The organism is Micromonospora sp. NPDC048871 (assembly GCF_043198155.1).
Classification (GTDB): domain Bacteria; phylum Actinomycetota; class Actinomycetes; order Mycobacteriales; family Micromonosporaceae; genus Micromonospora.
The window spans coordinates 114,368-171,549 of sequence record NZ_JBICUM010000009.1 but is presented as its reverse complement, the minus strand read 5'-3'; the positions used below and the strand labels follow the sequence as shown (position 1 = coordinate 171,549).

The 57,182-nt window shown below is 70.8% G+C and carries 50 protein-coding genes and 1 riboswitch (2 of these 51 running past the window's edge); of the genes, 37 read left to right on the top strand and 13 right to left on the bottom strand.

Features of this window, described 5'->3' with window-relative positions:
* The 15 genes from rpsE to truA all read left to right on the top strand — a co-directional run.
* Positions 1-290, top strand: partial view of a 30S ribosomal protein S5 gene (rpsE, locus tag ACGFIK_RS20440; protein WP_013735940.1) — the end only. It extends 325 nt beyond the left edge of the window; 290 of the gene's 615 nt are visible here — the last part of the coding sequence; the start codon falls outside the window, past its left edge; it ends in the stop codon at positions 288-290.
* Positions 290-472: a 50S ribosomal protein L30 gene (gene rpmD / locus ACGFIK_RS20435; protein WP_327024036.1), complete on the top strand. Its 183-nt coding sequence runs from the start codon at positions 290-292 to the stop codon at positions 470-472. The genes rpsE and rpmD overlap by 1 nt, the downstream gene beginning before the upstream one ends.
* A complete protein-coding gene (rplO, locus tag ACGFIK_RS20430) occupies positions 472-915 on the top strand; it encodes a 50S ribosomal protein L15 (RefSeq protein ID WP_327024038.1) in 444 nt (147 codons plus the stop codon). Before rpmD ends, rplO begins: the two co-directional genes overlap by 1 nt.
* 239 nt (positions 916-1,154) lie before the next feature.
* Positions 1,155-2,480: a preprotein translocase subunit SecY gene (gene secY, locus ACGFIK_RS20425; RefSeq protein WP_327024039.1), complete on the top strand. Its 1,326-nt coding sequence runs from the start codon at positions 1,155-1,157 to the stop codon at positions 2,478-2,480.
* Complete coding sequence (locus ACGFIK_RS20420) at positions 2,481-3,134, top strand: adenylate kinase (RefSeq protein ID WP_327024040.1); 654 nt, start codon at positions 2,481-2,483, stop codon at positions 3,132-3,134.
* Between the two features lie 96 nt (positions 3,135-3,230).
* On the top strand, positions 3,231-4,082 hold the full coding sequence (gene map / locus ACGFIK_RS20415) for a type I methionyl aminopeptidase (protein WP_327024041.1): 852 nt from the start codon (positions 3,231-3,233) through the stop codon (positions 4,080-4,082).
* Between the two features lie 158 nt (positions 4,083-4,240).
* Positions 4,241-4,903: a DUF1707 domain-containing protein gene (locus ACGFIK_RS20410; RefSeq protein WP_327027413.1), complete on the top strand. Its 663-nt coding sequence runs from the start codon at positions 4,241-4,243 to the stop codon at positions 4,901-4,903.
* A 230-nt stretch (positions 4,904-5,133) separates the two neighbouring features.
* A complete protein-coding gene (gene infA / locus ACGFIK_RS20405; RefSeq protein WP_007073013.1) occupies positions 5,134-5,355 on the top strand; it encodes a translation initiation factor IF-1 in 222 nt (73 codons plus the stop codon).
* A 90-nt stretch (positions 5,356-5,445) separates the two neighbouring features.
* Positions 5,446-5,559 carry a 50S ribosomal protein L36 gene (rpmJ, locus tag ACGFIK_RS20400; protein ID WP_012184307.1) on the top strand — a complete coding sequence of 38 codons (114 nt, stop codon included), beginning with the start codon at positions 5,446-5,448 and terminating at the stop codon, positions 5,557-5,559.
* A 268-nt stretch (positions 5,560-5,827) separates the two neighbouring features.
* Positions 5,828-6,208 (top strand): 30S ribosomal protein S13, encoded by a 381-nt coding sequence (gene rpsM / locus ACGFIK_RS20395; RefSeq protein WP_013735933.1) that lies wholly within the window; start codon positions 5,828-5,830, stop codon positions 6,206-6,208.
* 89 nt (positions 6,209-6,297) lie between these two features.
* Complete coding sequence (gene rpsK, locus ACGFIK_RS20390; protein ID WP_007073011.1) at positions 6,298-6,705, top strand: 30S ribosomal protein S11; 408 nt, start codon at positions 6,298-6,300, stop codon at positions 6,703-6,705.
* Between the two features lie 14 nt (positions 6,706-6,719).
* Complete coding sequence (rpsD, locus tag ACGFIK_RS20385; protein WP_013735932.1) at positions 6,720-7,346, top strand: 30S ribosomal protein S4; 627 nt, start codon at positions 6,720-6,722, stop codon at positions 7,344-7,346.
* A 98-nt stretch (positions 7,347-7,444) separates the two neighbouring features.
* Entirely contained in the window at positions 7,445-8,467 is a 1,023-nt protein-coding gene (locus ACGFIK_RS20380; RefSeq protein WP_013735931.1) for a DNA-directed RNA polymerase subunit alpha, read from the top strand.
* Between the two features lie 34 nt (positions 8,468-8,501).
* Entirely contained in the window at positions 8,502-9,062 is a 561-nt protein-coding gene (gene rplQ / locus ACGFIK_RS20375) for a 50S ribosomal protein L17 (RefSeq protein WP_327024042.1), read from the top strand.
* Positions 9,063-9,131: 69 nt separating this feature from the next.
* Positions 9,132-9,962, top strand: coding sequence for a tRNA pseudouridine(38-40) synthase TruA (gene truA / locus ACGFIK_RS20370; RefSeq protein ID WP_393340657.1), 831 nt, complete (start codon positions 9,132-9,134; stop codon positions 9,960-9,962).
* A gap of 3 nt (positions 9,963-9,965) precedes the next feature.
* Here truA and ACGFIK_RS20365 read toward each other — a convergent pair whose 3' ends face one another.
* Entirely contained in the window at positions 9,966-11,045 is a 1,080-nt protein-coding gene (locus ACGFIK_RS20365) for a hypothetical protein (RefSeq protein ID WP_393340654.1), read from the bottom strand.
* Between the two features lie 126 nt (positions 11,046-11,171).
* Between ACGFIK_RS20365 and ACGFIK_RS20360 the strand changes: the two genes are divergently transcribed.
* The 3 genes from ACGFIK_RS20360 to ACGFIK_RS20350 are packed head-to-tail and all read left to right on the top strand — an operon-like array spanning position 11,172 to position 14,531.
* The gene (locus ACGFIK_RS20360) at positions 11,172-11,777 is read left to right on the top strand and encodes a class I SAM-dependent methyltransferase (protein ID WP_393340651.1); all 606 of its coding nucleotides are present in this window, start codon (positions 11,172-11,174) and stop codon (positions 11,775-11,777) included.
* A gap of 56 nt (positions 11,778-11,833) precedes the next feature.
* The gene (locus tag ACGFIK_RS20355) at positions 11,834-13,522 is read left to right on the top strand and encodes an ATP-binding cassette domain-containing protein (RefSeq protein WP_327024045.1); all 1,689 of its coding nucleotides are present in this window, start codon (positions 11,834-11,836) and stop codon (positions 13,520-13,522) included.
* Between the two features lie 55 nt (positions 13,523-13,577).
* Positions 13,578-14,531 (top strand): aldo/keto reductase, encoded by a 954-nt coding sequence (locus ACGFIK_RS20350; protein WP_393340686.1) that lies wholly within the window; start codon positions 13,578-13,580, stop codon positions 14,529-14,531.
* A 119-nt stretch (positions 14,532-14,650) separates the two neighbouring features.
* Here ACGFIK_RS20350 and ACGFIK_RS20345 read toward each other — a convergent pair whose 3' ends face one another.
* Together ACGFIK_RS20345 and ACGFIK_RS20340 are read right to left on the bottom strand one after the other, a co-directional pair.
* Positions 14,651-20,446 carry a ThuA domain-containing protein gene (locus tag ACGFIK_RS20345; protein ID WP_393340648.1) on the bottom strand — a complete coding sequence of 1,932 codons (5,796 nt, stop codon included), beginning with the start codon at positions 20,444-20,446 and terminating at the stop codon, positions 14,651-14,653.
* Positions 20,447-20,803: 357 nt separating this feature from the next.
* Positions 20,804-25,465 carry a ThuA domain-containing protein gene (locus ACGFIK_RS20340; protein WP_393340646.1) on the bottom strand — a complete coding sequence of 1,554 codons (4,662 nt, stop codon included), beginning with the start codon at positions 25,463-25,465 and terminating at the stop codon, positions 20,804-20,806.
* Positions 25,466-25,841: 376 nt separating this feature from the next.
* A riboswitch (TPP riboswitch) is annotated at positions 25,842-25,951 on the top strand.
* Here ACGFIK_RS20340 and thiE point away from each other — a divergent pair.
* From thiE to thiC, 7 genes are all read left to right on the top strand, one after another.
* On the top strand, positions 25,946-26,572 hold the full coding sequence (gene thiE / locus ACGFIK_RS20335) for a thiamine phosphate synthase (RefSeq protein ID WP_327024048.1): 627 nt from the start codon (positions 25,946-25,948) through the stop codon (positions 26,570-26,572). It overlaps the preceding riboswitch by 6 nt.
* Positions 26,566-27,714: a glycine oxidase ThiO gene (gene thiO / locus ACGFIK_RS20330; protein ID WP_393340643.1), complete on the top strand. Its 1,149-nt coding sequence runs from the start codon at positions 26,566-26,568 to the stop codon at positions 27,712-27,714. Before thiE ends, thiO begins: the two co-directional genes overlap by 7 nt.
* Positions 27,705-27,905 (top strand): sulfur carrier protein ThiS, encoded by a 201-nt coding sequence (thiS, locus tag ACGFIK_RS20325; protein WP_393340640.1) that lies wholly within the window; start codon positions 27,705-27,707, stop codon positions 27,903-27,905. The genes thiO and thiS overlap by 10 nt, the downstream gene beginning before the upstream one ends.
* A 5-nt stretch (positions 27,906-27,910) precedes the next feature.
* Entirely contained in the window at positions 27,911-28,684 is a 774-nt protein-coding gene (locus ACGFIK_RS20320) for a thiazole synthase (RefSeq protein ID WP_393340637.1), read from the top strand.
* 23 nt (positions 28,685-28,707) lie between these two features.
* The gene (locus tag ACGFIK_RS20315) at positions 28,708-29,376 is read left to right on the top strand and encodes a thiamine phosphate synthase (protein ID WP_393340684.1); all 669 of its coding nucleotides are present in this window, start codon (positions 28,708-28,710) and stop codon (positions 29,374-29,376) included.
* Positions 29,373-30,161 (top strand): bifunctional hydroxymethylpyrimidine kinase/phosphomethylpyrimidine kinase, encoded by a 789-nt coding sequence (thiD, locus tag ACGFIK_RS20310; RefSeq protein ID WP_327024052.1) that lies wholly within the window; start codon positions 29,373-29,375, stop codon positions 30,159-30,161. The genes ACGFIK_RS20315 and thiD overlap by 4 nt, the downstream gene beginning before the upstream one ends.
* A gap of 16 nt (positions 30,162-30,177) precedes the next feature.
* Complete coding sequence (gene thiC, locus ACGFIK_RS20305; RefSeq protein ID WP_393340634.1) at positions 30,178-31,770, top strand: phosphomethylpyrimidine synthase ThiC; 1,593 nt, start codon at positions 30,178-30,180, stop codon at positions 31,768-31,770.
* A gap of 35 nt (positions 31,771-31,805) precedes the next feature.
* Here the strand turns inward: thiC and ACGFIK_RS20300 are convergent, their stop codons facing one another.
* The 4 genes from ACGFIK_RS20300 to ACGFIK_RS20285 all read right to left on the bottom strand — a co-directional run bounded on the left by ACGFIK_RS20300 (position 31,806) and on the right by ACGFIK_RS20285 (position 36,213).
* On the bottom strand, positions 31,806-34,070 hold the full coding sequence (locus ACGFIK_RS20300) for a hypothetical protein (RefSeq protein WP_393340632.1): 2,265 nt from the start codon (positions 34,068-34,070) through the stop codon (positions 31,806-31,808).
* A 78-nt stretch (positions 34,071-34,148) separates the two neighbouring features.
* Complete coding sequence (locus ACGFIK_RS20295) at positions 34,149-34,478, bottom strand: cupin (protein ID WP_327024055.1); 330 nt, start codon at positions 34,476-34,478, stop codon at positions 34,149-34,151.
* Positions 34,475-35,425 (bottom strand): LLM class F420-dependent oxidoreductase, encoded by a 951-nt coding sequence (locus ACGFIK_RS20290; protein WP_327024056.1) that lies wholly within the window; start codon positions 35,423-35,425, stop codon positions 34,475-34,477. The genes ACGFIK_RS20295 and ACGFIK_RS20290 overlap by 4 nt, the downstream gene beginning before the upstream one ends.
* 2 nt (positions 35,426-35,427) lie before the next feature.
* Positions 35,428-36,213 carry an ABC transporter ATP-binding protein gene (locus tag ACGFIK_RS20285; RefSeq protein WP_327024057.1) on the bottom strand — a complete coding sequence of 262 codons (786 nt, stop codon included), beginning with the start codon at positions 36,211-36,213 and terminating at the stop codon, positions 35,428-35,430.
* 268 nt (positions 36,214-36,481) lie between these two features.
* Here ACGFIK_RS20285 and ACGFIK_RS20280 point away from each other — a divergent pair, with 268 nt between their 5' ends.
* On the top strand, positions 36,482-37,507 hold the full coding sequence (locus ACGFIK_RS20280) for an ABC transporter substrate-binding protein (protein ID WP_327024058.1): 1,026 nt from the start codon (positions 36,482-36,484) through the stop codon (positions 37,505-37,507).
* Positions 37,508-37,598: 91 nt separating this feature from the next.
* Positions 37,599-38,459, top strand: a complete 861-nt coding sequence (locus ACGFIK_RS20275) for an ABC transporter permease (RefSeq protein WP_327024059.1) — start codon at positions 37,599-37,601, stop codon at positions 38,457-38,459.
* Positions 38,460-38,648: 189 nt separating this feature from the next.
* Here ACGFIK_RS20275 and ACGFIK_RS20270 read toward each other — a convergent pair whose 3' ends face one another.
* A complete protein-coding gene (locus ACGFIK_RS20270; protein WP_327024060.1) occupies positions 38,649-39,830 on the bottom strand; it encodes an ABC transporter substrate-binding protein in 1,182 nt (393 codons plus the stop codon).
* Positions 39,831-40,277: 447 nt separating this feature from the next.
* Between ACGFIK_RS20270 and ACGFIK_RS20265 the strand changes: the two genes are divergently transcribed.
* From ACGFIK_RS20265 to ACGFIK_RS20250, 4 genes are read left to right on the top strand one after another with little or no spacing between them, the layout of a single operon-like run.
* Positions 40,278-43,421: a nitrate- and nitrite sensing domain-containing protein gene (locus tag ACGFIK_RS20265; RefSeq protein WP_327024061.1), complete on the top strand. Its 3,144-nt coding sequence runs from the start codon at positions 40,278-40,280 to the stop codon at positions 43,419-43,421.
* Positions 43,418-43,825 (top strand): roadblock/LC7 domain-containing protein, encoded by a 408-nt coding sequence (locus ACGFIK_RS20260; protein WP_030329975.1) that lies wholly within the window; start codon positions 43,418-43,420, stop codon positions 43,823-43,825. Before ACGFIK_RS20265 ends, ACGFIK_RS20260 begins: the two co-directional genes overlap by 4 nt.
* A 40-nt stretch (positions 43,826-43,865) precedes the next feature.
* The gene (locus ACGFIK_RS20255) at positions 43,866-44,228 is read left to right on the top strand and encodes a DUF742 domain-containing protein (protein WP_327024062.1); all 363 of its coding nucleotides are present in this window, start codon (positions 43,866-43,868) and stop codon (positions 44,226-44,228) included.
* The gene (locus ACGFIK_RS20250; RefSeq protein ID WP_327024063.1) at positions 44,209-44,832 is read left to right on the top strand and encodes an ATP/GTP-binding protein; all 624 of its coding nucleotides are present in this window, start codon (positions 44,209-44,211) and stop codon (positions 44,830-44,832) included. Before ACGFIK_RS20255 ends, ACGFIK_RS20250 begins: the two co-directional genes overlap by 20 nt.
* Before the next feature lie 125 nt (positions 44,833-44,957).
* Here ACGFIK_RS20250 and ACGFIK_RS20245 read toward each other — a convergent pair whose 3' ends face one another.
* Genes ACGFIK_RS20245 through ACGFIK_RS20225 form a run of 5 tightly spaced genes read right to left on the bottom strand, consistent with a single transcriptional unit; the run spans position 44,958 to position 52,487 of the window.
* On the bottom strand, positions 44,958-46,046 hold the full coding sequence (locus ACGFIK_RS20245) for a uroporphyrinogen-III synthase (protein WP_327024064.1): 1,089 nt from the start codon (positions 46,044-46,046) through the stop codon (positions 44,958-44,960).
* Positions 46,047-46,394 (bottom strand): nitrite reductase small subunit NirD, encoded by a 348-nt coding sequence (nirD, locus tag ACGFIK_RS20240; RefSeq protein ID WP_327024065.1) that lies wholly within the window; start codon positions 46,392-46,394, stop codon positions 46,047-46,049.
* A complete protein-coding gene (gene nirB / locus ACGFIK_RS20235) occupies positions 46,391-48,913 on the bottom strand; it encodes a nitrite reductase large subunit NirB (protein WP_327024066.1) in 2,523 nt (840 codons plus the stop codon). Before nirB ends, nirD begins: the two co-directional genes overlap by 4 nt.
* On the bottom strand, positions 48,910-50,388 hold the full coding sequence (locus tag ACGFIK_RS20230) for an FAD-dependent oxidoreductase (RefSeq protein WP_327024067.1): 1,479 nt from the start codon (positions 50,386-50,388) through the stop codon (positions 48,910-48,912). Before ACGFIK_RS20230 ends, nirB begins: the two co-directional genes overlap by 4 nt.
* Positions 50,385-52,487: a molybdopterin oxidoreductase family protein gene (locus ACGFIK_RS20225; RefSeq protein WP_393340624.1), complete on the bottom strand. Its 2,103-nt coding sequence runs from the start codon at positions 52,485-52,487 to the stop codon at positions 50,385-50,387. Before ACGFIK_RS20225 ends, ACGFIK_RS20230 begins: the two co-directional genes overlap by 4 nt.
* Before the next feature lie 384 nt (positions 52,488-52,871).
* Here ACGFIK_RS20225 and ACGFIK_RS20220 point away from each other — a divergent pair, with 384 nt between their 5' ends.
* The 6 genes from ACGFIK_RS20220 to glmM form a co-directional block, all read left to right on the top strand.
* Positions 52,872-53,129 (top strand): hypothetical protein, encoded by a 258-nt coding sequence (locus ACGFIK_RS20220; RefSeq protein ID WP_327024069.1) that lies wholly within the window; start codon positions 52,872-52,874, stop codon positions 53,127-53,129.
* Positions 53,107-53,412: a type II toxin-antitoxin system PemK/MazF family toxin gene (locus ACGFIK_RS20215; RefSeq protein WP_327024070.1), complete on the top strand. Its 306-nt coding sequence runs from the start codon at positions 53,107-53,109 to the stop codon at positions 53,410-53,412. Before ACGFIK_RS20220 ends, ACGFIK_RS20215 begins: the two co-directional genes overlap by 23 nt.
* Before the next feature lie 105 nt (positions 53,413-53,517).
* Positions 53,518-54,885, top strand: a complete 1,368-nt coding sequence (locus ACGFIK_RS20210; protein ID WP_393340621.1) for an MFS transporter — start codon at positions 53,518-53,520, stop codon at positions 54,883-54,885.
* A 208-nt stretch (positions 54,886-55,093) separates the two neighbouring features.
* On the top strand, positions 55,094-55,537 hold the full coding sequence (gene rplM / locus ACGFIK_RS20205) for a 50S ribosomal protein L13 (protein ID WP_013735896.1): 444 nt from the start codon (positions 55,094-55,096) through the stop codon (positions 55,535-55,537).
* A gap of 20 nt (positions 55,538-55,557) precedes the next feature.
* Complete coding sequence (rpsI, locus tag ACGFIK_RS20200; protein ID WP_131303517.1) at positions 55,558-56,022, top strand: 30S ribosomal protein S9; 465 nt, start codon at positions 55,558-55,560, stop codon at positions 56,020-56,022.
* A 136-nt stretch (positions 56,023-56,158) separates the two neighbouring features.
* Positions 56,159-57,182 carry the 5' portion of a phosphoglucosamine mutase gene (gene glmM / locus ACGFIK_RS20195; RefSeq protein WP_393340619.1) on the top strand. Its footprint extends 332 nt past the window's final position, so the window shows 1,024 of its 1,356 coding nt (coding positions 1-1,024); the start codon lies at positions 56,159-56,161; its stop codon lies off the right edge, out of view.

The window sequence follows — 57,182 nt, the reverse complement described above, 5'->3', positions numbered from 1 at the left end:
ACCCGGTGCAGGGCGAGGCCGCTGCCGGTGTGGTGCTGCTCAAGCCGGCCTCGGCCGGTACGGGTGTCATCGCCGGTGGTCCGGTGCGTGCCGTGCTGGAGTGCGCGGGCATCCACGACGTGCTCTCCAAGAGCCTCGGATCGTCCAACCCGATCAACATCGTGCACGCCACCGTGGCTGCGCTGAAGGGGCTTGAGTCCCCCGAGGCCGTCGCGGCGCGTCGAGGCCTGCCGGTGGAGGACGTCGCTCCGGCCGCCATGCTGGCGTCGCGGGCGGGGGTGGCTTCCTGATGGCACGGCTGAAGGTCACCCAGGTTCGTTCCGAGATCGGGACCAAGCACAACCAGCGTGAGTCGCTGCGTTCGCTCGGTCTCAAGCGGATCAACGACGTGGTGGTCAAGGAAGACCGGCCCGAGATCCGCGGCATGATCTTCAAGGTCAGCCACCTCGTGAAGGTCGAGGAGGTCGAGTAATGACGATCAAGGTCCACCACCTGCGCCCGGCGCCGGGGGCCAAGACCGCGAAGACCCGTGTGGGTCGCGGTGAGGGCTCCAAGGGCAAGACCGCCGGTCGGGGTACCAAGGGTTCCAAGGCCCGAAAGAACATCTCGGCGGCGTTCGAGGGTGGGCAGATGCCCATCCACATGCGACTGCCGAAGCTCAAGGGCTTCAAGAACAAGTTCAAGGTGGTCTTCCAGGTGGTCAACCTGGACCGACTGGCTGAATTGTTCCCCAACGGCGGTCAGGTCGGCCCGGCCGAACTGGTCGAGGCCGGCGCGGTCCGCAAGGGCCAGCCGATCAAGGTTCTCGGCTCCGGGGATCTGGGCGGGGTTGCCCTCCAGGTCTCGGCGCACGCCTTCAGCGCGTCCGCCAAGGAGAAGATCGCCGCCGCCGGTGGCTCGGTAACAGAGCTGTAAGCTGCAAAAACGTATGGCGCCCGCCAGTTGATCCCAGCTGGCGGGCGCCCTGCTCTCAACTCGGGCGTGTGCGCCCGGTAACATCGGAATTGGTTTATGTAGCCGGGCACACCTGCCCGGACCGGGATCGGGCTGTTAGAGTCCCTTCCCAGCATGGAGAATCGGGCACCTGCCCGGCACCACCACCACCCCGATCCGCCAGGGATGCCCGGCGGCCCGCCTCGCGCAGGAGGAAGAAGTTGCTGTCCGCCTTTCTCAGTGCGTTCCGTACGCCTGACCTGCGCAAGAAGCTGCTGTTCACAGTAGGCATCATCGCGATCTACCGGCTCGGCGCCACCCTGCCCAGCCCAGGTGTCTCGTACGGCAACGTGCAGAAGTGCCTCGACACGATCGAGGGCTCCACCGGTGTGCTGAACCTGCTCGACCTCTTCTCGGGCGGCGCACTGCTCCAGCTGTCGGTCTTCGCGCTGGGCATCATGCCCTACATCACCGCGTCGATCATCCTGCAGCTGCTGACGGTGGTGATCCCCCGGCTCGAGCAGCTCCGCAAGGAGGGCCAGGCTGGCCAGGCGAAGATCACCCAGTACACCCGCTACCTGACTCTCGGCCTCGGTGTCCTCCAGGCCTCGGCGTTCGTGGCGCTGGCCCGCTCCGGTCAGCTGTTCAACAACCAGTGCGACCAGTTCCCGATCATCCCTGAGGGCACCGGCATCCCGGACTGGCTGACGCTGTCCGTCCTGGTGATGACGATGACCGCCGGTACCGGTGTGGTCATGTGGCTCGGTGAGCTGATCACCGACCGCGGCGTCGGCAACGGCATGTCCGTCCTGATCTTCACCTCGATCGCCGCCCGGCTCCCCAGCGAGGGCTGGCGGATCAAGGAGAGCCAGGGCTGGTTCAAGTTCTTCCTCGTCATCGCTCTGGTCCTGGTGGTCATCACCGCGGTCACCTTCATCGAGCAGGCCCAGCGCCGGATCCCGGTGCAGTACGCCAAGCGCATGATCGGCCGGCGGATGTACGGCGGCACCTCGACCTACATCCCGCTGAAGGTCAACCAGGCGGGTGTCATCCCGGTCATCTTCGGTTCCTCGCTGCTCTACCTGCCGCAGCTGGCGCTGCAGTTCTTCGACCAGAACGACCCGGGCAAGACCCAGGCGTGGATCCAGAACAACCTGGTCGACCCGACCAGCCCGATCTACATCTCGGTCTACTTCCTTCTGATCATCTTCTTCACCTACTTCTACGTCTCGATCACGTTCAACCCGACCGAGGTCGCGGACAACATGAAGAAGTACGGCGGGTTCGTGCCGGGCATCCGCCCCGGCAAGCCCACCGCCGACTACCTGGACTTCATCCTCAGCCGCATCACCCTGCCGGGGGCGCTGTACCTCGCGATCATCTCGATCCTGCCGAACTTCTTCTTCATCTGGCTGGACCGGCAGCAGTACCTCAACTTCCCGTTCGGTGGTACCGCTGTGCTGATCATGGTCGGTGTTGCTCTCGAGACCAGCAAGCAGATCGAGAGCCAACTGATGCAGCGGAACTACGAAGGGTTCCTGCGGTAGATGAGACTGGTTCTGGTTGGCCCGCCGGGTGCGGGCAAGGGCACACAGGCAGAGTTCATCGCCGCGCACCTGTCCGTTCCGAAGATCTCGACCGGCGACATCTTCCGGGCCAACGTCTCACAGGGCACGCCGTTGGGCGTCGAGGCCAAGCGCTACATGGACGCCGGCAAGCTGGTCCCGGACGAGGTCACCATCAACATGGTCCGGGACCGGCTGGCCGAGCCGGACACCGCCGAGGGCTTCCTGCTCGACGGTTTCCCCCGGACCACTCCGCAGGCGGCGGCGCTGGACAAGCTCCTCGCTGACCTGGGCACCGCCCTGGACATCGTGCTGGAGCTGGTGGTCGACGACGACGAGGTGATCCGGCGGTTGTCCGGCCGGCGCACCTGCCGGGGCTGCGGCAAGATCTGGCATGTCGAGTTCGACGCGACCAGCCGGGAGGGCATCTGCGACCGTTGCGGCGCCGAGCTCTTCCAGCGCGACGACGACAAGCCGGAGACCATCGCCGCCCGGCTGCGGGAGTACGCGGAGAAGACCGCACCCCTGGTGGACTACTACGGTGCCCAGGGCAAGCTGGTCGGCATCGACGCCACCGGCCCGGTGGAGGACGTCACCGTCCGCGCGATCGACGCCCTGCGGTCCTACGGGAGCTGAACAGGGTCGGCTCACCGCCGTCCGGATAGAGAGTGCGAACAGCGGGGTACGCTCAGCGTGCCCCGCTGGTTCGTGGCAACGAAAGGTATCGCCTCCATGCGTCGTCCCCAGCTGGACATCCAGCTGAAAACTCCCGAGCAGATCGAGAAGATGCGAGCCGCCGGCCTGGTGGTCGCGGAGGCGTTACGCAGGATGCGGGAGGCGGTCGCGCCCGGGGTGACCACGGCCGACCTGGACGCCATCGCCGAGTCGACGATCCGCGAGGCAGGTGCGGTCCCCTCCTTCAAGGGCTACCACGGTTTCCCGGCGTCGATCTGCTCCTCGGTAAACGAGCAGATCGTGCACGCCATCCCGTCGCCCGAGCAGGCCCTGGCCGAGGGCGATCTGATCTCGATCGACTGCGGCGCGGTGCTCGACGGTTGGCACGGCGACGCGGCGATCACCGTAGGGGTGGGTGAGGTCGACCCGGCCCTGCTGCGGATGGCCAAGGTCGCCGAGGACGCCATGTGGGCCGGCATCGCCGCCGCCGCCCGGGGTGCCGCCAGCGGCAAGGGCCGGCTGACCGACATCTCACACGCCGTGGAGAACGCCGTACGCAAGGCGGGCCGGTACGGCATCGTCGACGGCTACGGCGGCCACGGCATCGGCACCGAGATGCACCAGGACCCGCATGTGCTCAACCACGGCCGGCCGGGCAAGGGACCTCGGCTGGTGCCGGGCATGGCGCTGGCCATCGAGCCGATGATCACCATGGGTTCGCCGCGTACGGTCGAGTTGGCCGACGGCTGGACGGTCGTCACCCGGGACGGGTCGCGTGCGGCGCACGTCGAGCACACCATGGCGCTGCTGCCGGACGGGGTCTGGGTGCTGACCGCCCCCGACGGTGGCCGGGGCCGCCTCGGTGACCTGGTCACCGCCCGCCAGCCGAGCAACGCCCCGACGGCCTGAACGAACCACTCCTGCCGACCGTGCGCCGGACGGCCCGGGTCCTTCGGGGCCTGCGCTGCGGCGGAAGGCCCGGAGCCAGCAGTGCCCGGACGACCCGGGGGGCCTGGGCTGCGGCGGCCCGGGTGGGGGACTGGCGGGACGGTGGCATGCTTGCCGGCATGGAAGGGCGCGACGGCCTGCGGGCAGGGGACTCCGACCGGCAGGCCATCGCCGAGCGGCTGCGGGTCGCGCTCGACGAGGGCCGACTGAATCTGCACGAGTACGACGAACGACTGCAACGCGCCTATGCCGCTCGTAGCTATGCCGACCTGGATGCCCTGGTGCGGGACCTGCCGGCGGCCGGTGTCGAGGCACCGGTGCCGGCGCAGCGGGGCAGCGCGGTGTCGGTCAGCCCGGCTGGCCGGCAGGTGACGGGGCGCTGGCTGGCCCATGTCTGGGAGTCCTGGCTGCAGGCGGTCGGGATCGTGGTCGCCATCTGGGCGCTGACCTCGCTAGCTGCGGGTGACCTGCTCTACTTCTGGCCGGGGTGGGTCGCCGGGCCCTGGGGCGCGCTGCTGCTGGTCGAGACCCTTACCGGCCTGGTCAAGGGCGAACCTCGGAGGTGGGCGGCCGAGCAGGAGCAGCGCCGGCAGCGGCGGGCGGCGAAGAAGGCCCTCAAACGGCAGCGCAAGGCAGCCGACGGCCAGCAGGCTCTCGACCAGCCCGCTCTCGACGAGACCGAGGTGGGCGCCGAGGGGCCGGAGCGGAAGGGTGATCCGGGTTACCCGGCGGCCGGGCCGGACAGGCTCCCGCTGCGGGCATTTCCGGAGCGGGAGACCTGAAAGTCACGTTTGTCGTACCGGTTCGGGGGTGTTGGCCGGTCGGTTTGGCGACGGCGTGCAGGCGGGCGTACACTTTCTGATCGGCGCACAGCGTCCACTCCGCCATGCCCACCAAGCGCTTCGGTGGGACGCGGAGCCGCGGCTGGCGCGGGTCACCTGATCTTGATCAGGCACTCGTGTAAGGCGTTGTGAGCCGGTCCGGAGTAACCGACGTCAGGACAGCGGAGGACATGCCGAAAAAAGACGGAGCCATCGAGATCGAAGGTCGGGTCATCGAGCCCCTGCCGAACGCCATGTTCCGGGTGGAGCTCGCCAACGGCCACAAGGTGCTGGCTCACATCAGCGGCAAGATGCGGCAGCACTACATCCGCATCCTGCCGGAGGATCGGGTCGTCGTCGAACTCTCGCCGTACGATCTGACCCGCGGGCGCATCGTCTACCGCTACAAGTAGTCCTGACGACGGCCGGGAACGTCCCGTGTCCGTCTTCGACGTCCGGTGCCGCGCCTCGTGGCAACGGGCCAGATGGGAAGTAAGGCAACCGTGAAGGTCAAGCCGAGCGTCAAGAGGATCTGCAACAAGTGCCGGGTGATCCGCCGGCACGGCCGGGTCATGGTCATCTGCACCGACCCGCGCCACAAGCAGCGCCAGGGCTGATCGTCACGGCCGACCGGTGACCGCCGGTCGGCCGAGGGCGTGATCCGGGCCGCAGATCCAGCCAGCACATCACACATGCTCGTCCCAGCCGCGAGCGGTGCGCAGCGCGTACTTCTTCGTGGTTGACCCCCGGTCGGAGGCCGGGGCCCGCTTGGGCAGCGACCGAACCGGTCGCCGGCGCAGCACGCGCCGGAGGAGACAGGTCGGTCGGTAGCGGGGTGGGTCGGGTCCACACCTCCGCGAGACAGCACAAGGAGTACGCCCACAGATGGCACGTCTAGTCGGCGTCGACCTCCCCCGCGAGAAGCGGCTGGAGATCGCGCTCACCTACATCTTCGGCGTGGGTCGCACCCGCGCCCTGGAGACGCTCGCTGCCACCGGCATCTCGCCGGACAAGCGCGCCCGGGACCTCACGGACGAGGAGCTGGTCCAGCTCCGTGACCACATCGAGGCCAACTACAAGGTTGAAGGCGACCTGCGCCGCGAGGTCGCCGCTGACATCCGCCGCAAGGTCGAGATCGGCTGCTACGAGGGCATCCGGCACCGCCGGGGTCTGCCCGTCCGTGGTCAGCGGACCCGTACCAACGCCCGCACCCGCAAGGGCCCGAAGCGGACGGTCGCCGGCAAGAAGAAGCCCGGCAAGAAGTAATTCTCTTTCACCGGAGTGCGGGTCCGGGTCTGCCCAGGTAGGCCAGGCCGCAACCCGTGCCGGGAAGTCAACTAGGAGCGCACAGACTTATGCCACCGAAGGCTCGTGCCGGGGCCGCTGTAAAGAAGGTCCGGCGCAAGGAACGCAAGAACGTCGCCCACGGGCAGGCGCATATCAAGAGCACCTTCAACAACACCATCGTGTCCATCACGGACCCGACCGGTGCCGTCATCTCCTGGGCCTCCGCGGGCCAGGTCGGCTTCAAGGGTTCGCGCAAGTCGACCCCGTTCGCCGCGCAGCTGGCCGCCGAGGCCGCCGCGCGTCGGGCGATGGAGCACGGCATGCGCAAGGTCGACGTGTTCGTCAAGGGCCCCGGCTCCGGCCGGGAGACCGCCATCCGTTCGCTGCAGGCGGTGGGTCTGGAGGTCGGGCAGATCTCCGACGTCACCCCGCAGCCGCACAACGGATGCCGTCCGCCGAAGCGTCGTCGGGTCTGAGAGGTTAGAGAGAGATGGCTCGTTACACCGGTGCTGACTGCCGCCGTTGCCGGCGGGAGAAGATGAAGCTGTTCCTCAAGGGCAGCAAGTGCGATGGCCCGAAGTGCCCGTTCGAGTCCCGGCCGTTCCCGCCCGGGCAGCACGGCCGCGGCCGCACCAAGGAGACGGAGTACCTGCTCCAGCTCCGTGAGAAGCAGAAGGCTCGCCGGGTCTACGGCGTGCTGGAGAAGCAGTTCCGCGGTTACTACGAGGAGGCCGTGGCCAAGCAGGCCAAGACCGGTGAGGTCCTCCTGCAGATCCTCGAGTCGCGGCTGGACAACGTGGTCTACCGGGCTGGCTACGCCAAGTCCCGGGACATGGCCCGTCAGCTGGTCAAGCACGGTCACTTCACGGTGAACGGCAAGAAGGTCGACATCCCGTCGTACCGCGTCAGTGCACACGACATCATCGAGGTTCGGGCGAAGAGCAAGGAGCTCACCCCGTTCATCGTGGCTCAGGCCGAGGCCGGTTCGAAGACCGTGCCGGCGTGGCTGGAGGCCATCCCGAGCCAGATGAAGGTTCTCGTGCACTCGCTCCCGGCCCGCCAGGTGATCGACACCCAGGTCCAGGAGCAGCTGATCGTCGAGCTCTACTCCAAGTAAGGGCTCGTTGCGGTGGCCCGCCCGGCGACGGGCGGGCCACCGGAACAGTTTGTGTCGTGGGCGTCATATGGCGGGCGCCCCGGAAGAGAAGAGAAGACATGCTCATCAGCCAGCGACCGACCCTCTCCGAGGAGTCGATCAACGAGACCCGGTCCCGGTTCACCATCGAGCCGCTGGAGCCGGGCTTCGGCTACACCCTGGGCAACTCGCTGCGGCGTACGCTGCTGTCGTCCATCCCGGGCGCGGCCGTCACCTCGATCAAGATCGACGGTGTGCTGCACGAGTTCACCACGATCCCCGGTGTCAAGGAGGACGTGGTCGAGCTCGTCATGAACATCAAGGAGCTCTGCGTCAGCTCCGAGCACGACGAGCCGGTCAGCATGTACCTGCGCAAGCAGGGCCCGGGTGACGTGACCGCCGGTGACATCCAGCCCCCGGCCGGTGTCTCCGTGCACAACCCGGACCTGAAGCTCGCCACCCTCAACGGCAAGGGCCGGCTCGACATGGAGCTGACCGTCGAGCGGGGTCGCGGCTACGTCACCGCGGCGCAGAACAAGCAGGCCGGCGCGGAGATCGGCCGGATCCCGGTCGACTCGATCTACTCGCCGGTGCTCAAGGTGACGTACCGGGTCGAGGCGACTCGTGTCGAGCAGCGGACCGACTTCGACCGGCTGATCATCGACGTCGAGACCAAGCCGTCGATGGGCCCGCGTACCGCCCTGGCCTCGGCCGGGTCGACGCTGGTGGAGCTGTTCGGGCTGGCCCGGGAGCTGGACGAGACGGCGGAGGGCATCGACATCGGCCCGTCGCCGCAGGACGCGCAGCTGGCGGCGGACCTGGCCCTGCCGATCGAGGAGCTGGACCTGACCGTCCGCTCCTACAACTGCCTCAAGCGCGAGGGCATCAACTCCGTTGGTGAGCTGATCGGGCGTACCGAGGCCGACCTTCTCGACATCCGCAACTTCGGCCAGAAGTCGATCGACGAGGTCAAGATGAAGCTCGCCGGGATGGGTCTGGGGCTGAAGGATTCGGCTCCGAACTTCGACCCGGCGCACGTCGTGGACGCCTTCGGCGAGGCCGACTACGACACCGACGACTACCGCGAGACCGAGCAGCTCTAGTCCGCGCTGCCGCCACACCTGAGGAGCACCAAGCATGCCCACGCCCACCAAGGGCCCCCGCCTCGGCGGCAGCCCCGCGCACGAGCGGCTGATGCTGGCCAACCTGGCCACCGCGCTGTTCCAGCACGGCAAGATCCAGACCACCGAGACGAAGGCCCGGCGGCTGCGTCCGCTGGCCGAGCAGCTCATCACCAAGGCCAAGCGCGGCGACCTCGCCTCGCGCCGCCGGGTACTGGGCGTCGTCAAGGACAAGGACGTGGTCTACTCCCTGTTCGACCAGATCGCGCCCCGGTACGCCAACCGCAACGGTGGCTACACCCGGATCGTGAAGACCGGTCCGCGCAAGGGTGACGCCGCTCCGATGGCGATCATCGAGCTGGTCGAGGAGCTGCAGGTCACCGAGCCGACGGCGAACCGCAAGACCGCCGCCCGCAAGGCCGCCCAGCAGGACAAGGTCGAGGCGCTCGCCCCGGCCGAGGAGACCCCGGCCGCGCGTTCGGCCGACCAGGACTCCGAGGCCCCGGTGTCGGCGTCCGGTGACACGGCCGCCGCCCGCGAGGACAGCGACCTGGCCACCGAGGAAGGCAAGGCCTGATCAAGGCCGTCGTCGGGCCCGGCATCCCCCACGGGATGCCGGGCCCGAGTCGTCGTGAGGAGGTACGAGGTGGACGAGCGGATCCGGCTGCGGCTGGATGTCGCCTACGACGGCGGGGACTTCTCCGGCTGGGCCGCCCAGCCGGGTCGGCGTACGGTCGCCGGGGTTTTGATGGAGACGCTGGACCTGGTGCTCGGGGCCGGGACCGCGACCGGGTTGACGGTGGCTGGCCGGACCGACGCCGGGGTGCACGCCTCCGGGCAGGTCTGCCACCTCGACCTGCCCGCCGAGGTCTGGCAGGAACACCGGGACCGGCTGCTGCGTCGGCTGGCCCGGCTGCTGCCGGGTGATGTGCGGGTCCGGGCGATGACGGAGGTGCCGAACACCTTCGACGCCCGCTTCTCGGCCACCTTCCGGCGGTACGAGTACCGGGTGACCGATGCCCCCTGGGGGGTCGAGCCGCTGCGTCGGCACGAGGTGCTGGCCTGGCCTCGCCCGCTGGACTGCGATCGGCTGGCCGCGGCCTCCGCCGGGCTGGTGGGGGAGCACGACTTCGCCGCGTACTGCCGGCGGAAGGAGAACGCCACCACCCTGCGGGAGGTGACCCGGCTGGACTGGCGGCGTGACCCGGACGGAATCCTGGTCGCCACCGTGCAGGCGGACGCCTTCTGCCAGGCCATGGTGCGCAGCCTGGTCGGCGCGATGCTGGTGGCCGGGGACGGTCGCCGACCGGTGGAGTGGCCGGCCGGGCTGCTGACCCGGCGGGAACGGTCCAGTGAGGTGACCGTGGCCCCGGCGCACGGGTTGACCCTGGTGGCGGTGGGCTACCCGGAGGACCCGGCCGAGTACGCCCGCCGGGCCGAGGCCACCCGACGGTTGCGGGTGCCGGCCGAGGCCTGAGCCTCAGTCCTCGTCGGACCCGTTCTGGCTGCCGGTGTCCTCCGCGGGGGTGGGCTGGTTGGCTATGCCCCCGTTGGCCCGGTGCTCCAGCACCTCCCGGTTCAGGTGCAGTTCCAGCAGGTCGAACAGGATCTCGCGGACTGCGGTGTCGCCGGAGCGGATGGTGTCGCCGTCGGCGCGGGTCACCACCGCGTACGCGACATAGTGGCCGCGTACCTGCCAGCCGACCCGGGCGGGGGCGGTGGCGATGACCTCGGTGCCGTCGCCCGCCGGCATACCGCGGAAGCGGCCCTCCCGATCGTCGAGCACCTGCCGGATGCGGTCCCGGGCCCGTTCGGCGCTGGACCGGTCGGTCAGGTTGAACAGTCCGGCGGTGACCAGATGCTGCTGGTCGCTGGAGCGCAGGGTGGCCCGGACGACCTGGCTGCAACCGAGCCGGACGAGCAGGTCCGAGACCTCCCCGGTGGCCGCCACCGCGCAGCTGGCGCTCGACTGGGCGCGCAGCACCTCGTAGCGTCGGCCGTCGCCGACGGTGAGGGTGCTGTTGGGGAAGACCTCCCGGCCGGTCAGTGGGGCCTGGTCGGTGTCGCGGGAATCCAGGTCGCCGGCCCGGGGGGAATCCGTGCCCGGGGTGTTGTCCTCCGGTGGGGTGCTCGGTGCCGCCTGCTGGCCGATCAACTGCCGGCCGTCGAGCAGGGCGGCGCCGGCCAGTCCACAGAGGGCCAGCAGCACCAGGGCGGCGGCACCGCCGATCAGCACCTGCCAGGTGCGGCCACCACCGCGACGGGGTGGTGGGGCGGCCGACGCCGGTGCGGGCTGGGGTACGGCGGCGGGAGAGGGGTCGTACGGCACCGTCGTGGCGGCCTCGTAGCGGGGTGGCGGGTCCTGCGGCGGCGGGGCCGCTGCCGAGGCCGTCGTCGAGGGCAGCACCATCTGGTTGGGCCGCGGCAGCGACGGGGCCGGGAAACGGGACCGCGGGGGTCCGGCCGGTACCGCGTCGGTCGCGGGCGGTGCCTGTCCCTCGGGGTCGTCATCCCGGTACGGGCCGTAGGCGTCCTCATCGGAGTCGTACCGATATACCATGCCGACCAGAGTAGGGACTTTTATCCCTTTAGTAGGTTTTTTTGAGGAAAACACCTTGCGGCGGGTCGCTTCGCCGAGGGCCGGCGTCCCGCCGGGGAGTTTCGGGCCGGTGGAAGAATGACCGGCGTGACCGGGGACCACTACTTCACCACCGCACCCAGCGCCTCCGCCAAGCCGCGCGAGGTGCAGTTCGCCGTCGCCGGCCGCGACTTCACCCTGGCCTCGGCGGCCGGGGTGTTCTCCGCCAACCGCCTGGATGCGGGTACGGCCGTGCTGCTGCGCAAGGCCGACCTGCCACCGGCCTCGACCGAGGGGGCCCTGCTCGACCTCGGCTGCGGCTTCGGACCGATCAGCTGTGTGCTCGCCACCGTCGCCCCGACCGCAAAGGTGTGGGCGGTGGACGTCAACGAGCGGGCCCGGGAACTCACCGCCGCCAACGCGGACCGCCTGGGCCTGGCCGACCGGGTACGGGTGGCGGCACCCGAGGAGGTGCCGGCCGACCTGACCTTCGCCCAGATCTGGTCCAACCCGCCCATCCGGCCCGGCAAGGACGAGCTGCACGACCTGCTGCTGCACTGGCTGCCCCGGTTGACCCCGGAGGGGGTGGCCTGGCTGGTGGTGGGTCGTCACCTGGGCGGTGACTCGCTGCACCGCTGGCTGGTGGAGCAGGGCTGGCAGGTGGAGCGGCACGCCAGCCAGAAGGGCTTCCGGGTGCTTCGCGTCACGCGGTGAGCGGCCCAGGCCGCTAATCGGTTGGCTGCTTAGCCGGGCTCCGGGAGGATGCCCGCGTGGGATACGTGGACGTGGCAGCGGTCGGACACCACCTGCCGGACGGGCGGGAACTCTTCGCCGAGGTGTCGTTCCGGGTCGGTGAGGGCGCCAAGGTGGCCCTGGTCGGGCCGAACGGTGCCGGCAAGACGACCCTGCTGCGGATGGTCGCCGGTGACCTGCCGGTGCGTACCGGCACCATCGCCCGGGCCGGTGGGCTGGGGGTGATGCGGCAGTTCATCGGCATGATCGGTGACGAGTCCACCCTGGCCGACCTGGCGTTGTCGCTGGCCCCGCCGCCGCTGCGGGAGGCCGGTCGCCGACTCGCCGAGACCGAGGCGGCCATGCGCGCCGCCGAGCTGCGCGGCAAGTACAGCAGCGCCGCCGGCAAGGCCCAGTTGGCGTACGCGGAGGCCCTGGCCGCCTGGGGAGAGATCGGCGGGTACGACGCGGAGGTCCTCTTCGACACGGTCGCCACCATCGTGCTCGACCTGCCCTGGGAGACCGCGCGGCAGCGACCGGTACGCACCCTCTCCGGCGGTCAGCAGAAGCGCTTCGCCCTGGAGTTGCTGCTGCGCGGCCCGGACGAGGTGCTGCTGCTCGACGAGCCGGACAACTTCCTCGATGTACCCGGCAAACGATGGCTGGAGGCGCGACTGCGGGAGTCCGGCAAGTCCGTGCTCTACGTCTCGCACGACCGGGAGTTGCTGGCACACACCGCCGACCGGGTGGTCGCCGTGGAGGGTGGCAGCGCCTGGGTGCACCCGGGCGGCTTCGCCAGCTGGCACACCGCGCGGGTGGCCCGGCACGACCGCCTGGACGAGCTGCGCAAGCGGTGGGACGAGGAGCACGAGAAGCTGCGCGAGTTGATGCTGATGTACAAGCAGAAGGCCGCGTACAACTCCGGCATGGCCTCCCGCTATCAGTCGGCGCAGACCAGGCTGCGCAAGTTCGAGGAGGCCGGGCCGCCGCCCGTACCGCCGAAGGACCAGGACATCCGGATGCGGCTGACCGGCGGGCGGACCGGCAAACGCGCGTTGATCTGCGAACAGCTGGAACTCGACGGCCTGACCTACCCCTTCGACCTGGAGGTCTGGTACGGCGACCGGGTGGCGGTGCTCGGTGCCAACGGCACCGGCAAGTCCCACTTCCTGCGGCTGCTGGCGCGCGGCGGCACGGACCCCGACCCGGCCAACCCGCCGGTCGACGGCGCGGCGGCCCTGGCCCCGGTGGCCCACGGCGGCCTCGCGCGGCTCGGTGCCCGGGTGCGTCCCGGGCACTTCTCCCAGACCCACGACCGGCCGGAGCTGATGGCCAAGACCCTGGTGGAGATCCTCTGGCGGGGTGACGAGCACCGCGACGGCATGGACCGGCACGCGGCCATGGCGGCGCTCAGCCGGTACGAGTTGGCCGGCCAGGGGGACCAGCGGTTCGGCACCCTCTCCGGCGGGCAGCAGGCCCGCTTCCTGGTGCTGCTGCTGGAGCTGTCCGGGGCTACCCTGCTGCTGCTGGACGAGCCCACCGACAACCTCGACCTGGCCTCCGCCGAGGCCCTGGAGGCCGGGCTGGCCGCCTTCTCCGGCACGGTGCTCGCGGTGACGCACGACCGCTGGTTCACCCGCACCTTCGACCGGTTCCTGCTGTTCCAGGGCGACGGCGAGGTGGTGGAGACGGACGAGCCGGTCTGGGAGGTGTCCTCCCGGCGGTGACCGGCGAGGTCACTCGGCGTTCCTCCGCGCGGCATATGGTGATCTCGTGAGTGAGATGACCTATCGCCGGTTGGGCGACTCCGGGCTCGTGGTGTCCGCTGTGGGGATCGGCTGCAACAACTTCGGCCGCAAACTCGACCTCGACGGCACTCGCGCCGTGGTCGACGCGGCCCTCGACGTCGGGATCAACTTCTTCGACACCGCCGACATCTACGGCGAACCGCACGGCGGGTCGGAGGCGCAACTCGGTGCCGCCCTCAAGGGGCGCCGGGACGAGGTGGTGCTGGCGACCAAGTTCGGCATGTCGATGAGCGGCGCCAACGGGCGGGACTTCGGGGTCCGGGGGTCACGGCGCTACATCATCCGGGCGGCGGAGGCGTCGCTGCGTCGACTGGACACCGACTACATCGACCTGTACCAGTTTCACGAGCCCGACCCGGGCACCCCGATCGACGAGACCCTCGCGGCCCTGGACGACCTGGTCCGCGACGGCAAGGTGCGCTACCTGGGCAACTCCAACTTCGCCGGGTGGCAGATCGCCGACGCCGACTGGACGGCCAAGAGTCGCGGGCTGACCCGCTTCATCAGCGCCCAGAACAACTACAGCCTGCTCAACCGGGACGTCGAGATCGAGGTGCTGCCCGCCTGCGAACGCTTCGGGCTCGGCATGTTGCCGTTCTTCCCGCTGGCCAATGGGCTGCTGACCGGCAAGTACAAGCGGGGCGAGGCCCCGCCGGCGGGCAGCCGACTGGCCGGTGGCGGCCGGTACGCCCAGCGGCTCGCCGCCGCCGACTGGGACACCATCGAGGCCATCGAGGAGTACGCCGCCGAGCGGGGGGTGTCCATGCTGGACGTGGCCATCGGCGGGCTGGCCGCCCAACCCTCGGTGACCTCGGTCATCGCCGGGGCTACCACCCCCGAGCAGGTACGCGCCAACGCGGCGGCCGGGTCCTGGCAGCCCACCGAGGCCGACCTGGCGGCCCTGCGCGAGGTGCTCGACAGTCAGTAGCCCGGCGTGTGAACCGGGGCCTGGGGTGTATGAAGCGGCCCGGCACGCGTGCTGCGTGCCGGGCCGGTTCGTGGTTGGAGCGGGGCCCCGTCCGGTCGAGACCGGACGGGGCCCGTGGATCACAGCCGGCGGCCGGGTGCCAACCGGGTCGGGTCGTCACCGAGGCGTCCGGCCCCCTTGACGGACTTGCCCTCGTTGGCCTTGACCCCTGCCGTGCTGGCCGTGCCGCCGAGCCGAACGATCATGGCGTCGGCGTCCCGGATCAGCACCTCCCGGATCTCGGCCTCGGCGATGAGCTTGGCGTCGGCGGCAAGGTCGCGGAACTTCTTCAGCTCCTTGATCGCCTTCTCGTCGTTGCCCTTCGCCTCCTCCTTGCGGACCTTCTCGAGCTGCTTGGACAACTGCTCGTGCGCCTTGTTCGACAGGCGTCCCGTCGCCTTGAACCGGTCCAGCAGGAACTGCATGTCCCGGAACGAGGTGGTGACGAAGAACCGGACCGAGGCGGTGGTGCTGTTACCCGCCTTGTCGGTCGCGGTCACGGTCAGCTCGTGCAGACCCAACGGCAGCTCGTACATCGCCTGGAGGGTGCCGCTGTAGTACGGCCGGCCGTCCAGGGTGCCGACCACGGTGGCGATCCCGGAGGTCGGGTCGACCGCCTGCCAGGACACCCGTACGTCCTGGCTGTCGCCGTACAGTTGGCCGTCGGCGATGCCGGAGACCAGCAGGGTCGGCTTGGTGCCGTCGATGCGTACCACCGCGGACTTCAGGGTCTCGACGTTGCCGACCTTGTCGGTGGCCCGGTACAGCAGCTCATGGGTGCCGTCGCCGCTGATCTCCACCGGCTCGGAGTACGGCGTCCAGGCGCCACCGTCGAGCGACCACTCCAGCAGTTCCACCCCGGAACCGGCATCGGTCGAGGTGAGCACCACCGGGATGGTGCCGTCGTGCCAGCCCTCGTCGTTCGCCGGAGCGAACGTCGCCGTGCTGACCGGGGCGGTGGTGTCGATTCGGACGGTGACCGTCTTCGTCTCCTCCACGTTGCCGGCCTCGTCGACGGACCGGAACCGCAGCTCGTGCTCGCCGTCCCCGGTCACCTGCACCGGATCGGTGTAGGTGGTCCAGGTGTCGGCCTCGCCGAGCTGGTACTCCGTGCGGGCCACCCCGCTGCCGCCCTCCTCGTCGGTGGCGGACAGGGTGACCGTCACCGGCCCGGTGTGCCAGCCCTCGATCGGGGTGCCGGACACCTCGGCGGTGGTCACCGGCGCCGTCGTGTCGCTCGGAGCGTCCTCCGCGGAGAACCGGAAGTAGTCGAAGGTGGCCACCTTCGAGGCGGTCTGGTTGCCGCTGAGGGTGAACACCCCGATCTTCGGGGTGGCCCCCACGGCCGCGTTGGTCAGTCCGGTCAACTCCGTCCAGGTGGTGCCGTCCGTCGAGTACGACCCGGTGAAGACGTCACCGGTGCGGGACACCCGTAGGTACCACTCGGAGGAGGTCAGGCCCTCCGCACCCGGTTGCGGGTCCTGGATCGACCCGCCGATCTCGCTGCGCAGCTCGATCCGTCGGGTCACCGGCTGGCCGGCCGGGTTGTCGGCGACGAAGTCGAACTTGACGTAGTTGTCGTCGTCGCCGTACACGATCAGACCCGCCTGCTGGTACTGCTCGTCCAGCAGACTTCCGTCGATCTTGGTCTCCATCGTCCAGTCGCCGCTAGGGGCGTTCTGCAGGATGAAGTTCGTCGGGTCGGTGTTGTTGGTGCCGTAGATGTCACCGTTGGGCACGTCGATCTGCAACTGACCGCCGCTGACCCGGTAGGCGCTCGGGTCCTCCCGCAGGATGGCGTTCCACCGGCACTTGTCCAGCGAGATGCCGTCGAACTCGTCGGACCGGTCGACCGGCCCGGCGGGCTCGTCGGGGGCCACCTGGAACCAGTCGAACTCGGCGTCCACGACGGGGGCGTCCGTGCCACCGTTGAGGGCGAACAGGCCGATCCGCGGGTTCTCGATGCCGGCCAGGTCGGCGGCGCGCCCGACCGGGCTGAAGGTCTGCCCGTCGGCCGACATCTCCGCGGTCAGGGTGCTGCCGTCGCTGCTGATCCGCAGCCAGACGGTGTCACCTTCCGGTGCGGCGACATTGTCGGCACTGTCGTTGCGCGGGGTGCCGGCAGTCTCCCGGAGGAACTCCACCCGGCGGCTGCCGTTGTAGAGCAGGTCCACCTTGGCGTAGTTGTCGTCGTCGCCGTAGACGATCAGACCGGCCTGCTGGTAGGTGGCCGTGACCGGCACGGTCACCTTGGTGGTCGCCTGCCAGGCCCCGCTGGGTGCGGGCTGGAGCACCAGGTTGGTCGCGTCGTTGCGGCTGCCGTACAGGTCACCGGCCTCGGTGGGGATGCGCAGCGCGCCGTCGGAGACGGACAGGAGCTGGTTCTCCCGCACCACACTGGTCCACCGGTCCCGGTTCAGGGTGTCGCCGCTGAAGTCGTCCGAACGGGCCCCCAGGCAGGAGGTGTTCGGGGACTCGATGCGGATCGGCACGGTGGCGTACGACCGGGCACCTCGGCTGTCCGTCACCGTCAGGACGGCGGTGAAGGTGCCGGGCGCGGCGTAGGTGTGCTCGGCGTTGAGGGTGTCGGCCGTACCACCGTCACCGAAGTCCCACTCGTACGTCAGCGGGGTGTCGCCCTCGGGGTCGGTGGCCGTACCGCTGAAGGAGACCGCCAACGGCGCGGTGCCGGTGGTCGGGGTGGCGTTGGCGGTGACGACCGGCGGGGCGTTGTCCGTGACCCCCTTGCCGAGGAAGTCGATCCAGTTGACGTTGAACAGGCTGTTCGTGCCGCCGGCCGGGTCGCGGGCGACGAAGAACAGCTTGCCGTCGGAGTCCGCCTCGGCCGGAACCTCAGCGGTGACATCGGTGTACGACTGCCAGTCCCCGGTGCCCGGTACGGCGACCGAGGTGACCAGCGGACCGTCCGGCGCACCGGCCCGGACCTCGATCCGACCCCCGGAAGCGGCCGAGGCCACCCGGAACCGGATCGACTCGATGCCGGTCAGGCTGGCCGGCTCGACCGACCACCAGTCGCCGTCCTCGATGAAGCCGATGTTCTCGCCGCCGCCCGCGGTGTCCCCGGCGGCCTCCCGGACCACTCCCGGGTCGCCGCCGCCGGTGCCGTCGGCCAGCCGACCGGTGTTGGAGTAGTACTCGGCCTGCTTGCGCTTGGGCTGCAGGATCTGCAGGGAGCGGCCGGTCAGCGGGCTGGCTCCACCGGAGCCGCCCTGGTCGGTGTAGGTGGCCTCCAGCACGGTGAACACGTTCGCCTCGGCGCCGTGTCCGGCGGCGAGCTGGGTCTGCACCACACCCTCGCAGCCGGTGTGCTGCTCCAGCGGGTGGGCGTGCTCGTCGTGACCCAGCAGCACCTGGAGTTCGACCTCGTCGCAGTCGATCTCCCCGTCCTCGGGGTCGGTCACCTTGATGGTGTACTTGACCTGGTCACCCCAGTCGAAGAAGCCGCCGTCCGGCGGGAACTCGATGGTGACCGTCGGTACGGTGTTGCCGACCGTGACCGGCACGTTCGCCACCGCGGTACGCCCCTTGGGGTTGGTCACGGTGAGCTGGGCGGTGTAGTTGCCCGCCGAGGCGTACGTGTGGGTGGGGTTGGCCTCCTCGGAGCTGTTGCCGTCGCCGAAGTTCCAGGCGTAGGTCAGGGCTCCGCCGTCCGGGTCACGGGAGCCGGCGCTGGAGAAGCTGACCGTCAGCGGGGCCGGGCCGGAGGTGGGGTCGGCGTTGGCCACCGCGATCGGGGCCCGGTCACCGGCGATGTAGTCGATGCGGTAGACCCCGGAGTTGTCGTTGTTGCCGCCGAAGCCGCTACCCCACTCGATCATGTAGAGCGCGCCGTCGGGACCGAACTCGAAATCCATCGGCCGGATGAAGCTCATCCCGTCCAGCAGACGGTTGATGTCCACCAGGGACTTGCCGTCCGAGGTGACCTGCATGGTGTACATCCGCGACTGGTTCCACTCACCGAGCAGCGCCTTGCCGTCGTAGTACGCCGGCCACTTGCGGTCGGAGACGAGGTCGGCGTCGTACCGGTAGACCGGGCCGCCCATCGGGGCGCCACCGCCACCGATCTCGGGGAACAGCGGGTTGGCCGCGTAGCCGTAGTCGACCGTGGCCGAGACGGCCGGCGGCAGGTTGGTCAGACCGGTGTTGTTCGGGGAGTCGTTGACCAGGTTGGCGCAGTCGAACTTGGCCCCGCTGGGCCCGGACGGGAACTGGTAGTCGTTGTACGCCCGGTTCGCGCCGTGGCAGTACGGCCAGCCGAAGTTGCCGGGCTGGTCGACGATGTTCCACTCGACCAGGCCCTCCGGGCCCCGGTTGGGGTTGGCGGAGGCGGCGTCCGGCCCGTAGTCGGCCACGTACAGCACGTCCGTTTCCAGGTCGATACCGATCCGGAAGGGGTTACGGAAGCCCATCGCGTAGATCTCGGGGCGGGTCTTCTCCGTGCCCGGCGCGAACAGGTTGCCCTCCGGGATGGTGTACGTCCCGTCGTCCTCCGGGTGGATCCGGATCACCTTGCCGCGCAGGTCGTTGGTGTTGCCGGAGGTGCGCTGCGCGTCGTAGTCGGCGCGGCCGGGCCGCTCGTCGATCGGGGTGTACGCGTCCGAGGAGAACGGGTTGGTGTTGTCCCCGGTGGCCAGGTACAGGTTGCCGGCCGAGTCGAAGACCATCGTCCCGCCCGCGTGGCAGCAGGTGTTGCGCTGGGTGTCGACCTGCAGCACCTGCTTCTCGCTGGCCGGGTCGATCGTGTCGCCGGTGACCGTGAATCGGGACAGCAGGTTACGGGCGACCCCGTCGTTCGGGGCGTAGTAGAGGTACACCCAGTTGTTGGTGGCGAAGTTCGGGTCCAGCCGGATGCCGATCAGGCCGTCCTCGTTGCCGGTGAAGACGTCGAGGTCGATCGCGGTGACGGTCTGCCCGGTGTCCGGCTTGATGATCTGGACCCGGCCGTCGCGCTCGATGTAGAAGACCCGGCCGTCGGCCGCGATGTCCAGCTCCATCGGGTTGCTGGTGTTGCTGTCCAGCGTCACCTTCTCGAAGCTGGAGGTCAGCGAGGCGCGGCAGTCGGCGCCGCTGACCCCGGCCGCGGTCCGGATGCCACCGAGCAGGTGCTGGAGGAACTCCGGCTCGGCGTACGACTCGCGGGTGTGACCGCCACCGGTGTACCAGGTCCGGCCGCCGTCGTAGTCCCGGCACCAGGCGATCGGGTGGTCGTGACCCATCGCCCCCGTGCCCGGGGAGTAGCTGCGCTCGTCCAGGGTGGCCAGCACGTGCACCTTGCCGCGCGGGTTGGTGCGGAAGTTGTACCACTCGTCGTACCGGGACCAGCGCTCCGGCAGGTGGGCGGTGGACTCGTGCGCCGGGTCCTCCACCTTGACGGTGGCCGTCTGGTTGGCCGGGTGGTTGGCGAAGTACGCCCCCACCAGCTCGCCGTACCAGGGCCAGTTGTACTCGGTGTCGGAGGCGGCGTGCACGCCGACGTAGCCGCCACCGGTCTGGATGTAGCGCTCGAAGGCCTCCTGCTGTTCGGCGTTGAGCACGTCACCGGTGGTGGAGAGCCAGATCACCGCCCGGTAGCGGGCCAGGTTCGCGTCGGTGAAGGAGGCGCTGTCCTCGGTGGTCTCCACGGTGAAGCCGTGGGTGGCACCCAGTTGCTGGATCGCGGCGATGCCGGTCGGAATCGAGTCGTGCCGGAAGCCGGCGGTCTTGGAGAAGACCAGGACCGAGAAGTCGTCGGCGGCGGCCTGTGGTGCTGGGGCCGGCGCCGGTGCGGTCTGCGCCAGGGGTGCTGTCTTGGTGGTGGTGGGGGCGGCCTGCGCGGGTCCGCCGACGAGCGTGGTCACGGCGAGGCCGAGACTCATCAAGGCGGCGGTTATGGGTGCGCGGGCACGGTGTGGTCGGGACACTCCGGTCTCCTTGGTCCTGACGGACAGGGGTCGCGGGGCCGGTTCGCCGAAGACCGTCCCAGGTGGAGCCGGATCGGTCGCCTGCCGGGGCGTCCGTTCCAGCATTATGTTGAGCCGTTGAACAAATTACTTCCACTCTATGAGTACTTGGCAAGGTTTCGATGAATAACGGTTCGGTAACGGAGGGTGACATTTCCCGGTATCACCCGCTAAGTCGTACGTCCGGTCTCGGGCCTTTGGAGGTCGGCCCGGCACCTCGGGACGGGAACCGGCCCGCACCCCTCCAGGTGCGGGCCGGCTCCGATCGGTCGACTAGCCCGGCGTCAGCCGGAAGTAGTCGAAGGCGGCCGTCTTCGAGGCGGTCTGGTTGGCCCCCAGGGTGAACAGCCCCACCTTCGGGGTGGTCCCGACCGCGGTGCTGGTCAGGGAGCCCAGGCTGGTCCAACTCGTTCCGTCCGCCGAGTAGGCGGCGGTGTAGGTGCTGCCGCTGCGGGACAGGCGCAGGTGCCAGATCCCCTGGGTCAGCCCGGTGGCCTGGGGTTGGGTGCTCTGCACCACCCCGCCGACCTCACTACGGAACTCGATCCGTCGCGAGATCGTCTGACCGGCCGCGTTGTCCGTGACGTAGTCGAACTTCAGGTAGTTGTCGTCGTCGGCGTACACCAGCAGACCCGCCTGCTGGTACTGCTCGTTGAACAGGCTGCCGTCGACCCGGGTCTGGATCGTCCAGTTCCCGGCCGGACTGTTCTGCAGGATGAAGTTCGTCGGCCCGGTGTTGCTGGTGCCGTAGATGTCACCGTTGGGTACATCGATGCGCAGCGCACCGTCGGTCACCCGGTACCGGGTCGCCTCCTCCCGCACGATGGCGTTCCACCGGCACTTCTCCAGGGTGCTGCCGGTGAACTCGTCCGAGGGTGTGGCGCTCGTACCCGTCGTGGCCTCCGGGGTGATCCGGAACCAGTCGAAGTCCGCGTTCAGGACCGGGGCGGTGGTGCCGCCGTTGAGGGCGAACAGACCGATCCGGGGGTTGGTGATCCCGGCCAGGGCAGCGGACCGACCCACCGGGGTGAAGGTCTGCCCGTCGGTCGAGTAGGCCGCGGTCAGGTTCGTCCCGTCACTGGTCAGTCGCAGGTGGATGGTGTCGCCGGTGGGAGCGGCCGTGGCGTCCGCGCTTTCGTTGCGCGGGGTGCCGGCACTCTCCCGGATGAACTCCACCTTGCGGTTGCCGCCGTAGACCAGGTCCAGCTTGGCGTAGTTGTCGTCGTTGCCGTACAGGATCAGGCCGGCCTGCTGGTAGTCGGCCCGGGCCGCGACGGTGACCCGGGTGGTCGCCTGCCAGGCCCCGCTGGGCGCGGGCTGGAGCACCAGGTTGGTCGCGTCGTTGCGGGTGCCGTACAGGTCACCCGCCGCGGTGGGCAGGCGCAGGGCACCCCCGGTCAGCGAGTACCCCTGGCTGTCCCGCACCACACTGGTCCACCGCTGGCGATCCAGCGCGGTGCCGGTGAACTCGTCCGACCGTTGGGGCCCCTGCTCCACCTGGCAGGGCTCATTGCCCCCGGGCCCGTCGACCCGGATCTGCACGGTGGCCTGGCCCCGGGCACCCCGACTGTCGGTGACCGTCAGGGTGGCGGTGTAGTTGCCCGCCGTGGTGTAGGTGTGGGTGGCGTTGAGGGTGGTCGCCGTGCCACCGTCGCCGAAGTCCCAGGCGTACGTCAGCGGGGTGTCCCCGTCCGGGTCGGACGCCGTACCGGTGAAGGTCACGGCCAGTGGCGCGGTCCCGCTGGTCGGGGTGGCCGTGGCGGTGACCGTCGGTGGGGCGTTGCCGCTGACCCCAGGGCCGACGAAGTTCATCCAGTTGACGTTGAACAGGGTTCCGGTGCCCCGGTTGGGGTCCCGGGCGACGAAGTACAGCCCGCCCTCCGAGGAGGCGCCGTTGGGTATCTGCGCGGTGACGTCGGTGTAGGTCTGCCAGCCCTCGGTGCCTGCCACCGTGGCAGTGGTGATCAGGGGACCGTCGGCGGCCCCGGCCCGGACCTCGATCCGGCCACCGGAGGTAGCCGAGGCTACCCGGAACTGGATCGAGGTGACCCCGGTCAGGCTGGCCGGGCTGACCGACCACCAGTCGCCGTCCTCGATGAAGCCGATGTTCTGCCCACCGCCGGCGGTGTCACCGGTGGTCTCCTTCTCCACCCCGGCGGTGCCGCCCCCGGTGGCACCGGCCACCCGGCCGGTGGCCGAGAAGTACTCGGCCTCCTTGCGCTTGGGCTGGAGGATCTTCAGGGCCCGGCCGGTCTGCGGCTCGGCTCCGTCGGAACCACCCCGGTCGGTGTAGGTCGCCTCCAGCACGGTGAAGACGTTCGCGTCCGCCCCGTGACCGTCGGCCAGCTGGGTCTGCACCGTGCCGGTGCAGCCGGTGTGCCGCTCCAGGGGATGGGCGTGCTCGTCGTGGCCCAGCAGCACCTGGAGTTCGACCTCGTCGCAGTCGATCGTGCCGTCCTCCGGGTCGGTCACCCGGATGGTGTACGCGACCTGGTCACCCCAGGAGAAGAAGCCGCCGTCCGGGGGGAACTCGATGGTGACGGTCGGGGCGGTGTTGCCGACCGTGATCGGCACGTTCGCCACCGCGCTGCGGCCCGCCGGGTTGGTCACCCGCAACTGCGCGGTGTAGCTGCCGGACCGGGTGTACGTGTGGGTCGGGTTGGCCTGGGTGGAGGTGCCACCGTCACCGAAGGTCCAGGCGTAGGTGAGGGTGCCACCGTCCGGGTCGCGGGAACCGGCGCTGGAGAAGGTGACCGCCAGCGGGGGAGCCCCCGAGGTGGGGGTCGCCGCGGCCACCGCGATCGGGGCACGGGCCCCGGCGGTGTAGTCGATCCGGTAGACCCCGGAGTTGTCGTTGTCGCCGCCGAAGCCGCTACCCCACTCGATCAGGTACAACGCGCCGTCGGGGCCGAACTCCATGTCCATCGGCCGGACGAAGGTCATCTGGTCGAGGATCCGGTTGATGTCCACGAGGGTCTTGCCGTCCCGGCTGACCTGCATGGTGTACATCCGCGACTGGTTCCACTCGCCGAAGATCGACTTACCGTCGAAGTAGGCCGGCCACTGGCGGCGCGACGAGATGGTCGGGTCGAACCGGTAGACCGGGCCGGCCATGGGCGCTCCGCCGCCGCCGATCTCCGGGAAGCGGCTGTCGCCGCCGTAGCCGTAGTCCACCGTGGCCGGGATGGCCGCCGGCAGGTTGGTCAGACCGGTGTTGTTGGGGGAGTTGTTCACCGGCGCGGAGCAGTTGAACTTGGCCCCGCTCGGCCCGGACGGGAACTGGTAGTCGTTGTACGCCTGGTTGTTGCCGTGGCAGTACGGCCAGCCGAAGTTGCCCGGCCGGTCGACGATGTTCCACTCCACCAGGCCCTCCGGGCCCCGGTTGGCGTTGGTGGTGGTGGCGTCCGGGCCGTAGTCGGCGACGTAGAGCACATTGGTCACCGGGTCGATGCCGATCCGGAAGGGGTTGCGCAGCCCCATCGCGTAGATCTCCGGACGGGTCCGGGCGGTGCCCGGGGCGAACAGGTTCCCGCTCGGGATGGTGTACGTCCCGTCGGCCTGGGGCCGGATCCGCAGCACCTTGCCGCGCAGGTCGTTGGTGTTGCCGGCGGTACGCTGGGCGTCGTAGTCCGCGCGCCCGGAGCGCTCGTCCAAGGGGCTGTATCCGCTGGACTCGAAGGGGTTGGTGTTGTCCCCGGTGGCCAGGTACAGGTTGCCGGCCGAGTCGAAGGTCATCGTCCCGCCCATGTGGCAGCAGGTGTTGCGCTGGGTGGGCACCTCCAGGACGACCCGTTCGCTGGACGCGCTGATCGTGTCACCGGTGACGGTGAACCGGGACAGGTAGTTGCGGGACCCGCCCGCGCTCGGGGCGTAGTAGAGCCAGATCCACCCGTTGCTGCTGAAGTTGGGGTCGAGGCGGATGCCCAGCAGGCCGTCCTCGTTGCCGGCGAAGACACTCAGCCGCAGGGCGGTGACGGTCTGCCCGGTGTCCGGCTTGATGATCTGGACCCGGCCGTCGCGCTCGATGTAGAAGACCCGCCCGTCCTCGGCGATGTCCAGCTCCATCGGGTTGCTGGTGTTGCTGTCCAGCGTCACCTTCTCGAAGTTGGCGGCCCGACCGGCGCCGCAGTCGGCGTGCACCACCCCGGCCGCGGTCTGGATGCCGCCGAGCAGGTGCTGGAGGAACTCGGCGTTGGCGAAGGACTCCTGGGTGTGCCCGCCACCGGTGTACCAGGACCGGCCACCGTCGTAGTTCTGGCACCAGGCGATCGGGTGGTCGTGCCCCATCGCTCCGCTGCCCGGGCTGTAGCTGCGCTCGTCCAGCGAGGCCAGCACCTGCACCTGACGGGCGCGGGGGTTGGTGCGGAAGTTGTACCACTCGTCGAAGCGGGACCACCGGTCCGGCAGGTGCCGGGTCGACTCGTGGGTGGTGTCCTCGACCTTCACGGTGGCGGTCTGGTTGGCCGGGTGGCTGTTGAAGTAGGCCCCGACCAGTTGGCCGTACCAGGCCCAGTCGTACTCGGTGTCGGAGGCGGCGTGCACCCCGACGTATCCGCCACCGGCCCGGATGTAGCGCTCGAAGGCCGACTGCTGAGTGGCGTTGAGCACGTCACCGGTGGTCGACAACCAGATGACCGCCTTGAACCTGGCCAGGTTGGTGTCGGTGAAGGCGGCACCGTCCTCAGTGGTGACGACGGTGAAGTTGTTCGCGGTGCCGAGCTGTTGGATGGCCCGGATGCCGGCGGGAATCGAGTCGTGGCGGAACCCGGCGGTCTTGGAGAACACCAGGACGGAGAACGGCTCCGCCGCCGCGGCCTGAGCGGTGGTGGGGGCGGCGGCCTGGGTGGTGGTACGGCCGGCGGCCTGGGCGGCTGTGGGGCGGGCGATCGGGAACGGCGCGGCGGTCAGAACGAGTGCCAGGGCGAGTAGCGCCACGGCTAACGGGTCGAGCGTTGCTCGCCCGCGGCTGAGTCGGGGCACGAAGATCTCCTCTTTCCGTGTAGGACGGGTCGGAGCGGACGTCGGTGGCTACTCCGGGTCGGTCCGAGTGCTCGTACCTGACGGTGAGGGTCTGGCTGCCGAGGAACTGAGCCGATCAATCAAATTTCCTTTGATCGATCGGTTTCGGGCAAGACTCATTGATGTAACAGATTGGTAACGAGGCGTCCTTCAATTGGCATGAGTCACTGCATATCCGGGTCCCTTGTGGTCGCCGGTCGAGGGCAAGACGGTCGAGTCCGGCCAGCTCGCGGGGTCGGCCGGGGCAGGTCCGGGGGTTGGCGGCGCAGCCGAAACGACGTACGGTGACACCCAACGAACCCACGGGAGCCCGGTGTACCGGGCTGAGAGGGGGGCTGCCAGCCCCCGACCGTCGAACCTGATCCGGGTAATGCCGGCGCAGGGAGGAGTGTTGCCGTGCCGTCCCTCGGACGACTGCATCTGATCACCGACACCCGACCGGGGCGGGATGCGCTGGCCGTGCTCGCGGCCGTCCTGCCGGTGGCCCACCCCGAGCTGGTGGTCCAGGTCCGGGCCGAGGACGCCGTCACCGACCGGGAGGCGTACGAGCTGACCTGCCGGGTGCTCGCCCGCTGCCGGCCGTACGGCGTCACCTGCCTGGTCAACGACCGCCTGCATGTGGCGTTGGCGGCGGGGGCCGCCGGCGGTCATGTCGGCGCGGAGGACCTGCCGGTGGCGGCGGCCCGGCAGGTGCTCGGCCCGCAGGCGGTGCTGGGCGCCACCGCCCGGGAGCCGGTTTCCGCCGCCGAGGCGGTCGCCGCCGGAGCCAGCTATCTGGGCGTGGGCCCCTGCCACGCCACCACCACGAAGGACGGCCTGCCCCCGGCGATCGGGGTGGCCGGCGTCCGGGCGGTGGTCGAGGCGGTCGCCGTGCCGGTGATCGCCATCGGGGGAGTGACGGCGGCGGACGTACCCGGGTTACGGGCCGCCGGCGTGTACGGGGTGGCGGTGGTCGGCGCGCTCTCCGCAGCCGCCGATCCCGCCCACGCCGCAGCCGACCTGGTCAGGGCGCTGACGTGTTAAGCAGGGGCCCTTCCTATACCGGAGACGTTAAGCGGGGGCCCTTCCTTGCACCGCAGGTGGCGGTGGTGGGGGCGGGGCCGATCGGGTTGGCGATCGCCTGGCGGTGCGCGGCCCGGGGGCTGCGGGTCGTGGTGCACGATCCGGCTCCAGGGTCGGGAGCCTCCCAGGTGGCCGCCGGGATGCTGGCGCCGGTGGCGGAGGCGTACTTCGGTGAACACGAACTGACCGGGCTGCTCACCGAGTCCGCTCGACGCTGGCCGGCCTTCGCCGCCGAGCTGACCGAGGCCAGCGGCCTGGACATCGGGTACCGGACCGAGGGCACCCTGATGGTCGGGCTGACCGCCGACGACCTGGCCGAGGCGCGGCGGCTGTGGGCGTACCAGCAGGGTCTGGGTCTGCCGGTGACCCCGCTGCGGCCCTCCCAGTTGCGCGAGCATGAACCGGCGCTGGCCCCCCGGGTTCGCGGGGGTGCCCTCGCCGCCACCGATCACCAGGTCGATCCGCGTCGGCTGGTACCGGCGCTGCGGCTGGCCGCCGAGCGGGCCGGCGCGGTGCTGGTCACCGAGCCGGTGGGGCGACTGTCCGAGGTGTCCGCCGAGGTGACCGTGGTCGCCGCCGGCTGCGGCACCGCCGCCCTGACCGGGCTGCCGGTCCGCCCGGTGAAGGGCCAGGTGCTGCGGCTGCGTACCCCGGATGGCGGCCCGCCGGGCTTCCGGCACGTCATCCGGGGGTACGCCGACGGCGAGCACGTCTACCTGGTCCCGCGCGAGTGCGGTGAGGTCGTGGTCGGTGCCACCGTCGAGGAACGCTCCGACCTGGCGGTCTCCGCCGGTGCGGTGCTGCGGCTGCTGCGGGCCGCAATCGACCTGCTGCCCGAACTGGCCGAGTACGACCTGGTGGAGACGATCGCCGGGCTGCGCCCCGGCACCCCGGACAACGCCCCGATCCTGGGGCCGCTGCCCGACCGCCCGCAGGTGCTGGCGGCCACCGGTCACCACCGGCACGGAATCGTGCTGACCCCGGTCACCGCGGACCTGATCACCGGCCTGATCACCGGGGCGGAAGCGGACGAGTCGATGCTCAATCCCTTCCGGGCCGACCGGTTCCGTCCGGACAGCAAGGAGGACGACAGATGGAGTTGACGGTCAACGGAGTCGGGCAGGTGGTGCCCGACGGCGCCACGGTCGCTGAACTGGTACGACAGGTCACGCCGCAGCACCGGGGGGTGGCCGTGGCGGTCAACGGCGAGGTGGTGCCGCGTACCGGATGGCCGGCGACCGTGCTGCACGGCGGCGACCAGGTAGAGGTGCTCAGCGCCGCCCAGGGCGGGTGACCAGGATGGACGGCTTCGAGATCGGCGGTACCCGGTTCGGGTCCCGGCTGATCCTGGGTACCGGCGGAGCGGCCAACCTGCACGTGCTCGAACAGGCGATCCGGGCCTCCGGCACCGAGCTGGTCACCCTGGCCCTGCGCCGGGTGGACACCGTCCCCGGCGGCTCCGGAGGTCTGCTGGACCTGCTGGACCGGTGCGGGGTGCGACTGCTGCCGAACACGGCCGGCTGCTACACCGCCCGGGAAGCCGTGAAGGTGGCGCACCTGGCCCGGGACGCCTTCGACACCGACTGGGTCAAACTGGAGGTGATCGGCGACGAGCGGACCCTGCTGCCCGACGGGGTGGAACTGCTGCGCGCCGCCGAGGAACTCGTCGCCGACGGATTCACCGTGCTGCCGTACACCTCGGATGATCCGATCCTGGCTCGTCGGCTGGCCGACGTCGGTTGCGCGGCGGTGATGCCGGCGGGCTCGCCGATCGGGTCCGGGCTGGGGGTGTCCAACCCCCACCACATCCGGCTGATCCGGCAGAGCATCGAGGTGCCGGTGATCCTGGACGCCGGGATCGGTACCGCCTCGGACGCGGCGTTGGCCATGGAGCTGGGCTGCGACGCGGTGTTGCTGGCCAGCGCGGTGACCCGGGCCGCGGACCCGGTGGCGATGGCCACCGCGATGCGCCACGCGATCACCGCCGGTCGCCTGGCCGCCGGTGCCGGCCGCATCCCCCGCCGCTTCCACGCCCTGGCCAGCACCCCCGACGAAGGCCGCCCCGAGCTATGACCCCGCACCCGGGCGCCGACGGCTTGTCCGGGCCCCGGACCGTCTCCGGCGTGGTGGTGCTGACGGACCGGCGGGTTACCCGGCGGCCGTTGGCGGAGGTGGTGGCGGCGGCCGTGGCCGGGGGCGTGCGTTGGGTGCTGCTGCGCGAGAAGGACCTGCCCCGCGCCGAACGGTTCGCCCTCGCCGCCGACCTGCGGCCGATCGTGGCCGAGGCCGGCGGCACCCTGATCGTCGCCGGCCCCGACCCCCTGCTGCCCACCGAGCCCGCCGCCGGCGGGGTCGTGGGGGCGGAGCCTGTGGTGGCGGTGCACCTGTCGGCGGGTGACCCCGGTCCGCCGCTGGGGGCCGACCTGGTCGGTCGGTCCTGTCACGACGAGGCGGAACTGCGTCGGCTGCGCACCGAGGACTACGTCACCCTCTCGCCGGTCTATCCGACCAGGACCAAACCCGGCTACGGGCCGGCGTTGGGGCCGGCGGGACTGGCCGGGTTGATCCGGCTGAGCCCGGTGCCGGTGCTGGCGCTCGGCGGCATCGAGACACCGGCCCAGGTACGCGCCTGTAGGCAGGCCGGCGCCGTCGGCGTCGCCGTCCTCGGCGCGATCATGCGTTCCCCTGACCCGCAGCAGACCGCTGCCGAACTGACCAGCGCCTTCCAGGCAGCTTCGACCAGCAATGTTGAGGAAGACAGATGACCCCTACCACCGTGCTCACCGTGGCCGGCTCGGACTCCGGCGGCGGCGCCGGCATCCAGGCCGACCTGAAGGTCTTCGCCGCCCTCGGCGCCTACGGCACGAGTGTGCTCACCGCGGTCACCGCGCAGAACACCCGAGGTGTGGACGCCGTCCTGCCGCTGCCCCCGCAGACGGTCACCGAACAGTTGGACAGCGTGCTGTCCGACTTCGCGGTGCGGGCGGTCAAGACCGGGATGCTGGGTACGCCGGCGGTGGCGGGTGCGATCGCCGACGCGGCGGCGGCCGGGCGACTGCCGCAGCTCGTCGTCGATCCGGTGCTGGTGGCCACCAGCGGACACCGCCTCGGGGTGGTGGCGGCGGTCGAGCGGCTGTTGCCGTACGCCCGGGTGGCGACCCCGAACAGCGCGGAGGCCGCGGCTCTCACCGGGGCTGCCGTGACGGATCTGGCGGAGATGACGACGGCCGCCCGGGCCCTGGCCGCCGGCGGCCCGGAGTGGGTGATCGTGACCGGCGGTGATGTGGACACCGGCGGCGAGGCCCTGGATGTGCTGCACGGCCCGGAGGGCACGACCGTGCTGCGGGCCCCCCGGGTGCCGACCCGGCACAGCCACGGGACCGGGTGTTCGTTCTCGGCGGCGACCGCGGTGCGGTTGGCCATGGGCGATCCGGTGGCGGTGGCGGTGGCGAAGGCCAAGAAGTACGTGAGCCGGGCGCTGGCCGGCGCGCGGAACTGGGAGTTGGGTGCGGGACGCGGTCCGTTGGACCACTTTGGCTGGTCCGCCTGAGTACAGGGAGGCTGTCATGCAGGTACGGCGCAAGGTGTACGTCGAGGGCTCGCGGCCGGAGATCCGGGTGCCGTTCGCGGAGGTGGAGCTGACCGGGGACAACCCACCCGTACGGCTCTACGACACCTCCGGTCCGGGCTCCGACCCGCAGGTGGGGCTGTCCCCGCTGCGTGGGCCGTGGATCGCCGAGCGGGGGGATGTGGCCCCGGTACGCGGTCCGGGCACCCCCCTGGCGGGGGCGGACGGCAAACGGCCGACCCAGCTCGGGTACGCCCGGGCCGGGGTGGTCACCCCGGAGATGGAGTTCGTGGCGATCCGGGAGGGCATGTCACCGGAGTTCGTCCGGGAGGAGATCGCGTCCGGGCGGGCGGTGCTGCCGCTGAACGTCAACCACCCGGAGTGCGAGCCGGCCATCATCGGCAAGGCATTCCTGGTCAAGGTGAACGCCAACATCGGCACCTCGGCGGTCAGTTCCTCCGTTGCCGAGGAGGTGGAGAAGCTGACCTGGGCTACCCGGTGGGGCGCGGACACCGTGATGGACCTGTCCACCGGCAAGCGAATCCACGAGACCCGGGAGGCGATCGTGCGCAACTCGCCGGTGCCGATCGGCACGGTGCCGATCTACCAGGCGCTGGAAAAGGTCGGCGGTGACCCGGTCAAGTTGAGCTGGGAGGTCTTCCGGGAGACCGTGATCGAACAGGCCGAGCAGGGCGTGGACTACATGACCGTGCACGCCGGGGTGCTGCTGCCGTACGTGCCGTTGGCGGTGGACCGGGTGACCGGCATCGTGTCCCGGGGCGGGTCGATCATGGCGGCCTGGTGCCTGGCGCACCACGAGGAGAACTTCCTCTACACCAACTTCCGGGAACTGTGCGAGATCCTGGCCCGCTACGACGTGACCTTCTCCCTCGGCGACGGGCTGCGGCCGGGGTCGATCGCGGACGCCAACGACGAGGCCCAGTTCGCCGAGCTGCGTACCCTGGGCGAGCTGACGAAGATCGCCTGGGAGTACGACGTACAGGTGATGATCGAGGGCCCGGGTCACGTGCCGATGCACAAGATCAAGGAGAACGTGGACCTCCAGCAGGAGTGGTGCCACGAGGCCCCCTTCTACACCCTGGGCCCGCTGACCACGGACATCGCACCCGCGTACGACCACATCACCTCGGCCATCGGGGCGGCGATGATCGGCATGTTCGGCACCGCGATGCTCTGCTACGTGACCCCGAAGGAGCACCTGGGCCTGCCGGACCGGGACGACGTCAAGGCGGGCGTGATCGCGTACAAGATCGCGGCCCACGCGGCCGACCTGGCCAAGGGGCACCCGGGCGCTCAGGCCTGGGACGACGCCCTGTCCAAGGCGCGGTTCGAGTTCCGCTGGGAAGACCAGTTCAACCTGTCCCTGGACCCGGAGACCGCACGGTCGTACCACGATGCGACGCTGCCGGCCGAACCGGCGAAGACGGCCCACTTCTGCTCGATGTGCGGGCCGAAGTTCTGCTCCATGAAGATCACCCAGGATCTCAAGGAGTACGCCGCCCGGGGCATGAAGGACAAGTCCGACGAGTTCCTGGCCGCCGGCGGGCGGGTCTACCTGCCGCTGGCCTGACCGGTCCGCTCTGCCGGCCGGTCGCCGGGGTCGATTCAGTCCCGGTGGTGCCGGCCGGTCGAGCGCAGCGAGCGGCGGGACTTCTTCGGAGCGGGCTCGTCCTCGGCCACGGGTCGACCGAGCCCGGTCACCCAGTCCACGTACTCCTCGTCCTGGGCGGGCAGCGGCTCCTCGCCGTCGACCGTGCCGCCCGGGCGGGATCTGCCCCGCCGGAACAGGCCACGCAGACCCTTGTCGCGTTCCTCCCCGGGCTGGATGTCCTCCGGGGTGACCGCAGGTGGCTTGGTGAAGGCGGCGGACAGGTCACGGGCGGTGGCCGCCGGGTCGGTGGCGCGGGCCGGGGCGGCGGCGAAGGCCGCCGAGACCTCCGGTGTGGTGGTCTGCTGGTCCTCGGCCGGTGGCGGATCGGCCGGTCGGGCGGGCGCGAAGGCGTTCCACGGCGTTGCCGAGTTCAGTTCGGGCAACGACAGGCGGTGTCGGGGGCGTGGTGCCGGTTCGGGCCGCAAATCGGTGGGGGCCGAGTCGGTGAGGGTGAACGGGGACTGCGTCGGCCGGGCGCTGTCGTCCGGAGTGGCCGGGGCGTTCAGGTCAGGTTCGACGGGGCCGGTCGCCTCCGAGGAGGTGGCGGTAGGCGCGCTGGGGTCGGCTGGACTGTTGTCGTCACTGGTTTTGGTGGCCTCCGGCAGGACGACCGGTTTCGCCTGCTCGGGCTGTTGGTCCGCAGACTGCTCTGGCTGTGGCTGCACCGGGGCGGCCGTCGTACCGGCCCGGGGTTTGCGGGTCCGCCGGGGGGTCGGCGCCTTGCCCGCCGAAGCCTCGACTGGATCTGGCGCTGCTGACGCAGCCGGGGCGGGTGCCAGCGGCGAGCGGGCGGACCGCTTGGCCAGCGGAATGTCACTGCCGTCGCCCACCGGAGCGGAGTCCTCCGCAGGATCGACTGTCTCCGCCGCCGGGGTCGGTGCCCGCTGAGTCTCGACGGCCGACGTGGTGGCCGCCGTTGGCCCAGGTCCCTTAGTCGCCGCAGCCTTTGTTGGCCTGGGCGCCGTGGCCTTCGTGGGCCTGGGTTCCGCCGTCGCCGGGGCTTGCGCCGGTCCGGGTTCTGTGGTCGCCGCAGCCGCAGTCGGCGCAGGTTCCCAGGTCACCGTGGCCGGTTCGGATTCTGTCGCGGACAGGTGGTCGGTGGCCGGGGTCGGGGCGGGGTGGCGGTCGGCAGCCGAGGTCGGCGGCAGTCGCCGTGCTTCGGGGCTGGCTTCGGTCGTGACCTCGGTGGCCGTCGATGGGTCCAGGGAGGGCTGGGGTTCCGGCCACTGCCAGTGCGGTGGGGCGTCGGCAGCCGCTACGGGGTGGTGCTCGGCCGAACGGGGCGAGGAGGCGGGCAGGGCCGGGGTGGCGGGTAGCGGCTGGAGGATCGCGGTCGGTTCGATGGCCGGGGTGCCGGAGGCGGAACGACCGGTCAGCGGCCAGGGCAGCAGAGCGGCGGCGGCCGAACCGAGGGCGCCGACCCCGATCGCGATCAGGGCGCCGTAGTACGGGGCTAGTTGGTAGCGGTCGGCGGAGTCGCCGGGCCCGGCGGCCAGGTAGGCGAAGGCCACCAGCACCGGCCCGGCCACCCCGCTCGGCCCGCTGGTCAGCGGGGGGTGCCCGCGCCAGCGGGCGACAGCTCCACCGGCCAGCCCGGCCAGTAGGGCCAGCAGCGGCAGAATCAGCAACGCCAACCGTTGGGCCGTGTCGGCGGACAGCCAGGACGGTTCCAGCACGCCTAGGCGGACCGGGGTCAGCGGCCCGCTGGCACCCAGGGAGGGTACGACCGACAGCAGGGCGATCAGCCACATCGCCCCGGCCAGGGCGGCCATGTTCCAGGCGAATGGTGGGCGGACCAGGACGGCCAGCGCGGCACCGGCCCCGACCACCGCGCCGAGGACGGCGCAGATGGCGACCGCCCAGACCGGGTCGACCGAGATGAGCTCGGCGCTGCGGGCCGGCTGCATGCACAAGGGTGCCACGACGGTGGCCCCCAGGGCGGCGCTGCCGGCCACCGCCAGTTGCCGGCCGGTGCCGGTGAGCTGGCGGTCCTGCCGGGCCGCCCGCTCGGTCAGCACGGCACCGATCACGGCGGCGTTCGCCGCGAACCAGCCGACCCAGACGAGCTGGGCCGGCCACTGGTTGACGGTGGCGCCGTTGAAGGCGCCGGTGAGCCGGATGATGCCGAAGCCGAAGGCGAGGCCAAGCTGACCGGCTCCGGCCAGCAGGCTGACGCCGAACGCCGTGAGCAGTAGGCGGCTCAAGGTCCGATTGGCCATGTCCGGCACGTTACGTTCCGTTGCCACCGATCGCCACCGGCGCGCCGTGAACGCCCGTCCTACCTGGTTGCGGTAGGGCTACTTGAGTTCGATCAGTCGAGCCAGGTATGTCGTGTCGCCGACATTGGTGAGCATGTGCACCGCCCCGGGGTCGCGGTAGACCACCCCACCGGTCGGCTCGTCCGCGTCGATCCGGACGCCGTCGACGGTCTGGATCAGATTCTTCGCACCCTCAACGGCCACCACCAGGTAGGGGTGGTCGTGGCGGTGCAGCGGCTGCTGCTCGCCCGGCTCCAGCCGGATGTGCCAGACCCGTACCCGGTCGTTCTCGTAGACGATCTCCTGGCCCACCGGGCCGAGGACCAGGTCCTGGTCGGTCGCCGGGGCCACGGGGTTGTTGTCGATCATCGGGTCTTCTCCAGGTGGGGGAGCACCTCGCTGGCGATGAGCTCCAGGTGGTCGAGGTCAGACAGGTCGATCAGACGCAGGTGCACCCGCTCGGTGCCGATCGCGGCGAACTCGCCGATCCGGTCGACCAGTTGCTGCGGCGAGCCGACCACCGGATCCTCGGGCGGCAGGGCGCTCTTGACGTGCAGCGGCGCCGCCCGCCGTGCGGCCTCGGAGTCGGTACGCCCGACTGCCACCACGATGCCGGCCGAGTACACCAGCGGGGCTCGTCCGCGGTCGGCGCGGCCGATCTGGTCGCAGGCCTGCCGGACTCGCTCGTACGCCGCCGCGGTCTGCTCCAGGCTGGTGAACGGAACGTTGAACTCGTCGGCGTACCGGGCGGCCAGTTCCGGGGTACGCCGGGGACCCCGCCCGCCCACGATGATCGGCGGGCCGGGGGTCTGCACCGGCTTCGGCAGCGCCGGGGCCTCGGTGAGCTGGTAGTGCTTCCCGGTGTAGCTGAAGGTCTCGCCCGATCGCGTGGCCCACAGTCCGCTGATCACTTCCAACTGCTCGGCGAACCGGTCGAAGCGTTCCCCGACCGAGGGGAACGGGATGCCGTACGAGGTGTGCTCGCGGGCGTACCACCCGGCCCCGATGCCCAGCTCGACCCGGCCGCCGCTCATCTGGTCCACCTGGGCCACCATCACGGCCAGTGGCCCGGGTAGCCGGAAGGTGGCCGAGGTGACCAGGGTGCCGAGCCGGATCCGGCTGGTCTCCCGGGCCAGGGCGGCCAGGGTCAGCCAGGCGTCGGTCGGGCCGGGCAGGGCCGGCTCGTCCCCCATCGCCTGGTAGTGGTCGGCGCGGAGGAAGCCCTCGAACCCGCCCTCCTCGGCGAGCCGGGCGAAGCGGAGCTGGTCGTCGTAGCTGGCGCCCCGGTGCGGTTCGGTGAAGACGGTGACGCGCACCCTCATCGTCCTTCCGGACCGACACCCAGCGGCTGGTCGCGTTCCATCAGCAGCTCGTGCAGGTCGGCGCTGACCTGGGCGACCTCCGCCAGGTGGGCGTTGCGGCCCAGGGTGCGGGGTCGGGGGATGGCCACCTCGACGATCTTGCGTACCCGGCCGGGGCGCGGGCTGAGCACGACCACCCGGTCGGCCAGCAGGACGGCCTCGTCGATGGAGTGGGTGACGAAGACGACCGTGGCCCGGCTGCTCATGTGCACCCGCTGGAGTTCCCCGGACAGTTCCTCGCGGGTGAGCGCGTCCAGGGCGGAGAAGGGCTCGTCCATCAGCATCACCCGGGGGTTGCCGATCAGCGACCGGCACAGCGACACCCGCTGCTGCATACCGCCGGAGAGTTCGTGCGGCAGTCGCTTCTCGAACCCGGCCAGGCCGGCGACCTCCAGCAGTTGCCGGGCCCGCTCCCGGTGGTCGGCGCGCTTCCAGCCGAAGATCTCCACCGGCAGCAGCACGTTGTCCAGTACGGTCCGCCACGGCAGCAGGGCCGGTCGCTGGAACAGCATGGCGATGTCCTGGCGCGGACCGGTGACCGGGTCGCCACCCACGGTGATCGTGCCGGAGCTGACCGGAATCAACCCGGCGATCAACCGCAGCAGGGTGGACTTGCCGCACCCGGAGCGGCCGAGGACGGCGACGAACTCGCCGTCGCCCACGTCGAGGTCGATGCCGCGCAGCGCTTCGACTCGGCCGGTACGGCCGTCGAAGGTGCGGGACACCTCGGACAGACGGATCATCTCCGGGGGCCTCCGGCTGAGTGGTTGATCAGCAATCCGTCAAAGGCTAACCGGCTCTGTGCAGATTGCACCGTCCGGGGTGGAGTTGACTTTGTTTCCTTACCGCAACCCGATGCGCCTGGTGTCACAAAGCGAGACTTCTCGTACGCTGTGCCCGCGAAGAATCCCCCTCGATGCGCGGTGTCGGCTCCCTCCCGGCTGCCGGCGCCGCCCGACAGACCCCCTCCGGCGGCCCGATGCCCCGGTGGGAAAGGACAAGGTGTACTTGATGAAAAGGCTGACCCGTACGGTCGCCGCGGCCACGATGGCCACCGCACTAGCCCTCGTCGCCGCGTGCAGCGGCTCGGACGAGGCCGACGACACCAACGGCGGTGGCGCCGCCCTGGAGCAGGTGACCTACCTGACCTCGTTCGGAAACTTCGGGCGTGACGCCTACGCCTGGGTGGCCAAGGAGAAGGGCTACTTCAAGGAGGCCGGCTTCGAGGTCGAGATCAAGCCTGGCCAGGGCACCGGCTCGATCATCCAGACGGTCGTCGGCGGGCAGGCGCACTTCGGCCCGATCGACCTGACCGGTGGCCTGCTGCAACTCGGCAACGGCGAGGCCAAGGACTTCGTCGCGGTCGCCGCGATCCAGCAGCGCACGATGGCGGCCATCGCCACCGTCGAGGGCACCGGCATCAACACCCCGAAGGACCTGGAGGGCAAGAAGCTCGCCGACACCCCCGGCTCCGTCGTACGCAACCTCTTCCCGACGTACGCCCGGATGGCCGGCATCGACCCCACCAAGGTCACCTGGGTCAACGGTGAGGCCCAGACCCTGATGGTCACCCTCGGCTCCGGCTCGGTCGACGGCATCGGTCAGTTCGTCGTCGGTCAGCCGACGATCGAGGCGGTGACCAAGAAGAAGGCCGTTCTGCTGCCGTACAGCAACGTGATGCAGGACCTCTACGGCAACGTGCTGATCACCTCGAAGCAGATCGCCAGCGAGAAGCCGGAGATGGTCAAGCGGTTCACTGCGGCGCTGCTCAGGGGCCTGGAGGACGCCCTAGCCAACCCGCAGGAGGCGGCCGAGATCCTGGCCAAGAACGTCGAGGCGGTCAACCCCGTCGCGGCTGCCGCCGAGCTTCAGCTGATGGCCGGCTACGTCCGCTCCAGCAACTCCGGCACCGCCCTGGGCACCCTGGACAGTGGCCGGGTGGCGAAGAGTATCGCCATCCTGCGCGGTGCGGGTGCGTTGAAGTCGGATCTGACCCCCGAGCAGGTCATCGACTTCAACCTGGCCCCCAAGAGCTGAAGCTGATCACGTCGATGCCGGGTACGCCGCACCCCACGACAGGTGCGGCGTACCGGCGTCGACGCCGAAACACCACATTCAGGAGGGTCCGATGACCGACGTCCGTCCGCGGCAGACGGTGGGGCAGACACTGCCCGAGCCGTCCTCTGCCGTACCGCGTCCCCGGCGCTGGCGCGCTGGTGACCTGCGGCTCGCCACCGTGGCGGCGGTGTTACCGGCCGTTGGGCTGTTGATCGCGTTCGGGGTCTGGTGGCTGGCCGCTCGGCTGGAGTTGATCCACCCGGCCGCCCTGCCGCCGCCGGGTTCGGTGCTGTCCGCGTTCGCCGACCGGCCGCAACGGCTGCTGGAGCACACCGCGCTCACCACCCAGGAGATCCTGGTCGGCTTCGCGCTCTCCGCCGCGGCGGGAGTGCTGATCGGCCTGGCCTTGGCCGCCTCGCGGACGGTCGAGCGGATGTTCACCCCACTGCTGGTGGCCGTCAACGCGGTACCGAAGATCACCCTCGGCCCGCTGCTGGTGGTGGCGCTCGGTTGGGGTCAGAAGCCCATCCTGACCATGGTCTTCCTGCTCTGCTTCTTCCCGATCGTGCTGTCCACCGCTACCGGGCTGACGACCACCCCGGCCGACCTGGCCGAGCTGATCCGCTCCTACAACGCCTCCCGCTGGCAGGCGTTCCGGAAGATCCGCTTCCCGGCCGCCCTGCCGCAGATCTTCGTGGGCCTGAAGGTGGCCATGCCGTTGGCCGCGATCGGCGCGGTGATCGGCGAGTTCCAGGCCGGCGAGGGTGGTCTGGGCTATGTGATCCAGCAGTACGCCGGCATCGGCGACACCGCCACCGCCTGGGCGGCGATCATCCTGATCGCCCTGGTCAGCATCCTGCTCTACACCGCCCTGGTGGTCATCGAGCGCTTCAGCCTGCCCTGGGTCCGAGAAACCACCTCCAGCCGCTGACCACCCCCAGCACCTACGGGCGGACCGCACCCAGGACAGACAGCACCACCCAACCTGACCTGCGTCCGTCACCCGTGGACGAACGCAGGTGTGGCCCCAGCAACAACCGGCGCAGGGATCAAGCCTGACCGCCCGAAGCCGGTTGTGCTGGGGCCACACCCCACCGAGCAGAACCAGAGGACGAAGACCTCAGCCTGCCAACCTCCAACGCCCGTTACGAGCGACCAGAGTGGTCAGAGCCTGCGGCATCAGCCCGGAGTGGTTGTCCGGCGTCATCCGGATCGGCCCGGACAGTCCGTCCATCTGGGAGGTCTCCAGCACGTCTCGCAGGCTCTCCCGGTCGACCTTGCCGGCCGGACCACCGGCGCGCAGTTCAGCATCGACGATGAGCTGCACGGCGTCCGCCGCGAAGGACGAGGATCCGTGGTAGCCGCCGAAACGGGCGGTGTAGTCCTGGAACCACTGACGACGGGCGGCCTTGGCGGGGGTGGTGGCGATGACGTCGTCGATCACCATCGTCTGGGTGAAGACCAGGGTGGCCCGTTCGGCGGCCCGGGCCGAGGCGCCGAGGAAGAGGTCACCCGCGGCGGAGGCGTCGAAGAACAGGCGCCCGGTGAAGCCGGCCTGCTTGACCGCGCCGGCGGCCAGCATCGCCTGCTCCGGTGGGGTCCAGACGACCAGCGCCTCAGGCTGGGCGGCGGCCAGGGTGGCGGCCTGCCGGTCCACCTCGGTGTCGGTGGTGCGGACCGTGGCCTCGGCCAGCAGCTGGATCCCGGCCTTGCTGAACTCGCCCCGCAGGGCCTCGGCGCCCTCCTTGCCGTAGGCGTCGTCGCTGCGCAGCAGCCCCACGGAGGCGACCCGTCGACGGCTCAGTTCGCCGGTGATAGCGCCGGCATTATCGGCTGCATTCGGTGCCAGTTTGAACACGTAGCGTCGATCTGCCACCGGGTTGGATACCGCGCCGGCCGATGCCAGCGCGATGGTGGGGATCTGCTTCTCATTGATGGTGCGGACCGCGCCGACCGCGCATTCGTTGCAGCCGCCCATGATGATGGCGCTGACTTGTGAATCGTTGGCGAAGTCGACGATGTTGCGCAGTGACTCCCCGGCGTCGGAGCGGTTGTCCTTCGGCAGCAGTTTGATAGTCCGGCCGTTCAGGGCGCCGGAGTCATTCAGCTGTTCAATCTTCAACTCCAGTGCCTGCCGGTACGCCTTGCCGACGCTGGCGGCCGCCCCGGACAGTTCCAGGTCGGCGGCGATGACGATCGGCGAGGTGTCCTGCTCCTGCCCGCCGAACTGGCAGCCGGTGAGGGTGGTGGCCAGTAGAGCTGAAGCGGCCACCAGAGCGGTCGCGGAGCGGAAGGGGGTCAACTCTGTCCTCCTGATGCGGCACGGGCGGGGCCCGGTCACCGGCGGCGGCAGCGTCCTCAGTAGATATTCTGGTCGGGTCTGCCGTACCGTGTGCGCGAAGCCTGCAAAACCTTGCCAATGCCGGGCGCTGCGGTCAAGCGGAGCCAGCGGGAGCGTTTCGGGACACCAATCCCACATGTTGGGGTAGCGACGTGTTTTCGTTTGCTCACTCTGACGACACGAATGACCACTCTGGAGCTACATGCCCTGATCAAGGGCACTGTGGAAATGTAGGTATTAGTTGACCGGACTACAGGATGCGTGTCCTCCAACCGTTTCCTGCCTCACTGCGGCTTCCCAAACACGATCCCGTCTGATGAAATCGCGGCCGTGCCGCGCGTGGCGCCGGCCGTCGCTCCAGGCACGGATCGACGGGTCAGGCGCGGAGAAAACGACGGAGGCGATGTCGTGAGCACCGGACCGACGACCCTGCCCGCCAGCGGCGAAGCCGAGCGCGACGGCCGGCGCAGGCTGCCCCGGCTGCGTGACGCCCGGATCCGGTCCAAGCTGGCGCTGATCCTGGTCGTTCCGGTGGCCGCCGTCATCGCGCTGGCCACAGTTCGTCTGATCTCGGTCGGTGAAGGCGCCTTCGAGGCCACCCAGGCCCGCTCGCTGACCGCGCTGTCGACCAGGATCTCCGCCCTGACGAACGATCTGCACGCCGAGCGGATGACCGCCGCCGCCTACCTGGCCTCCACCCAGCAGCAGGTCGACGCGTACAACCTGCGGGTGCGTCGGACCCAGGAGCGGGTCGACGCCTACCGCGCGGAGCGGGCCCGGGTCGGTGAGGTCCCGGCGGCGGTGCGCGACCGCCTGGCGACCATCGACCGGCACCTGGACACCCTCGACGGCACCCGTCAGGAAGTGCTGGACCGCCAGCAGATGCAGGTAGCCGAGGCCGTGCTGCGCTACGGCGTGGTCCTGGCCGACCTGGTCTCCTACAGCGACGGTCTGGCCCAGTTGCCGGGCGAGGAGAGTCTTGCCGACAGCCGACGGGCGGTGGCCGCCTTCGCCCGCGCCAAGGCGGCCGTCGCCGAGGAAGAGGCGATCGCCTTCACCGCACTGACCAACGGCCGGCTGGACACCGAGCAGTTCTCCGCCTTCGTGGCCACCCTGACCGGTCAGCAGGAGGCGCTGCTGGCCTTCTCCCTGGCCGCCGACCCGGTCCAGCAGGCGCTGGTCAACAGCACCGTCTCCGGTGACGCCGTGGTGCTGGCCGACCGGATCGCCACCGACATCAGCCGCACGGTCGGCCGGGATGCACCGGTCACCGCCCAGGAGGCCACGGCCGCGATCGGTGCGGTGCACGAACTGATGCGGTGGGCCGAGATCGAGCTGCAGAATCGCCTCCTGACCCAGGCCGAGCAGGCCCGGTCGGACGTGATCCGGCAGGCGATCGTCGAGACGACCCTGGTGCTGCTCACCCTGATCATCGCGGTGACCCTGGCCGTGGTGCTGGCCCGCTCGCTCAACCACTCACTGCGTCGGCTCCGCGAGGGTGCCCTCTCGGTGGCCAACCACGACCTTCCCGAGGCGGTGCGTCGCCTCCAAGGCATGGGCAACGTCAGTGACGGCAGTGTCGAGGAGATCGTCCGCGAGGTACGGGACCCGATCAGGCTCGACAACCGTGACGAGGTGGGCCAGGTCGCCTCGGCCTTCAACGTCGTACACCGGGAGGCCGTCCGGGTCGCGGCCGAGCAGGCGGCGCTGCGCAGCAGCGTCTCGGCGATGTTCCTGAACCTCGCCCGACGCAGTCAGACCCTGGTCGACCGGATGATCGGTGAACTCGACGCGATCGAGCGCGGCGAGGAGGACCCGAAGCGTCTGGCCCAGCTCTTCGAGCTGGACCACCTGGCCACCCGAATGCGCCGCAACGACGAGAACCTGCTGGTGCTGGCCGGGGCCGACTCCGCGGTCCCGCGTCGTGAGGACGCCCTGCTGGTCGACGTGCTGCGCGCCGCCCAGTCCGAGGTGGAGCTCTACAACCGCATCGAGTTCGGCACGGTGGACACGGACGTGTCCGTGGCCGCCCACGCGGTCAACGACGTCGTACGGCTGGTGGCCGAGTTGCTCGACAACGCCACCCGCTTCTCCCCGCCGAACACCACCGTGGTCGCCGACGGTCGGCGGATCCGGGACTACGTGCTGATCCAGATCGAGGACCGTGGCCTGGGGCTGACCGACGAGCAGTTGGACACCCTGAACCGGCGGCTCGCCGCTCCTCCGACGGTGGACGTCGCGGCGTTCCGGCTGATGGGTCTGGCCGTGGTCAGCCGGCTGGCGGCGCGCTACAGCATCCGGGTCGAGCTGCGCCGCAACGTCGAGGGTGGCACGGTCGCCCAGATCACCCTGCCGGCCGCCACGGTGATCCTGCCGAGCCTCAGGGGCCGGGACCAGGCGATCACCCGGCCGCGTCAGCCGCTGGCGGTCGAGCCGGCCCCGACCGGTGCCGGTGACCCTCTGGCAGCCGCGGGGCGCAGCACCACCGCGACCCTCAGCGACCGGTGGCGCAGCGCCCCGACGGCCACCCCGTGGCCGGTCGCGGAACCGACCCCGGAGCAAACCCCACCGGCTCACGCGTCGCCACCGGCCTACGCCGGGGGTTTCAGCGCCGGGTCGCCCACGGTCGCGCAGCCGACCATCGATCCGCTGTCCTACCGGACGGCGAACTCGACCGGCGACCCGCGCCCGGCCGCACCCGTGCTGCCGGCCGGCCCGGTCGCCGGTGCCGCGGCCACCACCAACGGATTCACGCCGACCGCGGCTCCCACCGGGTTCGCGCCGACGGCGGGCCAGGGTCCCGGTGGCGGCCAGGACACCCCGATGTTCGGCGGGCTGGGGGCCAGTCTGGCCGCGACCGCCCCGCTGGCCAGCGCGCCGATCACCGCACCGGCGGAGCCGCCGCAGGCCGAGGCGCCCATCTTCCGCGAGATGGAGGCGGTCTGGTTCCGGTCGCACGGCAACGACGTGACGGCCATCTTCAGCCGGCCGCAGTTCGACGAGCCGTCGGCGAACGCCGGGGCCCCGACCGCCGCCGCGGCCACCGCTGACGTGTCGACACCGGCCGTCACACCGACCCAGGGACGCACCCCACTGCCCACCCGTACCCCGGGTGCGGCTGCCGGTGGGGCCGCCCTGCAGCCGCCGTCGTACCCGGTGTTCTCCGGCGGACCGACCGGCACCCAGCCGGCTGCGCACGCCCCGACCCCGGCGGCGGCCCCGGCCGCGCCGGCCCCGCCACCGGCGCCGACTGCCGAGTCCTCCTCCGCCGCCGACGAGGCCTGGCGGACCGCGGCAGACGAGGGCTGGTCGCGCGCCAGCCAGGCGGCCGAGCCCACCCCGGCCGGGACGACCCGGTCCGGGCTGCCCAAGCGGGTGCCGCAGGCGCAGCTGGTGCCCGGTGGCATCGAACCCCGCAACGGACGGGAACACAGTCGGCGTACGCCGGACGAAGTCCGCGGTCTGCTGTCGGCCTACCACCGCGGCGTCCAGCGCGGCCGAACGGCCGGCGCGACTCAGAACAGCACCTCGACCAAGGAGACGAGCCGATGAACAGGCCCGCGGCCATGCAGGACATGGGTTGGCTACTGACCAACTTCGCCGACAGCGTGGCGGGAATCGCCCACGTGGTGGCGGTGTCCGCGGACGGGCTGCTGCTTGCCTCCTCCCGCGACCTGCCGGCGGACCGCGCGGATCAGCTGGCGGCCATCACCTCCGGGGTGGTCAGCCTGACCGAGGGCGCCGCGCGGATGTTCAGCGCCGGCGGGGTGTTGCAGACCGTCATCGAGATGGACAGCGGCTACCTGTTCCTGATGTCGATCAGCGACGGCTCGTCGATGGCGGTGCTGGCGGCGCGTAGCTGCGACGTGGGTCAAGTGGGTTACGAGATGGCCCTGCTGGTCGAGCGGGTGGGCGCGGCGCTGGTGCCGCTGCCCCGGGACGCGGTGCGGTCATAGCGGACGATGCCACGGCGGACGGGAGAGGAGGTGATTGCGGATGGATTCACGACGTGACCCGCGGGGTGCTCTGGTGCGGCCGTACGCGGTCACCCGGGGGCGTACCGAACCGCTTCGGGACATCGCCCTGGAAGCGGTGCTGGTCGCCAGCCCCACCCAGATCGCCGAGTCGCGGTTTGCCGGGCACGACAAACATCGCATCGCAATGGTCTGCGAGGGCCGTCCCGAGTCGTTGGTGGAGATCGCCGCGTACACCCGGCTACCGCTGGGTGTCGCTCGGGTGCTGGTCGCCGACATGGTCGCCGAGGGCCTGCTGACGCTACAAACGGCTGCTCCCGCCACAGGTTTCGAGGAGCGGATGGAAATGCTGGGAAGGGTGCTGAGTGGACTTCGCGAGCTATGACCCCGCCGGGGCCCGCCAGAGCCGGGGAATCATCTCCGCGAAGATCGTCGTCGCGGGTGGCTTCGGTGTCGGCAAGACCACGTTGGTCGGGGCGATCTCGGAGATCACACCGCTGACCACCGAGGCGGTGATGACCGCGGCGGGTGTCGGTATCGATGACTCGTCCAAGGTGCCGGGCAAGGAGACCACCACGGTCGCCATGGACTTCGGCCGAATCACCATGGCGCAGGATCTGATCCTGTACCTCTTCGGCACGCCTGGTCAGACCCGGTTCTGGTTCATGTGGGACGAGATCATCCGTGGTGCGGTGGGGGCTGCCGTCCTGGTGGACACCCGCCGGATCACGGATGCCTTCGCACCGTTGGACTACTTCGAGAACCGCAGGCTGCCGTACGTGGTCGCCTTGAACCGGTTCGACGGCGCGCCGCAGTACGACCTGGATGAAGTGCGTGAGGCACTGGCCATCTCACCGGACGTCCCGCTGGTGATGACGGACGCCCGCCGACGCGACGCGGTCAAGCAGGTGATGGTGACCGTCGTCGAACACGCCATGGCTCGGCTTCAGGCCGAGCACGACCGGGGTTTCCCGACTCCGGTCGGCTGACCCGGGAAGGGGCATCCGTCCCGCCTGCCCGGCACTTGTCGGGTCTCGGCGGGACGGGTGCCCTCGCCTGTTAAGCGGGGGCCCTTTACCTACCCCAGGCGTTAACCAGGGGCCCTTCCTTCGTCTCAGTCGATGCGGAGGCGGTAGCCGCGCTTGACGACGGTCTGCACCACCCGGGGGGCCTTCAGACCGGCCCGCAGCCGGGCCACCGCCATCTCCACGGCATGCTCGTCGGCCCCCCGGGGCAGGGTCCGCAGCAGGGCGGTACGGGACAGCACCCGGCCCGGAGCTTGGGCCAGGGCCCGCAGCACCGCCATCGGCGCCGGCGCCAGGGGACGTAGTTCGCCGTCCACCACGGCGGCGTGTCCGCGCAGCGTGAGCAGGTGCCCGGCGGCCTTGATGGTGACCGTACGCCGGGGCAGCTCGTCGACGATGGTGCGGACCAGGGCGCCCAACCGGGCCCGGCTGGGCGCGCTCACCGGCACCCCCCGGCGGACCAACGGCTCGGCGGTCACCGGGCCGACACAACTGGCCAGCACATCACTACGCAACGCGGCCAGGACGGCCTCCGTCCGGTCCCCGGCGGCGCGCAGCAGCGCCTCCGCAGCCGGTGCCGAGGTGAAGGTGACCGCGTCCACCAACCGACCGGCCACCAGGTCGACCAGCCGGTGCAGGGGGGCCGGATCGGTCGGTGGCGCCCAGCGGTAGACCGGGATCTCGATGACGGTCGCCCCGGCCTCCTCCAGGGCGCGGGTGCACTCGGGCTGCCGATCGCCGTGCAACTGCATGGCGATCACCTGCCCGGCCACCCCTCGCCGGCGCAGGTGCTCGACGACCTCCTCACAGCTCTCCGACTCCGGAGACCACTGGTCGTGCAGGCCGGCCGCGCGGATCGCGCCGCGCGCCTTGGGGCCCCGGGCCACCACGTACGAGTTGCCGAGCACCGAGCGCAGCGGCTCGGCGACCCCCCAGCCCTCGGCGGCTTCCAGCCACCCGCGCATGCCGATCCCGGTGTTGGCCATCAGCACGTCCGGTGGCCGGTCCAGACAGGCCCGGGTGGCCTCGCGCAGCGCGGTGTCGTCCGCGAGCGGCACGATCCGCAGCGCGGGGGCGAGCACCACCCGGGCGCCGCGCCGCTGGAGCAGCGCGGCGAGTTCGTCCCGCCGCCGGTCGGCGGTCACCCCGATGGTGAAGCCGGCCAGTTCCTCGCGCATTCACTCCTCCTGTCGCAGCCGCACCTCGACCATGCCGTCCCGGCACCGGATCTCGTGCCGGGTGACACAGACACCGGGCAGGTCGAGACAGTCCCCCGTACGCAGGTCGTACACCTGCTTGTGCAGCGGCGAGGCGACCGTGGGCAGGCCGCGGCGGCTGCCCACGATGCCCCGGGACAGCACGTACGCGCCGGTGACCGGGTCTCGGTTCTCGATCGCGTACAACCCGTCGGCGGTCCGGAACAGCGCTACCTGGACGCCGTCGACCAGGGCGGCCACGCCCCGGTCCAGGTCCAGTCGGCTCAACGGGCAGACGGTGTGCCAGCGCACGGTCGTCACGGTGTTCATCGCCGCACCTCCGGCAGTCCGAGGGTGACCGGTTGACGGCCGTCGGTTGTGGGTGGCCGACCACCGGCGGGTACGGGTTGGCCGCGTTCGGTGACGAAGGTGATCGACGGGTCGGGTACGTCCGGTGCGTTGACGAAGGAGGCGAACCGGCCCAGTCGGTCCGGGTCGTCGAGCACGTCCCGCCACTCGTCGGAGTAGGAGGTGACGTGCCGGGCCATCGCGGCGTCGAGTTCGGCGCAGAGGCCGAGCGAGTCGTCCACGATGACCGCTCGCAGGTGGTCGAGGCCGCCGTCCATGGCCTCGATCCAGGCGGCGGTGCGTTGCAGTCGGTCGGCGGTGCGGACGTAGAACATCAGGAACCGGTCGATCATGGTGACCAGTTCCGCGGTGCTCAGATCGGTGGCGAACAAATCGGCGTGCCGGGGTCGGAAGCCCCCGTTGCCGCCGAGGTAGAGGTTCCAGCCGGTCTCGGTGGCGATGATGCCGAAGTCCTTGCTGCGGGCCTCGGCGCACTCCCGGGCACACCCGGAGACCGCCGACTTGATCTTGTGAGGTGCGCGTAGCCCCCGGTAGCGCAACTCCAGGGCGATGGCCAGGCCGACCGAGTCCTGCACCCCGTACCGGCACCAGGTGGAGCCGACGCAGGACTTCACCGTCCGCAGCGCCTTGCCGTACGCGTGACCGGACTCGAATCCGGCGTCGACCAGCCGACGCCAGATCTGCGGCAACTGCTCCACCCGGGCCCCGAACAGGTCGATCCGCTGTCCACCGGTGATCTTCGTGTAGAGCTGGAAGTCCCGGGCCACCTCGCCGATGACGATGAGCTTCTCCGGGGTGATCTCACCGCCGGGGATCCGGGGCACCACCGAGTAGCTGCCGTCGCGTTGCAGGTTCGCCAGGAAGTGGTCGTTGGTGTCCTGCAACGCGGCCTGCTCGCCGTCGAGGATGTGCCCGTTGCCGAGCGAGGCGAGGATCGAGGCGACCACCGGCTTGCAGATGTCGCAACCCCGGCCCTGCCCGTGTTCGGCGATCAACCGGGAGAAGGTCCGGATGCCGCGTACCCGGACGATGTCGAACAGCTCCTGCCGACTGAGGTCGAAGTGCTCGCACAACGCCCGGGACTGGGTGACACCGGCCGCGTCGAGCAGTTGCTTGAGCATCGGCACGCAGGAACCGCAACTGGTGCCGGCCCGGGTGCACGCCTTCAGGGCGGCCACGTCCGCGCAGCCGCCCGCGATGGCCGTGTCGATGTCCGCGCGGGTCACCGCGTTGCAGGAACAGACCTGCGCGGAGGCCGGCAGGGCCCCCACGGTCGCCTCGCCGGCACCGGCCGGGGCGAGCAACGCCAACGGGGGCGCCGGCAGCGGTGCGCCGACGCTCGCCCGCAGGGTGGGGTACGCGCTGGCGTCGCCCACCAGCACCCCGCCGAGCAGCGTCGTCGCGTCGTCGGAGAGGACCAGCTTGGCGTAGACCCGGGTGGCCGGATCGGTGTACGTCACGTCCAGGCAGCCCGGGGTGGTGCCGTGCGCGTCACCGAAGGAGGCCACGTCGACGCCGAGCAGCTTGAGCTTGGTGGCGGTGTCCGCGCCGGGGAAGGTGGCCGCCCCACCGACCAGCCGGTCGGCCACCACCTCGGCCATCGCGTACCCGGGTGCCACCAGGCCGTAGCAGGTGCCCTCGACGGCCGCGCACTCGCCGACCGCGTAGACCCGCTCGTCGCTGGTGCGGCAGGAGTCGTCCACCAACAGCCCGCCGCGCGGGCCGAGGTCGAGCCCGGCCGCGCGGGCCAGCTCGTCGCGGGGACGGATGCCGGCGGCCACCACCACCAGGTCGGCGTCGATCGACGTGCCGTCGGCCAGTTCCAGGGCGGCGACCGTACCGTCCGGGCCGGGTCGCAACGCGGTGGTGGCCACCCCGAGGTGGCAGCCCACCCCCAGCTCCTCCACGTAACGGCGCAGCAGGGCGCCCCCGGCGGTGTCGATCTGAGCCGGCATCAGCCGGGGCGCGAACTCCACCACGCTGGTGATCAGGCCGAGCAGGCGCAGGGCGTTGGCGGCCTCCAGGCCGAGCAGACCGCCCCCGATCACCGCGCCGGTCCGCCGGCCCCGGGCATGCTCCTCGATCGACGCCAGGTCGTCAAGCGTCCGGTAGACGAACACCCCGGGCAGGCCGACGCCGTCCACCGGAGGCACGAACGCCGAGGAGCCGGTGGCGAAGACCAGCACGTCGTACGGGTACTCGCCGTCGGCCGTGGTCACCACCCGACGGGCCCGATCCACGGTGGTCGCCGCCTCGCCGAGGCGCAACCGCACCCCGTCGTACGCGGTGTGCAGGTTCAGTTCGTCGGCCGAGACACCGTCGAAGTACGCCGAGAGCCGCACCCGGTCGTACGCCGGCCGGGGTTCCTCGGCGAGCACGGTGACCCGCCAGTGGCCCTGCGGGTCCCGCGAACGCAGCGCGTCCACGAACCGCTGCCCGACCATGCCGTTGCCGATCACGACCACGTTGCCGCCGGTCATCGTCCCACCTCCACCGGATCCGTTCTGGACAACCAGTCGACGATGCCGGCGACCGCGTCCCGGCAGCCGCCGCAGCCGGTACCGGCCCTGGTCCCGGCGACGACCTCGTCGAAGGTGCGCGCCCCGCCCCGCCAGCAGGCCACCACCGCGCCCTTGCTGACCGTGTTGCACTGGCACACGGTGGCCGCGTCCGGCATCAACGCCGGAGAGGCGGCGGGAGTCGCGCCGCCGCCACCGCCCACGGCCCGGCCGAGCAGCAGTGCCCGCCGGTCGGCGGGTACCGGGTGACCCCGGTCGAACAACTGGATGACCGCGCCCACCGACGGGTTGTCGCCGAGCAGGATCGCGGCGGCCAACCGGTCGTCGTGGATGCGCAGCCGGGCGTAGGTGCCCCGGGTCGGATCGGCGAAGGTCAACTCCTCGCCGGGGCCGTTCGTCGGGTCACCCATCGCCGCCAGGTCGATGCCGGCCGCCTTGAGTCGGGTGACCACCGGCCGGGGGCGGTACCGGGCCTGCGGGTCCTGCCCGGTCAGCAGTTGGGCCACCACCCGGGCCTGCGCCCAGGCCGGTGCGACCAGCCCGGTCGGGGCGGCGCCGTGCTGCGCGCAGTCGCCGATCGCGGAAACCCGCGGGTCGCTGGTGCGCAGCCGGTCGTCGACCAGCACCCCCCGGTCCACCGTCAGGCCGGCCGCCTCGGCGAGCGCGGTGTCCGGGCGTACCCCGCAGGCGAGGACCAGCAGGTCGGCGTCGAGGGTACGGCCGTCGGACAGGCTAAGCCGGACCCCGGTGGGGTCGGCCGTCAGGCCGGTCGGGGTGACGGCCAGGTGGGTGGTCACCCCGAGTTCGGCGAGGGTGCCGGCCAGGATCTCGCCGGCCACGGCGTCCAGCTGGCGTTCCATCAGGTACGGCACCCGGTGCACCACGGCGACCTCCAGGCCTCGGGCGGCCAACCCCCGGGCGGCCTCCAGGCCCAGCAGCCCACCGCCGAGTACCAGGGCGCGGCGGGCACCCTCGGCCAGGGTGAGGATGCGCCGGCAGTCGGCCAGGCTCCGGAACGCCACCACCCGTTCCGGCGGCGAGGTCGGGTCCAGGCCGGGCAGCGCCGGCACCACCGCCCGCGCGCCGGTGGCGAGCACCAGGTGGTCGTAGCCGATCCGATCGCCGTCGTCGGTGCGTACCTCCCCGGCGGCCCGGTCGATGGCCCGCACCGCGACTCCGGTACGCAGGTCGACCCCCCGCCCGGTGGCCTCCGTAAGCTCCACCTCCGGCTCGCCGATCTTGCCGGCGAGCAGGGTGGACAGCATGATCCGGTTGTACGCCCGGTGCGGCTCCGCCCCGACCACGGTGACCTTGTCCTGGCCCCGGGCGTGCAGCTCGGCGGCGAGGCGGGCCCCGGCCATGCCGTTGCCGACCACCACCACCCGCTGGCCGCTCATCGCGTCCGGCCGACAGTCCGCTCGCTGGCGCTCGTTCATGACGCCACCCGCTCCACCCGGACCGCGCAGATCTTGAACTCGGGCATGCCGGAGATCGGGTCGACGGCGTCGTTGGTGACGGAGTTGGCCCGGGCGGCACCACCCCAGTGGAAGGGTGCGAAGACGGTGTCCGGCCGGATGGTCGGGCTGAGCCGGGCCGGCGCGCGGAACTCGCCCCGCCGGGAGAGCACCCGCACCGGTTCGCCGTCGGCCACCCCGAGCCGCCCGGCGAGGTCGGGATGCAGCTCCACGAAGGCGTCCGGAGCGGCCTGGCGCAGCGCGGCCACCCGGCGGGTCTGGGTGCCGGACTGGTACTGGGCGAGCACCCGGCCGGTGGTGAAGTGCAGCGGGTACTCCGCGCAGACCTCCTCGGCGGCCGGCCGGTGCTCCACCGGGTGGAACCGGGCCCGGCCGTCGGGGGTGGGGAAGCCGTCCGCGAACAGTCGTGGCGAGTCCGGCCCGTCGTCACGCGGGCAGGGCCAGAACACCCCGTCGGCGGCGTCGATCCGTTCCCAGTTGATCCCGGCGTAGTCGGCGATCCCGCCGGCCGAGGCCCGCCGCAACTCGGCAAACACCGTACGTGGGTCGGCGGCTCGCGCCTCGCGGTCGGCGGCTGCTTCGGCTTCGCAGTCGGGTGTTAACAGGGGGCCCTTCCTATGCACGAGGCGATAAGAAGGGGCCCTTCCTTTCAACCGGGTGGTGAGGGTGGCGAGGATGGCGAGGTCGGTGCGGACCCCGGGCGGGGGTGGGCGCAGGGCGCGGCGACGCAGCACCCGACCCTCCAGGTTGGTCATGGTGCCGTCCTCCTCGGCCCACTGGGCGGTGGGCAGCACCACGTCGGCCAGCGCCGCCGTCTCGGAGAGCAGCAGGTCGGCGACGACCAGCAGGTCCAGGTCGCGCAGCCGGCTCTCGATCCGCGCCGCCCGAGGGGCGGAGACCACCGGGTTGGAGCCGAAGACCAACAGCGCACGCGGGCCGTCGTCGGTGCCCAGCGAATCCAGCAACTGGTACGCGGGCACCCCCGGACCGGGCAGTTCGTCGGCGGAGACCCCCCACACCTGCGCGACATGGGCGCGGGCCGCCGGGTCGTCGATCCGGCGGTATCCGGGCAGCTGGTCGGCCTTCTGCCCGTGCTCGCGGCCCCCCTGCCCGTTGCCCTGCCCGGTCAGGCAGCCGTACCCGGAGCCGGGGCGGCCGGGCAGGCCGAGCGCCAGGGCCAGGTTGACGAAGGCGGTGACCGTGTCCACGCCCTTGGCGTGCTGTTCCGCGCCCCGTGCGGTGAGGATGATCGCCCGTTCGGCGGTGCCGAGGGCGCGGGCGGTCGCCTCCAGGTCGGCCACCGGCACGCCGGAGAGGGCCTCGGCCCGCGCCGGCCACCAACCCGCCACCGTGCGCCGGACCTCGGTGAAGCCGGTGGTACGGGTGGCCACGTAGTCGCGGTCGAGGTAGCCCTCGGTCAGGGCGATGTGCAGCAGCGCGTTGGCCACCGCCAGGTCGGTGCCGGGCAGTGGTTGCAGGTGCAGGTCGGCCTGCCGGGCGGTGGCGGTGACCCGGGGATCGACCACGATCAGCGTGCCGCCGCGCTGCCGCAGCTCCGTCAGCCACCGCACCAGCGGGGGCATGGTCTCCGCCGGGTTCGCCCCGACCAGCAGCAGGGTGTCGGCGTGCCCTAGGTCGGCCAGCGGGAAGGGCAGCCCCCGGTCGACCCCGAAGGCGCGCATCCCGGCGGCGGCCGCCGAGGACATGCAGAACCGTCCGTTGTAGTCGATGTTGCGGGTGCCCAGGGTGACCCGGGCGAACTTGCCCAGCGCGTACGCCTTCTCGTTGGTCAGCCCGCCGCCGCCGAAGACGGCGACCGCGTCGCGGCCGTGCCGTCGCTGCACCTCGCCGATGCCGGTCGTGATGCGGTCCAGCGCGGCCTCCCAGCTGGCCGGGCGGAGTTCGCCGCTGGCCGGGTCGCGCAGCAGCGGGGTGGTCAGCCGGTCCGGGTGGGTCAGCAGTTCGGCCGAGGTCCAGCCCTTCTGGCAGAGTCCGCCGCGGTTGGTGGGGAACTGCCGGGGGAGTACGGACACCTGCCCGTCCTGCTCACGCAGCGTCATCCCGCACTGTAGGGCGCAGTACGGGCAGTGCGTCGCCACCTCCCGGGGCGTGCGCCCCGGTGCAGTTGCCGACCGTGCACCGTCTGTCATGTCGGCAAAGCGTGCCGCCGTCCAGTTTCCGGCCCGCGTCCCGTTTGTTTCGGTCCTGTCAAGTGCCGCTCACACCGCACGGCGGCGGCGCATCGGATCGCATGGCCTGGAATGTGGAACGAATCTTCCGCATATTGGGAAGACGGAGGTGGTCGACATGGAGGTGACCGAGGCGTTCGACGCCGCAGCCGGTAGCGGCCCGGCGACGGCCGTCTTCGGCGGCCACGCCCCGGGTCAGCCCGAGGGTGTACGGATCGGATGACTGGCGGTCATACCGACGGTAGTCTGTCTGGCATGACAGCCAAGGTGACTCTGTCGTTCTCCGACGAGACGATCGCGGACGCCCGACGGTTCGCCAAACGGGAAGGGCTCTCCCTCTCCGCCTGGATGGACCAGGCCGCGCGGGAGAAGGCGCTGCGTGAGGTCTTCGCGGCCCACGCCGCCGCAGTGAGCCGGGCCGGGCTGGATCTGGAGGCCGCCTCGCTGGCCGATGCGCAGGAGGTGGGCCTGGTCGACGACCTGCTCTTCGGTGGTCGCCCACGTGCTGCGTAGGGGCGAGGTCTGGCGGATCGAGGGGGCCCGCGAGCGGCTCGGGCTGGTGATCAGCTCCGACGTCTACAACTCCACCGCAGTACCGATCGTGATCGTCGCCGAGGTGGTCGAGGCGGCACTGCTGCGTGACTCACCGCTGGCGGTGCCGATGGGTGGCTGGGTGGTGATGCCCGACCGGATCTCCTCGCCGATGAAGAAGTGGTTCACCGAGTGCGTGGACGTGGCCGACGTCGAGACGATGCGCCACGTCGACCGGGCGCTGCGCATCCTCCAGCAACTCTGAACCGGCCTGTCTCACCGCGCACCTCGGCCGGTGGTGCGCTTCCCGTTGCCGAGCCGACCCGAAGGACGAACGCCGCGGTAACCGTCGATTCCTAGCTTCGGCGCCATGACCACCACGAGCGCACAACCCGAGGTCGTCCAGGAGGAGAACCTGGACCGCCGTCCCGGCCGCTGGATCGGGCACTGGGCACCGGAGGACCACACCTTCTGGCGTACGACCGGCAGCCGGATCGCCCGCCGCAACCTGATCTGGTCGATCTTCGCCGAACACATCGGCTTCTCGGTGTGGCTGCTGTGGAGCATCGTCGTCGTCCGGCTCGGTGACGCCGGTTGGCAGTTGACCACCAGTCAGGCGCTCTGGCTGACCGCCGTGCCGAGCGGAGTCGGCGCGTTGCTGCGGTTGCCGTACACCTTCGCCGTGCCGGTGTTCGGCGGCCGGAACTGGACGATCGTCTCCGCCCTGCTGCTGATCGTGCCGTGCGCGGGCCTGGCCTGGGCGGTCGAGCGGCCGGAGATCGGCTTCCCGATGTTGTTGCTGATCGCCGCCACCGCCGGATTCGGCGGTGGCAACTTCGCCTCCAGCATGGCGAACATCTCGTTCTTCTATCCGGAGCGGGAGAAGGGCTGGGCCCTGGGCCTCAACGCCGCCGGCGGCAACATCGGCGTGGCGGTGGTGCAGTTCCTGGTGCCGCAGGTGATCGTGCTCGGTGGCGGGCTGGCACTGGCCCGGGCCGGGCTGATGTACATCCCGCTGGCGGTGATCGCCGCGGTCTGCGCGTACCTGTTCATGGACAACCTGGTCGAGGCGAAGGCCGACGTGCGGCCGGTCTGGTCGTCGCTGCGGCATCGGGACACCTGGATCATGTCCCTGCTGTACATCGGCACCTTCGGCTCGTTCATCGGCTACTCGGCGGCCTTCCCGACCCTGCTCACCTCGGTGTTCGGTCGGCCGGACGTCGCACTGACCTGGGCCTTCCTCGGTGCGGCCGTCGGCTCCTTCTGCCGCCCCTTCGGCGGTCGGCTCTCCGACGTGGTGGGCGGTGCCCGGGTGACGATGGTCAGCTTCGTGCTGATGGCCGTCGGCGCGCTGGCCGCCCTCTGGTCGGTCGAACAGCGCAGTCTGGGGGTCTTCTTCGTGGCCTTTCTGATGCTGTTCGTGGCCACCGGCGTCGGCAACGGCTCTACCTACCGGATGATCAGTCGGATCTTCCAGGTGAAGGGGGCGGAGTTGGGCGGCTCGCCGGAGGTGATGCTGGCGATGCGCCGGCAGGCCGCCGGCGCGTTGGGCATCATCTCGGCGGTCGGTGCCCTCGGCGGCTTCCTGGTGCCGATCTGTTACGCCTGGGCCCGGTCGACCTACGGCGGGATCCAGCCGGCACTGCGGTTCTACGTGGGCTTCTTCCTGGTGTTGCTCCTGCTCACCTGGGTTGCGTACCTGCGTCCGGGGGCCCGATTGGCGCGGGCCGGGGTGTGATCAAGGCCATTCCCGAGGCCGTCGGCACGCCTGGCGGACCCCGTTTTGACCGGCCGGGCAGGCTGCGGGTATCGTTGCCTGCTGTTGTACGACATCTGTGGGCGTGCCGCCTGAGGTACGCTTGGTCGTTCGTGCGCGCTGGTCCGGCTGGGAAGTCCTGGTCCCCTCGGCGCGCGACCCCAGACCGACGACGAGACAAGGTAGACCTGTGCGTACGTACAGCCCGAAGCCGGGTGAGATCGAGCGTCAGTGGCACGTCATCGACGCCTCTGATGTCGTGCTGGGCCGCCTGGCCACCCACGCCGCCACGCTGCTGCGGGGCAAGCACAAGCCGACTTTCGCGCCGCACGTTGACACGGGCGACTTCGTCGTCGTCGTGAACGCGGGCAAGGTCGCGCTGACCGGCAACAAGCGCCAGCAGAAGATCGCTTACCGGCACTCCGGTTACCCGGGTGGCCTCAAGCAGGTCGGCTACGAGGAGCTGCTGTCCAAGCGCCCCGAGCGGGCCATCGAGCTGGCTGTGAAGGGGATGCTCCCGCACAACAAGCTCGGCCGTCAGCTGATCAAGAAGCTGAAGGTCTACGCCGGTGCAGAGCACCCGCACGGCGCGCAGCAGCCGGTGCCGTTCGAGATCAAGCAGATCGCGCAGTGAGCGCGGGCGAAGGAAGCAGCATGACCGACATCACCGCCACCGAGGTCGCCCCTGAGGCCACCGAGGCGCCGGCGCCCGTCGCCCGCGCGCCTCGTGGTGACCGCCCGATCCAGACCGTGGGCCGCCGCAAGGAAGCCATCGTCCGGGTCCGGATCGTGCCGGGCAGCGGCAAGATCACCTGCAACGGCCGGGACCTTGAGGCCTACTTCCCGAGCAAGGTGCACCAGCAGCTGATCAAGGACCCGCTGGTCACCGCCGAGAAGGCCGAGACCTTCGACGTCATCGCCAACCTGCGTGGCGGCGGCACCACCGGCCAGGCCGGTGCGCTGCGGCTGGCCATCGCCCGGGCGCTGATCGTCAGCGAGCCGGACGACCGCCCGGCCCTGAAGAAGGCCGGCTTCCTGACCCGGGACGCCCGGGTCAAGGAGAGCAAGAAGTACGGTCTCAAGAAGGCCCGTAAGGCTCCTCAGTACTCGAAGCGCTGATCTTCAGCCGCACCTTGTACTTCTGACGGACGGCCGGTCCGCCTCCCCTCGACTGGGAGGTGGACCGGCCGTTTCCGCCTCTTCATCACAGGGCATTTTCTCCCCACAACGGTTGTTTCATCGGAGGTTGGCGGGTATGGGCCGGTTGTTCGGCACGGACGGGGTACGCGGGCGGGCGAACGCCGATCTCACCCCGGAGTTGGCGCTCTCGGTGGCGATCGCCGCCGCCCACACCCTTGCCGAATCCGACCGCAGTCATGCCCCCCTGGCGGTGGTCGGGCGGGACACCCGGGCCAGCGGCGAGATGCTGGAGGCGGCAGTGGTGGCCGGGCTGACCAGCGCGGGCGCGACCGTGATCCGGGTAGGTGTGCTGCCCACCCCGGCGGTGGCCTTCCTCACCGCGGAGGCCAAGGCGGACCTGGGGGTGATGCTGTCGGCCTCCCACAACCCGATGCCGGACAACGGGATCAAGCTTTTCGCGGCCGGTGGGCACAAACTGCCCGACGAGATCGAGATGCGGATCGAGGCAGCCATCGAGGCCAACGGCAGTGTCGCCTGGCAGCGCCCGGTCGGCGCGGGAGTCGGCCGGGTGCACGACCTGCTCGACGGCGCCGACCACTACGTGCAGCACCTCGTCGGCACGGTGCCACACCGCCTGGAGGGGATCAAGGTCGTGGTCGACTGCGCCAACGGCGCGGCTGCCGAGGTGGCTCCGGTGGCGTACCGGGAGGCCGGTGCCGAGGTCATCGCGATCCACGCCGAGCCGGACGGGCTGAACATCAACGACGAGTGCGGGTCGAACCACATCGAGGCCCTGCGTCAGGCCGTGGTCGAGCACGGCGCCCACCTGGGCATCGCGCACGACGGTGACGCCGACCGGTGCGTCGCGGTGACCGCCGACGGCGAGGAGGTCGACGGCGATCAGGTGATGGCGATCCTGGCCCTGGCCATGCGGGACGCCGGCACCCTGACCGCGGACACCCTGGTCGCCACCGTGATGAGCAACCTGGGTCTGCGCCTGGCCATGTCCGCCCAGGGCATCCGGCTGATCGAGACCAAGGTCGGCGACCGGTACGTGCTGGAGGAGCTGCGCGCCTCCGGGCTGGCCCTCGGTGGTGAGCAGAGTGGGCACATCGTGATGCCGGCGTACGCCACCACCG

Excerpts from the sequence above, each read along its gene's own strand:
- thiC (WP_393340634.1), top strand. The coding sequence starts at position 30,178 with ATGCAGGTACGGCGCAAGGTGTACGTCGAGGGCTCGCGGCCGGAGATC.
- ACGFIK_RS20365 (WP_393340654.1), bottom strand. The coding sequence starts at position 11,045 with ATGGTATATCGGTACGACTCCGATGAGGACGCCTACGGCCCGTACCGG.
- rpsI (WP_131303517.1), top strand. The coding sequence starts at position 55,558 with ATGACCGACATCACCGCCACCGAGGTCGCCCCTGAGGCCACCGAGGCG.
- map (WP_327024041.1), top strand. The coding sequence starts at position 3,231 with ATGCGTCGTCCCCAGCTGGACATCCAGCTGAAAACTCCCGAGCAGATC.
- ACGFIK_RS20225 (WP_393340624.1), bottom strand. The coding sequence starts at position 52,487 with ATGACGCTGCGTGAGCAGGACGGGCAGGTGTCCGTACTCCCCCGGCAG.
- ACGFIK_RS20285 (WP_327024057.1), bottom strand. The coding sequence starts at position 36,213 with ATGATCCGTCTGTCCGAGGTGTCCCGCACCTTCGACGGCCGTACCGGC.
- ACGFIK_RS20275 (WP_327024059.1), top strand. The coding sequence starts at position 37,599 with ATGACCGACGTCCGTCCGCGGCAGACGGTGGGGCAGACACTGCCCGAG.
- ACGFIK_RS20300 (WP_393340632.1), bottom strand. The coding sequence starts at position 34,070 with ATGGCCAATCGGACCTTGAGCCGCCTACTGCTCACGGCGTTCGGCGTC.
- rpsK (WP_007073011.1), top strand. The coding sequence starts at position 6,298 with ATGCCACCGAAGGCTCGTGCCGGGGCCGCTGTAAAGAAGGTCCGGCGC.
- ACGFIK_RS20245 (WP_327024064.1), bottom strand. The coding sequence starts at position 46,046 with ATGCGCGAGGAACTGGCCGGCTTCACCATCGGGGTGACCGCCGACCGG.
- ACGFIK_RS20260 (WP_030329975.1), top strand. The coding sequence starts at position 43,418 with ATGAACAGGCCCGCGGCCATGCAGGACATGGGTTGGCTACTGACCAAC.
- ACGFIK_RS20320 (WP_393340637.1), top strand. The coding sequence starts at position 27,911 with ATGGACGGCTTCGAGATCGGCGGTACCCGGTTCGGGTCCCGGCTGATC.
- rpmD (WP_327024036.1), top strand. The coding sequence starts at position 290 with ATGGCACGGCTGAAGGTCACCCAGGTTCGTTCCGAGATCGGGACCAAG.
- ACGFIK_RS20220 (WP_327024069.1), top strand. The coding sequence starts at position 52,872 with ATGACAGCCAAGGTGACTCTGTCGTTCTCCGACGAGACGATCGCGGAC.
- rpsM (WP_013735933.1), top strand. The coding sequence starts at position 5,828 with ATGGCACGTCTAGTCGGCGTCGACCTCCCCCGCGAGAAGCGGCTGGAG.
- ACGFIK_RS20210 (WP_393340621.1), top strand. The coding sequence starts at position 53,518 with ATGACCACCACGAGCGCACAACCCGAGGTCGTCCAGGAGGAGAACCTG.
- ACGFIK_RS20295 (WP_327024055.1), bottom strand. The coding sequence starts at position 34,478 with ATGATCGACAACAACCCCGTGGCCCCGGCGACCGACCAGGACCTGGTC.
- ACGFIK_RS20380 (WP_013735931.1), top strand. The coding sequence starts at position 7,445 with ATGCTCATCAGCCAGCGACCGACCCTCTCCGAGGAGTCGATCAACGAG.
- ACGFIK_RS20410 (WP_327027413.1), top strand. The coding sequence starts at position 4,241 with ATGGAAGGGCGCGACGGCCTGCGGGCAGGGGACTCCGACCGGCAGGCC.
- ACGFIK_RS20280 (WP_327024058.1), top strand. The coding sequence starts at position 36,482 with ATGAAAAGGCTGACCCGTACGGTCGCCGCGGCCACGATGGCCACCGCA.
- rpsD (WP_013735932.1), top strand. The coding sequence starts at position 6,720 with ATGGCTCGTTACACCGGTGCTGACTGCCGCCGTTGCCGGCGGGAGAAG.
- nirD (WP_327024065.1), bottom strand. The coding sequence starts at position 46,394 with ATGAACACCGTGACGACCGTGCGCTGGCACACCGTCTGCCCGTTGAGC.
- thiS (WP_393340640.1), top strand. The coding sequence starts at position 27,705 with ATGGAGTTGACGGTCAACGGAGTCGGGCAGGTGGTGCCCGACGGCGCC.
- rplQ (WP_327024042.1), top strand. The coding sequence starts at position 8,502 with ATGCCCACGCCCACCAAGGGCCCCCGCCTCGGCGGCAGCCCCGCGCAC.
- thiD (WP_327024052.1), top strand. The coding sequence starts at position 29,373 with ATGACCCCTACCACCGTGCTCACCGTGGCCGGCTCGGACTCCGGCGGC.
- rplO (WP_327024038.1), top strand. The coding sequence starts at position 472 with ATGACGATCAAGGTCCACCACCTGCGCCCGGCGCCGGGGGCCAAGACC.
- nirB (WP_327024066.1), bottom strand. The coding sequence starts at position 48,913 with ATGACCGGCGGCAACGTGGTCGTGATCGGCAACGGCATGGTCGGGCAG.
- ACGFIK_RS20420 (WP_327024040.1), top strand. The coding sequence starts at position 2,481 with ATGAGACTGGTTCTGGTTGGCCCGCCGGGTGCGGGCAAGGGCACACAG.
- ACGFIK_RS20230 (WP_327024067.1), bottom strand. The coding sequence starts at position 50,388 with ATGAACGAGCGCCAGCGAGCGGACTGTCGGCCGGACGCGATGAGCGGC.
- ACGFIK_RS20345 (WP_393340648.1), bottom strand. The coding sequence starts at position 20,446 with ATGAGTCTCGGCCTCGCCGTGACCACGCTCGTCGGCGGACCCGCGCAG.
- infA (WP_007073013.1), top strand. The coding sequence starts at position 5,134 with ATGCCGAAAAAAGACGGAGCCATCGAGATCGAAGGTCGGGTCATCGAG.
- ACGFIK_RS20255 (WP_327024062.1), top strand. The coding sequence starts at position 43,866 with ATGGATTCACGACGTGACCCGCGGGGTGCTCTGGTGCGGCCGTACGCG.
- ACGFIK_RS20350 (WP_393340686.1), top strand. The coding sequence starts at position 13,578 with ATGACCTATCGCCGGTTGGGCGACTCCGGGCTCGTGGTGTCCGCTGTG.